The 57,671-nt window shown below is 39.0% G+C and carries 47 protein-coding genes and 1 pseudogene (1 of these 48 cut by a window edge); 28 read left to right on the top strand and 20 right to left on the bottom strand.

Annotated features, from left to right (window positions below; genetic code table 11):
- Positions 1-114 carry the 5' end (the start) of an exodeoxyribonuclease I gene (sbcB, locus tag I6F43_RS11625; RefSeq protein WP_002963201.1) on the bottom strand. The gene continues 1,332 nt to the left of window position 1, outside the view, so the window shows 114 of its 1,446 coding nt (coding positions 1-114); its start codon is at positions 112-114; the stop codon falls past the left edge of the window.
- A gap of 301 nt (positions 115-415) precedes the next feature.
- On the opposite strand from sbcB, the gene I6F43_RS11620 reads away from it, so the two are divergent.
- The 5 genes and pseudogenes from I6F43_RS11620 (at position 416) to I6F43_RS11605 (ending at position 4,079) form a co-directional block, all read left to right on the top strand.
- Positions 416-1,456 carry a GAF domain-containing protein gene (locus I6F43_RS11620; protein ID WP_197102437.1) on the top strand — a complete coding sequence of 347 codons (1,041 nt, stop codon included), beginning with the start codon at positions 416-418 and terminating at the stop codon, positions 1,454-1,456.
- A 15-nt stretch (positions 1,457-1,471) separates the two neighbouring features.
- Positions 1,472-1,651 carry a hypothetical protein gene (locus I6F43_RS11615; protein ID WP_197102435.1) on the top strand — a complete coding sequence of 60 codons (180 nt, stop codon included), beginning with the start codon at positions 1,472-1,474 and terminating at the stop codon, positions 1,649-1,651.
- Between the two features lie 171 nt (positions 1,652-1,822).
- Positions 1,823-1,951 (top strand): annotated as a pseudogene (locus I6F43_RS20125) (alpha/beta fold hydrolase); the annotation flags it as partial.
- Between the two features lie 188 nt (positions 1,952-2,139).
- Entirely contained in the window at positions 2,140-2,547 is a 408-nt protein-coding gene (locus tag I6F43_RS11610; protein ID WP_197102433.1) for a hypothetical protein, read from the top strand.
- A 281-nt stretch (positions 2,548-2,828) separates the two neighbouring features.
- Positions 2,829-4,079 (top strand): cation:proton antiporter, encoded by a 1,251-nt coding sequence (locus I6F43_RS11605; protein WP_024590868.1) that lies wholly within the window; start codon positions 2,829-2,831, stop codon positions 4,077-4,079.
- A gap of 105 nt (positions 4,080-4,184) precedes the next feature.
- Here the strand turns inward: I6F43_RS11605 and I6F43_RS11600 are convergent, their stop codons facing one another.
- On the bottom strand, positions 4,185-4,733 hold the full coding sequence (locus tag I6F43_RS11600) for a hypothetical protein (RefSeq protein ID WP_197102432.1): 549 nt from the start codon (positions 4,731-4,733) through the stop codon (positions 4,185-4,187).
- 379 nt (positions 4,734-5,112) lie between these two features.
- Between I6F43_RS11600 and I6F43_RS11595 the strand changes: the two genes are divergently transcribed.
- The 8 genes from I6F43_RS11595 (at position 5,113) to I6F43_RS11560 (ending at position 15,098) form a co-directional block, all read left to right on the top strand.
- Positions 5,113-5,520 (top strand): hypothetical protein, encoded by a 408-nt coding sequence (locus tag I6F43_RS11595; RefSeq protein WP_024609350.1) that lies wholly within the window; start codon positions 5,113-5,115, stop codon positions 5,518-5,520.
- Between the two features lie 497 nt (positions 5,521-6,017).
- On the top strand, positions 6,018-6,428 hold the full coding sequence (locus I6F43_RS11590; protein WP_010553497.1) for a hypothetical protein: 411 nt from the start codon (positions 6,018-6,020) through the stop codon (positions 6,426-6,428).
- Between the two features lie 556 nt (positions 6,429-6,984).
- Positions 6,985-10,077, top strand: a complete 3,093-nt coding sequence (locus I6F43_RS11585; protein WP_197102430.1) for a pilus assembly protein — start codon at positions 6,985-6,987, stop codon at positions 10,075-10,077.
- 592 nt (positions 10,078-10,669) lie between these two features.
- Positions 10,670-12,163: a hypothetical protein gene (locus tag I6F43_RS11580; RefSeq protein WP_197102427.1), complete on the top strand. Its 1,494-nt coding sequence runs from the start codon at positions 10,670-10,672 to the stop codon at positions 12,161-12,163.
- Positions 12,164-12,399: 236 nt separating this feature from the next.
- Positions 12,400-12,738, top strand: coding sequence for a hypothetical protein (locus tag I6F43_RS11575; RefSeq protein ID WP_008137861.1), 339 nt, complete (start codon positions 12,400-12,402; stop codon positions 12,736-12,738).
- Complete coding sequence (locus tag I6F43_RS11570; protein ID WP_010553499.1) at positions 12,731-14,071, top strand: SPFH domain-containing protein; 1,341 nt, start codon at positions 12,731-12,733, stop codon at positions 14,069-14,071. The genes I6F43_RS11575 and I6F43_RS11570 overlap by 8 nt, the downstream gene beginning before the upstream one ends.
- Before the next feature lie 152 nt (positions 14,072-14,223).
- Positions 14,224-14,493, top strand: coding sequence for a YrhK family protein (locus I6F43_RS11565; RefSeq protein ID WP_101163013.1), 270 nt, complete (start codon positions 14,224-14,226; stop codon positions 14,491-14,493).
- A gap of 89 nt (positions 14,494-14,582) precedes the next feature.
- Positions 14,583-15,098, top strand: coding sequence for a M23 family metallopeptidase (locus tag I6F43_RS11560; RefSeq protein ID WP_169044866.1), 516 nt, complete (start codon positions 14,583-14,585; stop codon positions 15,096-15,098).
- A 111-nt stretch (positions 15,099-15,209) separates the two neighbouring features.
- Here the strand turns inward: I6F43_RS11560 and I6F43_RS11555 are convergent, their stop codons facing one another.
- Positions 15,210-16,379 (bottom strand): MFS transporter, encoded by a 1,170-nt coding sequence (locus I6F43_RS11555; RefSeq protein WP_024594397.1) that lies wholly within the window; start codon positions 16,377-16,379, stop codon positions 15,210-15,212.
- A 299-nt stretch (positions 16,380-16,678) separates the two neighbouring features.
- Positions 16,679-17,626 (bottom strand): sodium-dependent bicarbonate transport family permease, encoded by a 948-nt coding sequence (locus I6F43_RS11550; RefSeq protein WP_197102425.1) that lies wholly within the window; start codon positions 17,624-17,626, stop codon positions 16,679-16,681.
- A gap of 152 nt (positions 17,627-17,778) precedes the next feature.
- Here I6F43_RS11550 and I6F43_RS11545 point away from each other — a divergent pair, with 152 nt between their 5' ends.
- Positions 17,779-18,723, top strand: a complete 945-nt coding sequence (locus tag I6F43_RS11545; RefSeq protein ID WP_197102423.1) for a LysR family transcriptional regulator — start codon at positions 17,779-17,781, stop codon at positions 18,721-18,723.
- Positions 18,724-18,731: 8 nt separating this feature from the next.
- On the opposite strand, the gene I6F43_RS11540 is transcribed toward I6F43_RS11545, so the two are convergent.
- From I6F43_RS11540 to I6F43_RS11530, 3 genes are all read right to left on the bottom strand, one after another.
- Positions 18,732-19,733 (bottom strand): LacI family DNA-binding transcriptional regulator, encoded by a 1,002-nt coding sequence (locus I6F43_RS11540; RefSeq protein ID WP_007583313.1) that lies wholly within the window; start codon positions 19,731-19,733, stop codon positions 18,732-18,734.
- A 75-nt stretch (positions 19,734-19,808) separates the two neighbouring features.
- The gene (locus tag I6F43_RS11535) at positions 19,809-21,335 is read right to left on the bottom strand and encodes an MFS transporter (protein ID WP_197102421.1); all 1,527 of its coding nucleotides are present in this window, start codon (positions 21,333-21,335) and stop codon (positions 19,809-19,811) included.
- Between the two features lie 32 nt (positions 21,336-21,367).
- On the bottom strand, positions 21,368-22,696 hold the full coding sequence (locus I6F43_RS11530; RefSeq protein WP_197102419.1) for a GH1 family beta-glucosidase: 1,329 nt from the start codon (positions 22,694-22,696) through the stop codon (positions 21,368-21,370).
- Between the two features lie 238 nt (positions 22,697-22,934).
- On the opposite strand from I6F43_RS11530, the gene I6F43_RS11525 reads away from it, so the two are divergent.
- Positions 22,935-25,511 (top strand): glycoside hydrolase family 3 protein, encoded by a 2,577-nt coding sequence (locus I6F43_RS11525; protein ID WP_197102417.1) that lies wholly within the window; start codon positions 22,935-22,937, stop codon positions 25,509-25,511.
- A gap of 374 nt (positions 25,512-25,885) precedes the next feature.
- On the opposite strand, the gene I6F43_RS11520 is transcribed toward I6F43_RS11525, so the two are convergent.
- From I6F43_RS11520 to I6F43_RS11510, 3 genes are all read right to left on the bottom strand, one after another.
- Entirely contained in the window at positions 25,886-27,373 is a 1,488-nt protein-coding gene (locus I6F43_RS11520) for a tryptophan halogenase family protein (RefSeq protein ID WP_197102415.1), read from the bottom strand.
- Complete coding sequence (locus tag I6F43_RS11515) at positions 27,366-28,916, bottom strand: tryptophan halogenase family protein (RefSeq protein ID WP_197102413.1); 1,551 nt, start codon at positions 28,914-28,916, stop codon at positions 27,366-27,368. The genes I6F43_RS11520 and I6F43_RS11515 overlap by 8 nt, the downstream gene beginning before the upstream one ends.
- Before the next feature lie 102 nt (positions 28,917-29,018).
- On the bottom strand, positions 29,019-31,985 hold the full coding sequence (locus I6F43_RS11510; RefSeq protein WP_197102412.1) for a TonB-dependent receptor: 2,967 nt from the start codon (positions 31,983-31,985) through the stop codon (positions 29,019-29,021).
- Between the two features lie 645 nt (positions 31,986-32,630).
- Here I6F43_RS11510 and I6F43_RS11505 point away from each other — a divergent pair.
- The 7 genes from I6F43_RS11505 to I6F43_RS11475 all read left to right on the top strand — a co-directional run bounded on the left by I6F43_RS11505 (position 32,631) and on the right by I6F43_RS11475 (position 37,036).
- A complete protein-coding gene (locus I6F43_RS11505; RefSeq protein WP_197102411.1) occupies positions 32,631-33,302 on the top strand; it encodes a hypothetical protein in 672 nt (223 codons plus the stop codon).
- A 3-nt stretch (positions 33,303-33,305) separates the two neighbouring features.
- Entirely contained in the window at positions 33,306-33,980 is a 675-nt protein-coding gene (locus tag I6F43_RS11500; protein ID WP_101163003.1) for a Crp/Fnr family transcriptional regulator, read from the top strand.
- Positions 33,981-34,051: 71 nt separating this feature from the next.
- Positions 34,052-34,459, top strand: a complete 408-nt coding sequence (locus tag I6F43_RS11495) for a hypothetical protein (protein WP_197102410.1) — start codon at positions 34,052-34,054, stop codon at positions 34,457-34,459.
- Positions 34,460-34,543: 84 nt separating this feature from the next.
- Positions 34,544-35,047, top strand: coding sequence for an Mpo1 family 2-hydroxy fatty acid dioxygenase (locus I6F43_RS11490; RefSeq protein ID WP_024597905.1), 504 nt, complete (start codon positions 34,544-34,546; stop codon positions 35,045-35,047).
- Positions 35,048-35,073: 26 nt separating this feature from the next.
- The gene (locus tag I6F43_RS11485) at positions 35,074-35,865 is read left to right on the top strand and encodes an SDR family oxidoreductase (protein ID WP_197102409.1); all 792 of its coding nucleotides are present in this window, start codon (positions 35,074-35,076) and stop codon (positions 35,863-35,865) included.
- A 61-nt stretch (positions 35,866-35,926) separates the two neighbouring features.
- The gene (locus I6F43_RS11480; RefSeq protein WP_197102408.1) at positions 35,927-36,520 is read left to right on the top strand and encodes a DUF2238 domain-containing protein; all 594 of its coding nucleotides are present in this window, start codon (positions 35,927-35,929) and stop codon (positions 36,518-36,520) included.
- 60 nt (positions 36,521-36,580) lie between these two features.
- A complete protein-coding gene (locus I6F43_RS11475) occupies positions 36,581-37,036 on the top strand; it encodes a GNAT family N-acetyltransferase (RefSeq protein ID WP_197102407.1) in 456 nt (151 codons plus the stop codon).
- Between the two features lie 35 nt (positions 37,037-37,071).
- Here I6F43_RS11475 and I6F43_RS11470 read toward each other — a convergent pair whose 3' ends face one another.
- The 4 genes from I6F43_RS11470 to I6F43_RS11455 form a co-directional block, all read right to left on the bottom strand.
- Positions 37,072-37,308, bottom strand: a complete 237-nt coding sequence (locus I6F43_RS11470) for a hypothetical protein (RefSeq protein ID WP_197102406.1) — start codon at positions 37,306-37,308, stop codon at positions 37,072-37,074.
- A 447-nt stretch (positions 37,309-37,755) separates the two neighbouring features.
- Positions 37,756-38,814 carry a DUF4365 domain-containing protein gene (locus I6F43_RS11465; protein ID WP_197102405.1) on the bottom strand — a complete coding sequence of 353 codons (1,059 nt, stop codon included), beginning with the start codon at positions 38,812-38,814 and terminating at the stop codon, positions 37,756-37,758.
- Positions 38,815-39,589: 775 nt separating this feature from the next.
- Complete coding sequence (locus I6F43_RS11460; RefSeq protein WP_182693960.1) at positions 39,590-39,769, bottom strand: DUF6435 family protein; 180 nt, start codon at positions 39,767-39,769, stop codon at positions 39,590-39,592.
- 159 nt (positions 39,770-39,928) lie between these two features.
- Complete coding sequence (locus tag I6F43_RS11455) at positions 39,929-41,104, bottom strand: PQQ-dependent sugar dehydrogenase (RefSeq protein WP_197102403.1); 1,176 nt, start codon at positions 41,102-41,104, stop codon at positions 39,929-39,931.
- Positions 41,105-41,372: 268 nt separating this feature from the next.
- Between I6F43_RS11455 and I6F43_RS11450 the strand changes: the two genes are divergently transcribed.
- The 3 genes from I6F43_RS11450 to I6F43_RS11440 all read left to right on the top strand — a co-directional run bounded on the left by I6F43_RS11450 (position 41,373) and on the right by I6F43_RS11440 (position 44,666).
- On the top strand, positions 41,373-42,416 hold the full coding sequence (locus tag I6F43_RS11450; RefSeq protein WP_197102401.1) for a flavin reductase family protein: 1,044 nt from the start codon (positions 41,373-41,375) through the stop codon (positions 42,414-42,416).
- A complete protein-coding gene (locus tag I6F43_RS11445) occupies positions 42,413-43,465 on the top strand; it encodes a fatty acid desaturase family protein (RefSeq protein WP_197102399.1) in 1,053 nt (350 codons plus the stop codon). Before I6F43_RS11450 ends, I6F43_RS11445 begins: the two co-directional genes overlap by 4 nt.
- A 199-nt stretch (positions 43,466-43,664) precedes the next feature.
- Complete coding sequence (locus I6F43_RS11440; protein WP_257983256.1) at positions 43,665-44,666, top strand: branched-chain amino acid aminotransferase; 1,002 nt, start codon at positions 43,665-43,667, stop codon at positions 44,664-44,666.
- A 117-nt stretch (positions 44,667-44,783) separates the two neighbouring features.
- On the opposite strand, the gene I6F43_RS11435 is transcribed toward I6F43_RS11440, so the two are convergent.
- Positions 44,784-47,366, bottom strand: a complete 2,583-nt coding sequence (locus I6F43_RS11435; RefSeq protein WP_197102397.1) for a TonB-dependent receptor plug domain-containing protein — start codon at positions 47,364-47,366, stop codon at positions 44,784-44,786.
- Between the two features lie 507 nt (positions 47,367-47,873).
- Complete coding sequence (locus I6F43_RS11430; protein WP_010552524.1) at positions 47,874-48,188, bottom strand: DUF962 domain-containing protein; 315 nt, start codon at positions 48,186-48,188, stop codon at positions 47,874-47,876.
- A 164-nt stretch (positions 48,189-48,352) separates the two neighbouring features.
- On the opposite strand from I6F43_RS11430, the gene I6F43_RS11425 reads away from it, so the two are divergent.
- Positions 48,353-50,509, top strand: coding sequence for a prolyl oligopeptidase family serine peptidase (locus I6F43_RS11425; RefSeq protein ID WP_197102395.1), 2,157 nt, complete (start codon positions 48,353-48,355; stop codon positions 50,507-50,509).
- A gap of 253 nt (positions 50,510-50,762) precedes the next feature.
- On the opposite strand, the gene I6F43_RS11420 is transcribed toward I6F43_RS11425, so the two are convergent.
- On the bottom strand, positions 50,763-52,055 hold the full coding sequence (locus I6F43_RS11420; protein ID WP_197102393.1) for an anti-phage deoxyguanosine triphosphatase: 1,293 nt from the start codon (positions 52,053-52,055) through the stop codon (positions 50,763-50,765).
- Positions 52,056-52,302: 247 nt separating this feature from the next.
- On the opposite strand from I6F43_RS11420, the gene I6F43_RS11415 reads away from it, so the two are divergent.
- Both I6F43_RS11415 and I6F43_RS11410 read left to right on the top strand, forming a co-directional pair.
- Entirely contained in the window at positions 52,303-53,109 is an 807-nt protein-coding gene (locus tag I6F43_RS11415) for a glucosaminidase domain-containing protein (protein WP_101216433.1), read from the top strand.
- Complete coding sequence (locus I6F43_RS11410; protein ID WP_197102391.1) at positions 53,102-53,770, top strand: DUF2987 domain-containing protein; 669 nt, start codon at positions 53,102-53,104, stop codon at positions 53,768-53,770. Before I6F43_RS11415 ends, I6F43_RS11410 begins: the two co-directional genes overlap by 8 nt.
- Before the next feature lie 91 nt (positions 53,771-53,861).
- On the opposite strand, the gene I6F43_RS11405 is transcribed toward I6F43_RS11410, so the two are convergent.
- The 3 genes from I6F43_RS11405 to I6F43_RS11395 form a co-directional block, all read right to left on the bottom strand.
- Positions 53,862-54,866, bottom strand: coding sequence for a LacI family DNA-binding transcriptional regulator (locus I6F43_RS11405; protein ID WP_197102389.1), 1,005 nt, complete (start codon positions 54,864-54,866; stop codon positions 53,862-53,864).
- 62 nt (positions 54,867-54,928) lie between these two features.
- Complete coding sequence (locus I6F43_RS11400; protein ID WP_024590902.1) at positions 54,929-56,251, bottom strand: glycoside-pentoside-hexuronide (GPH):cation symporter; 1,323 nt, start codon at positions 56,249-56,251, stop codon at positions 54,929-54,931.
- 46 nt (positions 56,252-56,297) lie between these two features.
- Positions 56,298-57,626, bottom strand: a complete 1,329-nt coding sequence (locus tag I6F43_RS11395; RefSeq protein WP_197102388.1) for a GH1 family beta-glucosidase — start codon at positions 57,624-57,626, stop codon at positions 56,298-56,300.
- Between the last annotated feature and the right edge of the window lie 45 nt (positions 57,627-57,671).

The raw sequence follows: 57,671 nt of genomic DNA, 5'->3' as shown, positions 1-57,671 counted from the left end.
AAGATCGGTACGAATACCCGCAAACTGGCTCGGTTTATCCTTTTGAGGGCTTGCTCCCCAAGTCTCGTAGTCGTGCCAGTAGATTGTTGCTTGATTTTGCTCTTGATATGCCATGCTGATAACCCTGAGTAGTTAACTTAAAAACGCCTAAATGCGCGCCAAGTTACTAAAATAATGAATTATTTAGATTATGGCATATGGGCGAGGGAGTTTATAGGTTTGGGTGAGAAATGATGTTTTAGTATATAGGGAGCTAATATTAGATATTGCTATTTTTAATTGGATAAAGCTAATCTTTATTTTAGCTGTAAATTTTTATAACTACTCATACATATACGATATTTTAGTTGCTTGTAAATAGGCAATATAAGTGTGCATAATGAGTTCATTGAATAATATATAAAGGACTAAAATATTGGAACAAGATGACAAGCTTAAAAATCTTGCAAATGCAGCAAAGAAGAATAACGACATAACAGAAAAAATAGTCGAGCGGTCAGTCACTTTTGCTCAAATCTGGTTTACTCTAATTGCACCAATAATAATTGGTTTCTCAGCAACCCTTATTACTACTGATAGAGATGTCCCGCTAAATGACTTAGTTTTTACATTCATCTTAATATCAATTATTTTTTTTGTACTAATCCATTTATTATTCACTTACGTTAATCATAACTACAGTAAGAAAGAGTCGTTGTATGCTGGAATTTTAGAAATGAAAAGGCATAAAGATGAAGAAGTGGGAGAACTAAGGACTGAGTTAGCTCAAAATAAAATAGGCTTAAGGAAGATGGCCGACATATACAGCAATCAGATATCGACACTTTATCTATCTGCTTATGCGGCTGATATGGCTATAGGCGATTTAAAAAAGATAGAAGAAAGTGATGAAGGTATTATTGAAAATAATTTTTGGAAAGAGATAACCGCATCTTTAGCTCCTATACTTCAGCCATTAGTTGTTGAGAGGGAAGCGTTGTTCAGCTTTGAGTCAGAAAGTAAATATAATATTGCTTTGTATTTTTATGATGAGGTTGCAGATGAGCTTAGTGTTGTTTGGAGAGATTGTGACAGCCGTTTACCACAACGTAATAGAAGTTGGAAGCCTGGTCATGGGCATATAGGCCTAGCCTTTCTTCATAAAGAAACAAAGCTTTGTCCTGACATTCAAACAAGTAGTGAGCTCAACTCAAGTTATAGTCAAGGAGATAGCGCTAATTACAGAAGCTTTATGTCAATACCTATACTTCGTTGTGATGACGATGGAAAAATAAATAATATAATGAAGCCTCTAGGTGTATTAGTCCTAACAAGCGCTAACCCAAATCAGTTTATAAAAGAAAGGGATTTTCAATTTCTATCTATTATTTCTAAGCATCTTGCCATATACTTAGCAGCAGTAGATGTGTTTTTAGCCCACAATACGTTAACCAAAAATGCATCGGATGCAGAGTGAAGGTAAGGTGTAATTATGAATTATAAAACTGAGATAAAAAAAAATACTAAGACTGAAAAATCAACCCAATCAGTGTGTATGTCCCAAGGTTTTAGATTAGTTCAAGCTATTACAAGTGAACCATTGAAAGTGGAAGAATGGTTTAGTAAGCAGAGACTGGAAAAACATAAATTTGCAAAAATGCTTGTTGGCTAGAAATAGTATAAAAACCCGTTCCCTAACGGGTTTTTCAATATTTGATGTATGTTTAGCTTCTTTCTTGTTTTTGTGCTTGCAATTTCATTAAAATAATTACCTTAATTACAAACGTATAAACTCACTCACTTTGCTTCTTTGGGAAGGATTAATAATGCAGTTAGGTTCACCTCTAAACTAGCTAATGCATTTCCTCAAGGTGAAATAGTAATAACAAATAAAAGCTATCACTACCCGCAAAATGATGAGCCAGAAATGGTTGTAGCCCAAGTAGTTAAGTTACTAGAACGCACTCAATAAGTTTAAGTTTCGTTGGTTGTTTTTATAAATATCAATTGTCGTAAATTAGTAATTTGGCATTAGACTAAAGTCTATAGGTTAGATTTATTCACTTATTAGGTTTGTTTTAATCGTTTGTCGGTTTTGTGTTAATTCTCTAAAGTTCAGTTGTCGGCAACAAGCACGGCTTAACCAACAGGACTACGACCATGAAACTTACTCTTATCAAAACTATCGCTCTTAGCTCACTACTTACATGTTCAGCTGCTGCAATGGCTGAGCAAAGTGATTACAAATTAATGGTTATTGAAACTGCAACAGCGCCACAGCAACTTGAGCAATCATTTAATAGCTGCGCACTGAATGTTAAGTCAAAAAATTACGCTGAGGCTGAAGCAATTTGTACTAAAGCAATCGCACTTTTAAAAGACGCAGATGGCCCTAAATTTAAAGTACGCCAACTTACATCGTTTGCATTAAGCAACCGTGGTGTTGCACGTTTAAAAGCGAACAACGACACTGCTGGCCTTGCTGATTTATACGAAGCAAACCAAATGTCTACAAGTACAATGGTATCGCACAACTTAACTCGCGCTAAAGAAGAGCTTTCTTTATAAACACTTTATAAAGTGCTTACCAAAAGCATGTTATAAAATAGCGAGAGTAAAAAAGCCCATGTTAGGTTAATTCCTAACATGGGCTTTTTTGTTTTATTTAATGCGTAAGTTAATACCTTAAATACGTTAATAGAGTAGGGTGTGTATTTATAATTAATATTTTGGGTATGCTTGTTTAGGCTACACGAATATAATGCGAGATAACCGTATAAAAAATAATACCCCTTCTGCTTTGCTTATTTTGAGCAAGGCATCATTAAATAAATATTGAGATTTAAACCATGGCACCAGGAACCAGCCTAAGCGTACTTGAAATAAGTGCGATATTTTTATCAATTACCGCGTTACTCACCTATGTAAACCATCGCTTTATTGGCTTGCCAACAACCATTGGCGTTATGGTTATTTCGATGCTTTTATCTATCGGCGCTATATTTTTAGGCTTTTTAGGGTTTGATGATCTTATAGATTACGAAGTGAGCTTGCTCGATCAGTTAGATTTTACTGAAGTTTTGCTCGATGGCATGCTCTCTATGCTGCTTTTTGCTGGGGCGCTACATGTAAATGTTAGCGATTTAAGGCGCTATAAATTGCCAATAGGTATTTTGGCCTGTGTTGGTACGTTGCTATCAACGGTTATTATTGCAGGCGCGCTTTATTTAGTACTTCCTTTGCTTGGTTTTGATTTAGCATTTATATGGTGTTTATTATTTGGCGCATTAATTTCGCCAACCGATCCGATTGCGGTAATGGGAATTTTACAATCTGCGGGGGCGCCTAAAAGTATTGAAACCGTGATTGCGGGTGAATCGTTGTTTAACGATGGTATAGGCGTGGTTATTTTTGTGCTTTTATTGGGTGTTTTATCAAGTGGTGATATTCCTACAACCTATTATGTAGCGCACACGCTGGCGGTTGAAGCCGGTGGCGGTATTGTTTTTGGTTTGGTATTAGGTGGTATTTTATATTACTTACTTAAAAGTATTGATAGTTACCAAGAAGAAGTACTACTTACTTTAGCGGGCGTTATTGGTGGTTATGCACTTGCAAGCCATTGGCATTTGTCGGGCCCACTTGCAATGGTAATGATGGGGCTAATGGTGGGCAATCATGGTCGTAGTATGGCTATGAGCGACAAAACACGCCATTACGTTGATTTATTTTGGGAGCTGATTGACGAAATTTTAAATGCCATTTTATTTGTACTCATAGGGCTTGAAGTCGTCATGATTGCATTTTCGAGTAATTTGTTTATTGCTGGTGGCTTAACAATTTTAATAGCGTTACTCGCACGTTTAATTGTTGTGGGTATAACAACCACTACATTTAATAAGCAATTAGAGTTGCCATCTGGCGCATGGAAAGTTTTAACCTGGGGTGGCTTGCGTGGTGGTATTTCGGTTGCACTGGTATTGCAACTACCTGATGGGAACGAGCGCGATATTTTATTAGCTCTCACTTATGCGGTTGTGGTGTTTTCTATTTTAATTCAGGGTTTGAGTATTGGTAAAGTAGCCAAAACTATCCGTTAAATATAAATTGGTTAGATCAAACCTGTTAAATGTAATTTTTAAAAAAGCGTGTGAAATAGCTGTATTTCACACGCTTTTTATTTTTCTTATAAAACAAAAGGGCAATTAAAACGTAAAGCTGAGTTGCACACCGCTGTAAATATGTTCTTGTGCTTCCCAGTAGTCGCCATCTATTTGGCGTGCTCGGGTAAATACTTCTACTTTAAATGGCTTAAAGTGATAACCCGCACCTATACCGGCGTAGCCGTCTATGTCGTTGTTCGATTTTTCTATTTGGTAGGTGTTATCGCCTCTATCGTTTTTAAAGGCGAGTTCGAACAGATCTAAGCCAAGCTCGGCGTATATAAAAAAGTCATTAAAATAACCAAGCTTCATTCCGTTGTCCCACGTTATAAATTCTTCTTGATCGCCTTGCTTATTATCGATTACAGCCGCGCCAATTGCGCTTGTAAAAACAACACCAAAGTTACTGTAATTTTGTTTGACCATCATTTCTACACCCGCAGATGTAATGCTGCTATCGCCATTAAATTCTGATTTTATAAACATACCGGTGTTAGGCATGTCATTACCGAGCAAAAGCCTTGCGTTAGCATTTTGGCTAAATGATAAAAGCGTGCTTAATAAAACAAAAAGAGGAAGTGTGTGTTTCAAAAAAGTTAATCCATTAATGATGAAAAGTTACCAGAACTGTAATTATAAATACATGACTTAGTATTGCATGTAATTAAATGTATAAATTTGTTTGATTGTTATTCAGCTACGCCAAAGTAAGGTGTTTAAAATAAAACCAACTAAAAAAAGGCATAAATAATTATATACATTTTAAAACGTAAAGTAGCGATTTTAGGCACGATTGTTGGTTCGTAAGTTATTTAAATATATAGAAAAAGTTTAAACGTATTAGACTAAGGTCTATAGGTTAATTTTTCTCACTTATTAGGTTTGTTTTAATCGTTTGTCGGGGTTGTGGTAATTCACTAAAGTTCAGTTGTCGGCAACAAGCACGGCTTAACTAATCAGGAATATAACCATGAAATTTACACTTATCAAAACTATCGCTCTTAGCTCACTATTAACATGTTCAGCTGCTGCAATGGCTGATCAAAGTGATTACAAATTAATGGTTATTGAAACTGCAACAGCGCCACAGCCACTTGAGCAATCATTTAATAGCTGCGCACTGAATGTTAAGTCAAAAAATTACGCTGAGGCGGAAGCAATTTGTACTAAAGCAATCGCACTTTTAAAAGACGCAGATGGCCCTAAATTTAAAGTACGCCAACTAACGTCATTCGCATTAAGCAACCGTGGTGTTGCACGTTTAAAAGCGCATAACGATACAGCTGCACTTGCTGATTTATACGAAGCATCAAAATTGTCTAACAGCTCAATGGTATCGCACAACTTATCTCGCGCTAAAGAAGAATTATCTCTATAAGGTCTTTTATAAAGTGCTTACTAAAGCATGATATAAAATAGCGAGAGTAAAAAAGCCGATATTGGGTTAAACCCCAACATCGGCTTTTTTGTGTTTATTAACTTTGTATTGTGCTATTAAAAAATAAAAAACGGTATTTTTATATTTATTGTTTAGTTGTTTTCATCGATTTTAACTAATTGTAATTACTAAGTATTTTTACAGGTGTTAGACTAAAGTCTATAGGTTAGATTTATTCACTTATTAGGTTTGTTTTTATCGTTTGTGGTAATTGAGCTAACACTCTAAAGTTTAGTTGTCGGCAACAAGTACGACTAACAAATACCAATTTTATTAAAACATGATTATTTTAGCGAATTAAATAACTCACTAACGGCGTTAAAAAATTACTTATATAGAACGACTATATTTCATAATTTTTGCCTTGTTATTAAGCTATTTACTTGACGCTAAAAAAGATCACTAGTTTAAACAATTGCCATAACAGGAATATAATCATGAAATTTACACTTTTAAAAACCATCGCTCTTGGCTCATTATTAACTTGCTCAGCTGCTGCAATGGCTAATCAAGGTGATTATAAATTAATGGTTATTGAAGACTCTGTAACTGCAGCACCTGCATTTGAAAAATCATTTAATAGCTGTGCTTTAACTGTTGAATCAAAAAACTACGAAGAAGCAGAAGCTATTTGTACACAAGCAATTGCTTTACTTAAGCAAAGCCATGGTCCGCGTTTAAAAGTACGTGAACTTACATCGTTTGCATTAAGTAACCGTGGTGTAGCGCGTATTAAGGCTCAAAAAGACACTGCTGGTATTTCTGATTTATATGAAGCGGTTCAAATTTCTAAAAACTCACTTGTAACGCATAACTTAACTCGCGCTAAAAAAGAGTTATCTTTATAAGAATGCTTGCATAAAGCGCTTATAATTTAGCGAGAGTATAAAAGCCCATATTAGGTAGCACCTAATATGGGCTTTTTTGTATGTTTGCATAACCGTAGTTACCTATTAAATACACTCCTTTTAATAAAACAGTTTTACTGAATAATAGTTCTCTTAAGAGTGATTTTTATAGCCTTACGTTACTAATTTATATTGGTAAGTACTTGTTACCTAAAACATAGATTTATAAATATAGAAACATAGGTAAAAATATTATTTTTTGACGTGACTCAACTGTGCAGTAAAACGGGATTATTTTATTTAAGTTGTTGTTTTTAATTAATAATAAAACCTAATGTCTTTGACTTTAATCTGTTTTTATTTAAAATCGAAGTAATATATATTTTATAGCATTGACGACACGTGGATGCTAATCACTGTTTTGTGATAAATAGCTAGATATTACCTTTGTTTTAATTTTTAGTCCCACCTCCACATTACTAATAATTAAACACGGAATAGAGTAGTTATTAACTTGCGCAATAAAAATAAAAAGCGCAAATAAAGGGATTTAAAAATGCAATTCAAACTAAAAAAAATAGCTGCCTTGTTATTCGGGGTGGGTATTAGCCTTTCTGTATTTGCCGAAGATATAGAGCTATACGTAAACCATAATGTTAAAACCGACGAAAACCCTCGTGTACTTATTGTGTTTGATACTTCAGGAAGTATGAAGACTAAGTTGCCTAATGGTGGACCTAGAAAAATCGATGCTGGTATAAGCGCTATGACCCAATTAGTAAATGATAACAGCTCGATTGATTTTGGTTTAATGCGTTTTAATGGCAATGATGGTGGTTATGTTATGGCTGGCCTAGGCTCCTCACATGATAAAATATTGGATCAAATAAAAAAGCTGCCTGCTAGCGGGAATACACCTATTGCTGAGACCTTATGGGAAGCTTACCTATATATGACGGGGCAGACGGTTTGGTATGGGCAAAATACGGACAAACGCGATACTACGATTGAGAGAGAGCAAAGTGGTAGTGATATACCTCGTTATGTTTCTCCTTTTCAACAGGCTGTTGGTGCAGATGAGCGTTGTGATAACTCAATTAGCTTAATATTAATGACTGATGGTGATCCGACACAAGATATTACCCGAAATGATGATATAAGAGCTTTATACAAATCTACTTTTGGTTCATATCCTAGTACTACAAGTAATAGCTATTTGGCTGCTTTAGCTCAAATAATACATGGCACAAGAGATGTTGAAGTTGACTTGTACGAGACCACGCCAGAGGTTGCTGATACCGGACGCGTTTTTACTATCGGTTTTGGTAGTGGCATGAGTACAAATGGTAAAAAGTTATTAGAAAAAACCGCTTTATTGGGAGGAGGCGAGTACTTACATGCAGATACATCGACTGAACTTTCTGAAGCGCTTAATAATACAATATCGAAAATACGCGAAGTTAACGATAGTTTTTCATCTCCTACGGTAGCAAGTAATAATGTTGACCAAACACGTAGCCGAGAGTCAATTTACTTTGCGATGTTTTACCCTGAAACAGGCGCACGTTGGAGCGGAAATTTAAAAAAGCTTAAAGTGTCTGGTGCAAATATTGTAGATTCAACTGATAAAATAGCTCTTGATGAAAATGGGTTAATTGATGAGAAAGCGCGAACTTTTTGGCTGCCAACTAATAAGCCTGCAGATGGGAATTTAGTAGCTCAGGGTGGCGTAAATTTACTTTTATCAACTTTAGACCCTGATAGCCGTAAAATCTACATAGATAAAACGGGCAGTATTATTGATTTTACTTTTGATAAAGTACAAACCATTTTAAATTTAGCGACAAGTACAGTTACCGATCTTGCCCCTGATTTGATTCCTAATATTGGGTTAACTTTACAGGAGAGTGATATTAACTGGGCACGAGGGGTTGATGTTGATAATGAAGATGGAGATGACTCATCAGTAGATCAGCGAATCAATATTTTTGGCGACCCTTTGCATTCAAAACCGGTATCTATAGATTACGGCGATGGAAGTATTCATATACTTGTTGGTACCAATGCCGGCTTTTTACATATGTTTGAAGACAAAGGCGATACTGTTGAAGAAAGGTGGGCTTTTACACCTGCTGCCTTATTAAAAAACATTCCGGCTTTGCGAAGTAATCTTGCAAATACAAAAGTGTATGGCATGGATGGCCCTATAAGTGTGTTCTTTAATAATAAAAGTTTAAACACTGATGGTTTAAATGATGGCGTTGTTAAAGCAAGTGAGGGCGATGAAGTTTGGGCATTTACAGGCATGCGCCGAGGCGGTAAAAATTACTACGGCCTGGATATAAGTGACCCAAAAAAACCTAAAAAATTATGGAATAAGCCAATTGTTGGTGGCTCTGAAGAATTTAAATATTTAGCACAAACATGGTCTAAACCTCAAATTGCTTACATTAAAGCGTTTGGTGAGGATCCATTGCTGATATTTGGCGCAGGCTACGATACAAACAAAGATAATGCGATTAGAACAACAGATGAAACCGGGCTAGGTATTTACATTGTTAATGCTAAAACTGGCGAAAAGGTATGGGCGCTCACTCCAGATGAACATGGTTTTACCGGAGAGCACAGTATTGCAGCGGATGTAACTACGCTTGACTCAGATTACGACGGGTATATTGACCGAATTTATGCAACCGATACTGGCGGTAATATTTGGCGTGTAGATATTCCTAGTGACGATGAAAGTGATATTACTCATTTTAAGCTTGCGGAGCTTGGCAGTACATTAGCGTCACAAGACAGACGTTTTTTTTATAAACCGTTAGTTGCTAGAACGCTGTTTAGTAAAGTTACTAAGACCAATTATGGTGGTGAAATGATCACCACCCGTTTAGACACCCCGTACGACGCAATTGTGATAGGCAGCGGAAATCGTTCAAACCCACTTGCTACTAATGAGCAAGATCAGCTGTATATGATCCGTGATGAAAACACCCTAACAAAAATATTTACTGAATTTCCAGCCCCAATAGTGCCAGATGATTTAATGAAAATGAATGAAGACCCATTTGGTAACGCACTTGATGACGTTGATAAATTTGTTAACCTTGAAGTTAAGTTAGCCGAATTTAAAGGATGGCGATATGAATTAGGGACGGGCGAAAAGTCCCTTGCTGCAGCAACGGTCGTTGGTGGGGTTGCTTACTTTACTTCCTTTACGCCTGCATCTTCATCATCAACACAAAACCAATGTTCGTTAACGGGTGGCGGTGGTTCGCTTTATGCCTTTCATTTGCATTATGGAACGAAGGTTTATGACGATGTGAAATTTGCAACAAGTAATGATGTACCAGATACACCGAAACTATTTTTTGGGGAAGGCCCGTCGTGTGCAGATAATGATGCGGATGGTAAGTGCGATTGGGATGATGCAACGGATGTAACGCAAGTTAGTCAGTTTTATTTAATAGGCCCTGGGGTTAAAGGTTCTGATAAGCCGATAAAAGCTATTGAAATACTTGGACCAAATTTAAATGTTGAAGGTGGAAAAGTTAAGCTAGTAAATGGCGCTGAACCAATTGGTTTTGGCTTTAAAACCCAACAAACATATATTTATAAACGCGAAGAAAACGATAGTCAGGCACATTAAAAACACGATGTTATAGACATAAGCCACCTTAATTAGGTGGCTTTTTAATTTTAAGAGCGAATCAAAAATGCTGATGGTTTGCTTATATAATTGTTTTATAGTTATCGAAGCGCTCTAAACCAACCCATGTATGATACACATTCGTTTACAAAATACTGCCTATCACTCAAGCCCTTTATTTTAGGTACCTGTAGTCCATATTAGTCAACAATAGCTGGTCTTAGTTATATTTAATTAACAAATGTAAGAGCAAAATTTAACATGACGTGTCACTATATAGGTACAGGGCATGTTAACTTGTTGCCATCCCCCCATAAAAATTCAATAAATTTCTGTTGTTTAAATTTATACCAAGCTGCATAAATCTTTGAGTAATTAACGAATTAAATTGCACTATAACGTCGTTAAAAATTTTTATTTAGAACAACTAGATACAAAAATTTTTGCCTAGCTCTAGCGTAACTTTCTTAACGTTAAATAGATCCCATATATAAGCAGATTGGTATTACTTATTTTGTATTAAAGTAACTTATATAATTTATAACAATATGATTTTTAATAATAATTAAAGTGCAAAAAAGGAAGTCTTTGTATGTTTTTTAAAAAAAGTCAGTTAGCTATTTCATTAGCGTTTACGCTAGGCCTTGTTGGATGTGGCGGCGGTGGCGATGATAAAGTGGTCGTTGTAGAGCCAGTTGTAGCTAAGCCTGACCCTATAAAAGTAGACCCCGTAGAAGTTAACACTATCTCTCTTACTGGAAAGGTTATTGATGGCTATGTATCTGGTGCAATAGTATGGCTAGATATTGATGGCGATGGTACTTTTGATGAGCAAACAGAACCTTCTGTAGTCTCTGAAGAATCGGGTAATTATAGTTTTAATTTTACAGAAGAGCAGGCGCTGTGTGTGCCGTATTCAACTATGTATGTTGATGTACCTGTTGGCGCAATTGACGAGGATTTAGGAGAGGTAACGCAAGCGTATCAAATGTCATTTCCACCTTCAATTGAGGCTTTGACTGATGAAGATATTCGAAATATATCACCTTTAACAACTGTTATTTGGGAACAGTTGAGCCTTCAATTACAAAAAAGTGGTAACAATAATTTAAGTTGTGATGCACTTAAAGAAAATACTGAGTTACTTGCAAACCTTCAAAGCGAAATAACAAATGTTATGCAAAACTTGGTTGCGCATTATAATTTGTCGACAGAGCAAATTTACTCAGATTTTATCGCTACTAACGACAGCGACGCTTACGACAGAGCACAAGCAATTGTTAAGGGACTAAAAGCGGCCTATAAATTCAAGCAAGAGCTAGATGCTCAGTATCCTGATGCAGAAGAAGTAAGAGCAGTGATTTACCAGGACACAGCAAAAGATGCAGAGTATGGATTTGAAAATGCATGGTACCGCGATAAAGTTATTTTTGCAGGCGCTGAACTTATTTATGAGCAAGTAAAGCTTCAAAATACAGACGAACTCGACAAAATTGACGTTATTTTGTCTCGATTGGATTCAACAGATACGCCTTGGGGCGAAGAATCGTTAAATGGAAAACTAACAGTTAGAGACGATGTTTCCATTAACGCCGATCGTACTTACCGATGCTCTAGCATTGAGAACGTTAGTTTTGAGCAAAGCAATGTGCTTTATGGCGTTGATAATACAAGCCCATCGGTTAACTTCCCAACAGCAGATGAATGCGTTAGTGCTAATTTAGATACACCGTTCGAGCGAGGTTTTAGCATTAGCTATACTGAGTCGGGATCGTTTTACCAAACTGACTTTGCCTTTAGAGAGGAAAATGCCGACTTTCAAACATTATCTAATTGGGTAAATGTTAAAGACAAAGCTGCTGATTTAGAAACTCAAGATTTAGTTACTGTACTCGCTGCTATGCCTTATAAGTTTGATGACGAAACATCTATTGATGCTAGCTTTTGGCGTAAATATAAAACCACAGACAACGTACGTATTATTAAAACGATTGAAGGGAAATGGTTTAGAGATACCCGCCGAGAAGATGGAACAATGCTGCATGAGTGCGGTGAAAATGGTGTTGACTGGGTGCAATGCGAATAATTTAAAAAGCACTTCAATAAATATTAGCTTAATGCCAGTCAGTTAATAACTGACTGGCATTTTTTTGTTTGAAAAAGCTTACTTTTATGTGCGGTTATAACTATATACCTGATGAACACTATTTTTAATCTGTTTTTCACTTGGGTTTACTGTAAAATTACTGGGTTAACATTTGTTAAGTAATACTTACAATTGTTATTGCTCATTAAGTATTTAAACTAATTTAAGTAGAGCTTATGATTTTTTATATTATAGGGTTAAGTTTACTTGTTATTATTTTATGCGTTGCGCTTTATGTAATTTACAGCAATGTACATAAAAGTCGGGTAAGAAAATCCAAGGAATACAACGTACTGTTTGATAAAGACACGATAGTGGATGATTTAATCACTCAACTAACAGAAAAAAATCAAACACAAGAAAACCAAGATAAAACAGCTAAAGGTAAAGAAGAAATCCTTGCAACATTTGTTGAGTTACATCGCTCTGGTAGCTTTTGCGCACATTTGAGTGAACAGGAAATTATTTACTTTGTTAAAAAGAAATTAAACATGGAGAGTAATAAAAATGGATAGCGAAAAAGCAGTCCCAGCAGTAAAAAGTGACTCATTTATGAGTCGATTTGGTCGTCGTAATGTAATTGTTGTTTCATCAATTGTTGTTGTATTAGCCGTAATTGCAACCCTTACATCGCAAGTTGTTTCGTGGAATGAAGCAGATGAGCGTTTAGTACATCAATCGGCTTTTACAGGTAACTTGACCGTAATAAATCAAGCCGGCCCTTATTTAAAAGCGTTTGGTACTACATCGGCATATAAAAAAGTAATTTCGATTAACTTTACGGGCGATGCTGGTGCAACAGCAAGCGCAATTGTTCCGTTAATTCCGATTCGATTTTTAGACACTACAACAGGTGGCGCACGAGGTGTCTCTCGTTTTAGATTGCCAGGCAATGTACCAGCAGCAGAATCGGGTGCTTTACGTGGTTTACTTAAAATACACGAAGAGTTTGGTTCACAAGAAACATTAATATCTAATTTATTAATGCGTGCAACCACTGAAAATGTAAAAGCGTCGGCGCGTATGATGTCGGTAGAGCAACATTACTCTGGTGGTAATGGTCAATTAAGTCAAGATTTTGCTGATCAATTAACCAACGGTATTTTTGTTACTGAACAAATTATTAGTACGGGTGAACGCGATAAATCTGACGACTTAGGTAATTTAAGTAAACAGCAGCGCGTCACTATTAATATTAAAATGGATGATGAGGGTAATACACTGCGTAACGCACCTATTTTAGGCGCTTACGGTATTACAGTAGTTGATGCCAGCATTATTGATATTGACTACGAAAGCAAAGTAAATGCTCGCCTTGAAGCGCAAAAGCAAGCTGCTGCTGATGAAGCACTAGCGCGTCAAAACCTTAAAAAAGCTGAGCAACAAGCACGTACTGAAGTGGCTTTAGGTGAACAAGCAATTGCTAAGCAACGTGCTGAATCTGAAAAGCTAAAAATAAAAGAGCAAATTGATGCTGAACGAATTAAGGCAAATGCTATTATTTCTGCGCAGCAACGAGTGGCTGTAAAAGCGGAGCTTGCAAAAGAGCAAGAAGAGATTTTAAAGCAACAACGCTTAGAAGCATTAGGTATGGACGTTTTAGCTGAAGCTCGTTTAAGGGCTAAGTCTGCGGCACTTGATCCTAAGTATGTATTTGATGAAACGCTAAAAGCAGAAGTTAAAATTCAAACTGCTTTATTTACAAGCTTAGGTAATAGCCGTTTAGTGCCTGAAATTGTAATAGGCGCAGGCCAAGGCGAGCAAAGTAATGGCTCTGAATTTATGCGTTTATTAGCCGCTGACGCTGCATTAAGCCTTAAGAAACGTTTAGAAAAAGATAAAAAATAAATAATTACTAAATATATAAACAATAAAAACGCTGGTCAATAAGCATTGGTCAGCGTTTTTTATTGTGCGTATTTTGCTATTGTACTGTTTAGGTAAGCTTTGTGGCTTATTAAACATGTATTTAGGTAATAAAAGGTAAATAGTGAGCAGTTATGGATTCGAACAGTAATCAGTTTATTTTAGATTTAGGGCAAGAGCATATTACCATCCAGCGACGATATGAAGCACTGGGAGCGTTTAACGATTTTTTGATTGCTGTGTGGTTTTTAATTGGCAGTTTTTTCTTTTTAAATGACTCACTAATAGAAAGTGGCACATGGCTGTTTATAGCGGGCAGTGCTCAATTACTTATAAAACCTGTTTTGAAATTGATCAGCTTAGTGCATGTTAGTCGGGTATTTCATTCAAATAAAACTCCATAAATAAAACCATAAATACGACTCATGATGAGTTCAGTTATTATGGCTAATAATTTACCTGTATAAGTTATTTAAATATCAAGGATTGAAAAGTGAAAGCACTTAAATGGATTGCAATTGGAATAGCTACTTTATTAATTATAGGCTTACTAATTCCCGAAAAAATAATGATTCCGGTACAAGGTGCCACAAGTAAAGATTGGAACCATAATACGTTTTGGTACGAGCCTTGGGGTAGGTCGGGTGTGCACAAAGGAATTGATATTTTTGGCACAAAAAACACCCCCGTAGTTGCCTCAACAAGCGGTGTTGTTATATTTGCAGGTGAGTTAACTCGCGGTGGTAAAGTGGTTGCGGTGCTTGGGCCTAAATGGCGCGTGCATTATTTTGCACATTTAAATGACTACTCGGTAAGTACAGGTGATGTGGTAAGCATAAACAGTCAAATTGGCTTACTGGGCGATACCGGAAATGCCGCAGGAAAACAGCCTCATGTGCATTATTCTATTTTATCGTTAGTGCCCATGCCGTGGCTTTTTACAACGCAAAACCAAGGGTGGAAAAAGATGTTTTTTTTGAGCCCACATAAAAAACTCACTGCTAAATAATTACTTCATTATTTATAAATGACCTTTGTGTGAATAATAGTTTTAGCTGTTAAAGCAAGGTATTTAACAGCTAGAATTAGTTAATAAGCAAGCGGGTATTTAAGCTAAAAGTTAACCTGCAACTGGGGTTTTACCCGCGCGAATATTTTTAATGCTTTTAATAAACATATAAATACAGGTAGTGATTAAACAGCCTGCTAAATAAAACACAATACCATTGGGTGCATCAGATAAATTTGCGGCGAGCATAGGGCCAAATACCGAACCAATACTATAACTGAGCAGCATAACCTCAGTTGCCGATACTATTTTAGCCATTGGCAGTGAGTCGCACGCAAGTGTTATAGCAATCGGGTAAAGTGCAAAGCTGCACGCGCCTAGTATTAAGTAGCTCACTATTAATCCGGCTAAAGTGTTTGCTTGTAATATACCCACAGCACCGGCTGCGCCTACTAAACAAAACATACCCATCAATAAGCTTTTTTCAAGCCGAGTAGATAAGTAACTTACGAGCGGCTGCACGACCATGCCGCCTAAAATAATAACCGCCATAAGTGTCCCTGTGTACTGAGCTTGATCAGCTTTTGCTGAAATATAAACCGGCATTAAGCCGTAAATAGGGCCCAGTAATAAGCCTGATGCTAAGCATCCGAGCATTGCAGGGTGGCTTAGTGTTTTTATTTCTTTTAGTGGTAGTTTTTCAAGATGCTGTTTTTCGGGCTGACCTTTGGTTATTAATAAAGGCGCTAAAATAGCTAAAAATAATAACGAGGCTACAAATAAATAAGGCGTTGAACCTTCGGTGCCAAGCGGCCCTATAGCAAGCTGGCCTACGGCGCTGCCCCCATAAAGTGAGGTCATGTATAAGCCCAAACGTTTAGCACGCGACTTTGCTGTGTTGGTCATTAATAACCAAGACTCAACAACTACAAACACACCGGCAACAGCAACACCTGCTACAAATCGTGCAATTAACCAGTTAACGGTATTTGGCAGTGCAAGTTGTGCAAGCACACTTACAATTAATAAGCTTAAAAATAATATAAATGCGAATCGGTGACCAATTTTTACCACAATGCGCTCTATTGTGGTGGCGCCAATAAGTAAGCCAAAGTAAAAAATGCTCGCAAGCCAAGGCGCTAGGTTTTCATCAAGTTTAAATGCGGGTAACGACAGCGGAATAAGGCTCATTAAAAAGCCGGATGCGATAGCAAAAAATGACAGCCCGATAACGGGTGCTAAAGGGTTATTAGAGGTGCTTGTGGCGGCTGATTCGGCCATTTGTGTTTATCGACTCATCAAGGTAAATAACCACTGTTTTAAAGTTTGAGAGGTTACTTTAATAATAAAATTTGCGCGAATTTAGAGCCAAATTAAAAATAAGTAAAGTGATATTTTATTAAACAATATAAATAAACTTTAAAACGATCTTTTTGGTAAATTATCGGATCTATTATGCTTTTTATTGTAGTGTTTTTATGTAGATATTGTTTTATATTTGTGAGCATTTATTAGTGTTAAACCCTATGTAGAATAGGGTTTAACCGTTTTTTAAAGTGATAAAATTAGCACTTATTTGTTTATTGCATTACTAGTGCAAGGTGGTGATATAAACCAATACCAACAATCACATTAAACGGAAAAGTTACACCGAGAGAGCTCAGCATAGCAAGACCAATATCGGCTTTAGGAATTGCCGCTTTTATTGCAGCGGGCGCGGCTATGTAAGAGGCGCTGGCCACTAAACTGCCCAATATAACTACCGAGCCTAATTCTAAATTTAAAAGTGTGCCTACTGCTGTGCCAATCGTGCCTAAAAATAGCGGGCTCACAATAGCAAATACCTCTAGTTTCCAATGTTTCCAGGGGATAGGGCGAAGAGTTTTCGCGGCTACTAAACCCATTTCTAGTAAAAATAATGCCAGTACAACTTTAAAGCTACTTGTTAAAAGACTCGTTACTTGGCTACCTTGCACCGTGCCGTACATCATACCTATTACTACACCGCCAACGAGTAAAATCACACTTTTGTTCGTGAGAGTTTCATGCCAAAGCGCCTTTAACGACAACTCATTGTTTTGGCTGTTTTCTTTATCAAGCTTTCGGTAAAGCAATAAACCAACAATGATTGCAGGAAGTTCTAGCATCACTAAATACAGGGTGACTTCTGCGCCTACTACCAACTTAGCTGACTCGGCATAGGCGAGTGCAACAGCAAATGTACCTGCACTCACTGAGCCGTAATGTGCGGCAATACTGGCGCTATTAGCAACAGAGAGTTTAATCACGTATTTTAAAATAGGGTAAAGCATAAGTGGTATAAGTGCGCCAAGTAGCATTACCGATCCCATTTCGGGCAGTAGTTGCCAGCTTAAATTACCGTGCAGCACCATACCGCCTTTTAAGCCGATGGTTAACATGAGCAATAAGCTTAATGTGTCGTAGGTGGCTTTTGGAATGGCCAAGTCCGAACGTAAAATACCCGCTACTAATCCTAAAATAAAAAACATAACAACAATATCTGGCACTGGCTTTCCTTACTAAATGGTAAATTAAGTGGCGCTATTGTAGATAAAACTTTGTATAGTAAATAATAAAATAAATACGAGTTAGCTATAGATAGTTATCTATAGGTTATTTATTAAGTAACTATTACTAGATAAGAGGCTATGAGGTAGGTATGGATTTACGACATATATCGTTTAGGTTGCTTGAAGTTTTTATGAGCGTGGTTAAAACGGGTTCAATAAGCGAAACCGCAAGGCGCTTACATTTAACGCAGCCAACGGTATCGTTACAAATAAAGCGACTGCAAGAAGCAGTAGGCGAGCCATTACTCCTTATACAACAGCAAAAGCTACACGTGACCGATGCGGGGCTTGAACTATTTAAAACATGCCAACAGGTATTTGGGCATTTTGAAGATTACCAAGATTTTTTAACCGAACTTAATGGTGGATCGCGCGGCCGTTGTAAAATTGCCATGGTTAATACGGCGCAATATATTCTACCAAAACTGCTTGGCCCTTATAGTAATTTACATCCCCATGTTGAGCTTCCGCTTGAGATTGGTAACAGGGCAGAGGTGCTTGATAGGTTTGAGCGAGGGGAGGACGATATTTATGTATTTAGCCACCCGCCGTCGCTTGAACACGCACAAGCTGCGCGTTTTTTGCATAATCCACTGGAATTTATAGTGCCGCTAAACCATCCGTTAGCTCATGTAAAAGCCGTTAAATTAACTGATTTAATGCAGTATCGCTTTTTACTCCGAGAAAATGGCTCAGCAACACGTATGTTATTTGAAAGCGAGTTACAAAGCCGAGGCTTAGTACTGAGCGATAGCGTGCAAATGGCGAGTAATGAAGCAATACGCGTCGCGGTTGCATCCGGGATGGGCATTGCGGTTTTATCACGCCATGTACTTGCAACAGACGATACTAGTTTCAAAATTTTAAACGTAACCGATACACATTTAGCGAGTCATTGGTATTTTGTAATGCGAACAGATAGACACATATCGCATGCTGCACGTAACTTTTTAAAGTTTGCGCAGCAGCACGTAGAGCAATATTTAGATACGCAGTGGGTGCGTAACGAGTTACATAAACTAGATTTAAATTAGGTTTAAAGTTAATTAATGTCGGGTGTTGAGTCTCTTAAAATAAGCTTTGGCTGAAACACGTGCTTTACTGTTATGCCGCTTTTTTTGTAAATGTCTTTAAGCACTAAGTTAGCCGCAGCTCGGCCCATTTCGGGTACTGGGTTATCTATTGTAGTAAGCGTTGGGTAGAGGTAATTGGTAAAAATTACGTTATCGAACCCAATAATGGCTAAATCTTTTGGTAGGTTAAAACCGTGTTCGCGGGCGTATTTCATGGCACCCGATGCCATTTCGTCATTGGCGCATACAAGCGCGGTTATTTGCGCTTTATTTTGAATAAAATGCCTTAAGCCATCGCTTCCGCCGGTTTCTTTAAAGTCGCCTATGTAAAATAGGTTTTCGTCAAAGGTTAGGTTGTACTCTGCTAGGGCTTGTTTGTGACCTTTTAAACGATTTGACGCATCTTCTTTAAACTGCGGGCCTGCTATGTACGCAATGTTTTTATGACCTTTGTTGATCATGGCTTTAGTGGCTAAGTAGCCGCCCATTACGTTGTCGAGGCTAATGCAGTTTTCTTCAATTTCTTTAACGTAGCGGCTCATTAAGTAAATAGGGGTTTTGCCTTTACTTAACTCAATTAGGTACTCGTTTGATACCGCTTCTACGTGGGCAATAATAGCGTCGCAATTACGGCCTATTAAAAACTCAAAGCCGCTTTTTTCTTTTTTCTCGTCACTGTGCCCAGGGGTAATAATAACGTGTTTCCCCGCAATACGAAGATGCTCTTCAATGGCTGACATCATCTGACCAAAAAACGGACCATCCAACTCAGAAACTAAAATACCTACGCTGTTTGTAGTGCTAGATGCCAAAGAGCGTGCAATAGAACTTGGCTGATAGCCTAGCTCTTTCATTGCTTCTAATACCTTTTTTTTAGTTTTTTTGCTTACGTAGTCGTTGTCGTTAAGTACCCTTGAAACAGTTGATAAAGACACACCTGCCATTTCTGATACTTGATAAATTGTCGCCATTGATGTCCTAGCTTATATGTGTTTTTACTCGCGCTTTATAAAAATATAAAGCGCGAAGAATCATTAAAAGTTAATTTACACATTACTGCGTCTAATTGCTAAGTCTTCTGTTATTTTTTGCGTCATCGCTGAAGTAAGCGGATAAATAAGCATCAATGCGGCGCCTAAAAAAGCAAATGCGGCAGGTATCCAACTCATAAGTAACTGCATGCCAGGTAGAGCTTGGGTAATTGTTAGCTCATCCATGCCGTTATAACCGTAGCCTGCAAGTACCACTAATACTAATGCACCTGCAAAACCACCACCGGTTTTTTGCACAAACGTACCCGCAGAATAAATAAGCCCTGTTGCGCGGCGTTTATTTTTCCACTCTGAGTAATCGGCTGAATCGCCAAGCATACTAAAGAACAATGTTGGCATCATGGCGGCAAAAAATTCAGCAGCGCAACCAAAGGTAAATACTGCAACTAGGTTATCGCTAGGTACCCAGTAAAATGCAGTAGTGAGTAACCCGCTTAGCATTAATGATGCAATAAAGAGGTTTCGTTTACCCATAATTTCGGCCAGTTTACCTGTGGCAAGTGCGCCTAATATAGATACAACCAACAAGGCGATAAAGTATTGCCCAGCCATGAGTTCATTGGCTACGTGGTACTTAAAGTAGTACGCAATTACACCGTATTTTATGCCATTAAACATCATGGTTAAAAAACCAATGCCGAGTAACACCAACCAAGGTTTGTTGGTCAGAAGATCAACCATGTCGCGCTGTGATCCCGTTAAGCTTTGCTTATCTTTATTGAGTAATTTTTTAATAACGAATGTCATTGCTGTCATAACAAGGGCAAAAAATACGCCGCTGTATAAATCGCGGTAATAAAAAAATAAGGTAGTAGCAAGCAAAGGTAGGATTATAAATGGCAGGCTTTTGGTTAAATCAAATAACTCTGATTTTAAATTGCCTTCATTTGAGGCATGCGGTGTTACACGCTCTTTAGTGGTCGCAAACGTTATAATCATTAAAATAATAAGTAAGCTGGCAAATAAGTACATAGTAAGCTGATAGCCTTTGGCATCGTCGCCGCCACCAAAAAAAGCCACTAGCTCAGGTAAAAAGCCCATAACCAGTAAGCCGCCACTAAATGCGCCTGCAAACCTAAAACCAGAGAGCTTTGTGCGCTCTGTATCGTCTGGTGTCATTACGCCCATAAGTGCCGAGTAGGGCACGTTACTTACGGTGTAAGCAAGCGTTAAACCAATGTAGGTTACGTAGGCATAAATAAGTTTGTTGGTGGTGCTAAAGTCGGGGGTAGTAAAACACAACACCATAAACAAGCCCAAAAATGGTGCTGAGTAGAGTATCCAAGGTCGAAACTTACCAAAGCGCGACTGCGTTCTGTCGGCAATCATACCCATAATAATATCGGTTACGCCATCAGACAGCCTTACAACCAAAAATAGCATGGCAGCGGCGGCTGCCGATATGCCAAATGTATCGGTGTAAAACACCGCTAAATAAGCAAGCGCACCGCGCCATACTAAGTTAGCGCCGGCATCGCCCATGGCGTAACCGACTTTTTCGTATAAAGGGAGTTTGTTCACAGTGTGTGTTCTTATTGTTATAAGCCGATAATTTATCGGCTTGTTATTAGTTTACTGTACGCTTTACCGCTGGCTTTAACAGTTCGTTTTTGTGTGGTGTAGTCTACGTGTACTATGCCAAAGCGTTTTAAATATCCCTCTGCCCATTCAAAGTTATCCATTAGGCTCCAAGCAAAGTAACCATCTACTTTTACGCCTTGCTCTGCTGCGTTATGTAGGGCATTTAAATGCTCGTGGTAATATTCAATACGGTCGTTATCGTTCACTTCACCGTCTTTAAATTCGTCAGCCATGGCTGCACCGTTTTCGGTAATATAAATAGGTGGTAGGGTGTATTTTTCGTTTAACGATACAAGTAACTCTGTAAGCGCTTTAGGGTAAATTTCCCAGCCTATATCGGTCATTGGTGCTTTATGTGGCAACTCATGGTAAAAGTCGGTTTCGCTTGCTTGATAATGTATGCGGGTATAAAAATTAACGCCTAGGTAATCTAGCGGTTGAGCAATTATTTCCATATCGCCCTCTAAAATATCAGGGCGATGGGCTTTAGGTAACTGCATAATAATATCAGGGTATTTACCTTGCATTACAGGCTGCATGTACCATTGGTTTATGTAGTCATCAGCAAATGCAGTGGCTTTTAAATCTTCTTCGCATTGGGTAACTGAATAGCAAGGCGTAAAGTTAAGTACAATACCGTTTAGTGTATTTGGACTGTTTTTAGCAAGTACTTGCATAGCTAACCCATGACCAAGTAATAAATGGTGAGCGGCTTTACGACCAAATTCGCGCCCTACAATACCAGGTGCGTGTACGCCTATTTCGTAACCTAAAAAAGAGCTGCAAAACGGTTCGTTTAAAGTAGCGTAAGAGTGCACACGATCCCCAAATGCTTTGGTAATTAAATCTGCGTAATGGGCAAATTCGTAAGCGGTGTTACGGTTTAACCAGCCACCTTCGTCTTCAATATGTTGTGGTAAATCCCAGTGGTACAGCGTTACAAAAGCTTTAATGTTACGGCGTTTTAATTCATCTAAAATGTCGGTATAAAACTTAACGCCTGTCGGGTTTAAGTAGCCATTTTTAGTCATTACGCGCGGCCACGAAATTGAGAGTCTGTAAGCGTCTACACCTAATGACTCAATTAGGTTTATATCGTCTTTCCAGCGAGTGTAGTGCTCGCAGGCTACGTCGCCATTTGAATTATCGACTATTTTGCCTTCTTTACTGCAAAAGGTATCCCAAATACATGGCAAGCGATCGGTTGCGCCGCCTTCAATTTGAAATGAGGCCGTAGCTACACCATAGGTAAAATTTTTGGCTAAAAGTGGTGAGCCACTAGGTAAAGATAATTGTTTCATTAAGAGAAAACCTCTGCTTCTTTGTAGTAAATTTTGCTTTTATTTATAGTTTATAAATTGCATTGATGAAAGCGCTTCCATATTTAATTTGATTAATCACTAAGGATGGTATTTAATAACTTTAAGGAAGCGCTTCCATATTTAGGTTAGTGGCTATTGTTAAGCAGGTCAATAGTTAAATTTAAATAACAAATAGGCGTTTCACAAAAACATACTGACACAACACAGGGCTATAAAAATGAAAAAAAGCTTAAACACTAACAGGTTACACATTCTCCCCATTTTAATAGGAGGACTGTGCGTTTTAAGTGCGTGTAATAAACAAGAGGTTAACGCTAATAATAGCCAAGGCGCCGTAGCCAAAAAGGCTGAGCATGAGCAAGGTGATTTATCACTTTGGCCAACGCTTAAAAGCAAAGTAGTGAAAACGCCTGAAATTGAAAATACGATTGCACAGTATTTAAAAATAATGACGCTTGAGCAAAAAGTAGCGCAGATGATCCAACCTGAAATTCGCGATATAACTGCTGCAGACATGCGCAAATATGGTTTTGGTTCGTATTTAAATGGCGGTGGCTCGTTCCCGAATGCTAATAAGCATGCAACGCCTGCAGATTGGATAACGCTTGCTGAAAGCATGTATCAGGCATCAGTTGATGACTCAATTGATGGCAGTAAAATTCCAACCATGTGGGGCACCGATGCCGTACATGGCCATAATAATGTGATTGGGGCGACGTTATTCCCTCACAATATTGGTTTAGGTGCTGCTAATAACCCCGCATTAATTGAGCGAATTGCAGCAGCTACTGCAATAGAGGTAATGGCAACAGGCATAGATTGGGTGTTTGCACCGACTGTTGCGGTTGTGCGCGACGACCGATGGGGCAGAACGTACGAAGGCTACTCAGAAGACCCTGCAATTGTACGTGAGTATTCAGCCGCAATTGTAAACGGATTGCAAGGCAGAGCCGATGAGGACTTTTTAAGTGATAAACGCGTAATTAGTACCGTTAAGCACTTTTTAGGCGATGGCGGCACGGTAGATGGCGACGATCAAGGGGACAACATTGATAGCGAAGAGACGTTATATAACATTCATGCACAAGGTTATATAGGAGGCTTAACCGCAGGTAGTCAGTCGGTTATGGCATCGTTTAATAGCTGGAATGGTAAAAAAAATCACGGCAATAAATACCTACTTACCGATGTACTAAAAACAAAAATGGGTTTTGATGGTTTTGTTGTAGGCGATTGGAACGGACACGGACAAGTTGCAGGCTGTACAAATGAAAGTTGCCCGCAGGCTGTTAATGCGGGGCTTGATATTTTTATGGTGCCAACGGGTGCTTGGAAACCACTTTATGAAAATACAATTAAACAAGTAAAAGCGGGCACAATAACAATGGCGCGAATAGATGACGCCGTAGCACGTATTTTACGCGTTAAATTACGCGCGGGTTTATTTAATAAACCAAGCCCCGCAAATCGAAAATATTCAGGTAAATTAGAACTAATAGGTGCGCCAGCACATCGCGATATTGCCCGCCAAGCTGTACAAGAGTCGTTAGTACTGCTTAAAAACAACAACCATTTATTACCGCTTAACCCATCAAGCAACATACTCATAGCAGGCGATGCGGCCGATAACATAGGCAAGCAATCGGGTGGTTGGAGTATTACGTGGCAGGGAACTAATAATCAAAATGCAGATTTCCCTGGGGCAACGTCTATTTATGCGGGGCTAAAAACGCAAATAGAGGCTGCTGGCGGTAACGCTATTTTAAGCCCAACGGGTGAATTTAATACCAAACCCGATGTAGCCATTGTTGTATTTGGTGAAGAACCATACGCAGAGGGGCATGGCGATAAAGACAACCTTGAGTTTGAACGTAACAATAAACGCTCTCTTAAAATATTAAAAACATTAAAGCAGCAAGGTATTGCGGTGGTATCGGTGTTTATATCGGGCAGACCAATGTGGGTTAACAGCGAGCTAAACGCGTCAGATGCATTTGTAGCAGCATGGCTTCCTGGCACTGAAGGACAAGGCATTGCAGATGTTTTACTAGCGGATGCAAGTGGGCAGGTACAATACGACTTTAAAGGTAAGTTGTCTTTTTCGTGGCCTAAATCGCCACTACAAACCGCAGTAAATAAGGGCGATGCTGATTACTCACCATTATTACCCTATGGCTTTGGCTTAACGTATAAAGACGAAAGTACGCTTGGCAATAATCTAAATGAAGACTCAGGTGTTGATATTAGTAACCTTGCGCCGCTATCTATATTTAATGGCAGCTTTAAAACGCCGTGGCGTTTGTTTTTAAATTCAAACAGCGAGCAGCACCAAGTAGCAAGTAACAGTGTAAAGCTCGGTGGCATTACTTATCGCACTGAAGACAAAGCGATTCAAGAAGATGCGATGCAATTTAATGTTGATGGCACTGCAGCCAGCTACATCGAAATTAATAGCAACTTTACCGAAGACAAAGTGGCCTACATTGAAGCAAATTCGGCCCTTAGCTTTAGCTATAAAGTAAACCAAATACCTAGCTCACAGACATACCTTGCAATGAAATGCGAACAAGGCTGTGGTGGCGAGCTTGATATTACCAATGAGCTTGAAAGTGCTGATTTAAATACATGGCAAACCATGAGCATAGATTTAACGTGTTTTGCTAAAAAGGGTGTTGATTTTGCCAGAGTAACCAGCCCTTTTATTATTAAAACGGCAGGCGAGCTTAACGTTTCAGTTGCAGATATTAGCTTTGAACCACAAGGCGCTGAAACAGCAAAAATAAAGTGTGAGTAGTAGAGTGCTTATAAGTTAAGTTTATTGTGTGTTGTCTCAAAGCCCTAAGGGCGTGTTGATCTTTGTGGATTGAAATTTGTTCAATCTAGGGGCAATTTAATCGCGGCGCGAGGTTTGTAACCTAGTGGGCTAAGTAAAAACCGAGCAAAGCTTACGCGTCCTGCTCACGCCCCTTACCTACATCCATGTAGGCAACAAAGAGTAAATTGCCCCTAGGCAGAACCCTACGGGCAGCGCATGTTTGGCATTTATGCTACGTTATCGCCTATTTATGGGGAATAACCACACTACATAGGCTCTGCCTTGCCTAAAAACCAAATATGCTGCTGCAAATTCAACCACCAAAGAACAACACGCCCTAGTAAGGGCTTTTTTTACGCTGGGCAATACTGCTTTAAAAACTCATGATGAGGCGGTAATTGGCTGACGCGTTGCTCTATTTGTTGCTTAATACCGTGTAAAAAACGGGTGAGTTCTTCATCGCTCATCATGCTGGCTATTAAGTGATGTTGATTAGGCTCAATGCCTTGACCAAGCATAACTTGGACCCACGAGTCGACTCTAAAAATATCGCCATCGTCTAAAAATACACGGCCGGTTTGCTTAAACAAATCAATTTTATGCTGAAGTGTTTTTGGCACATCCATCGCACTACAGTGTTGCCAAAACTCACTGTCATCGCGATTAGTTACTTTGTAGTGCAGCACAATAAAGTCGCGAATATTTTCAATTTCGCTTTTAAGCTGTTTGTTGTATTCGTCAATGGCGTGATTGGTAATGCCATTAAACGGAAATAAACGCATAAAGCGAATAATACCCGACATAATTAAGTGAATGCTGGTGGACTCAAGTGGCTCTACAAAACCGCTAGCAAGGCCAAGCGCTAGGCAGTTTTTGTTCCACCCTTTTAAGCGACGCCCTGTTTTAAATTTAATAATACGGGGCTCTGTAAGCGGCTCACCTTCAATATTATTTAATAATAGCGCTTTGGCTTGTTCGTCATCCATATATTGGCTGCAATAAACTAATCCGTTGCCTACACGGTTTTGCAGCGGTATACGCCATTGCCAGCCGTTTTTATGGGCAATAGAGCGGGTAAGTGGCAATACGGTATCGCTGGTTGATTTTGTTTGCACCGCAATGGCGCTGTTACACGGTAGTAAATGCGACCAGTCTTCGTAGCCAGTATGCAATGCTTGCTCTATTAATAAACCTCTAAAGCCGGTGCAATCAATAAAAAAGTCGCCGTTAATGTGCTCGCCATTATTTAAAGTAAGTGATTCTATATGGCCCGTTTTAGTGTTTTTTACTACTTTTTGTATTTTACCTTCAATGCGTTTTACACCCAATGGCTCTGAAAATTCACGTAAAAACTGCGCGTAACGTGTGGCATCCATATGGTAAGCATAGTTAATGAGGTTTTGCTGATTAAACGCAAATTTACCGCCTTTAGCCGCTTGCAGCTCGTAGCAGTAATCGCCAAATGGGTTGTTTATTCCAAGTGTTTTACCTTGCAGCCAAAAGTGATGAAATTCACCCGCCCAACATTCTTTGCCCGTTGCGCCAAATGAGTGAATATAATGCGTGTTTTCATCGCCCCAGTTTTCAAAGCTAATACCTAATTTAAAACTGGCTTGAGTGGCTTTCATAAATGCTTGCTCGTTTATACCCAGCAATTTATGAAATGTACGAATAGGCGGAATTGTTGCTTCGCCAACACCTACAGTGCCAATATCGTCAGATTCAACAAGGGTTATGTTTATATTGTTACCAACTAGTTTAGCAAGTGCCGCTGCTGCCATCCAACCTGCAGTGCCGCCTCCAGCAATTACTACGTTTTTAACAGCGTTTGTTTTAGTCATTATGTGGCTGCCCATTATTTAATAAAAGATGATTTAAAAGCGCGCGATTACTTGGCAGTCCATTTAAACACTGCGCTATTTTTTCGCGATTTTGCTGATAATAGTAATCCCCAGCACGTGGGTCGTTAAATGTATTTTGTGCAGATACTGTTTGTGTATTAAAGCCCATGCCATATAAAACGTATTGATAACTGCTTGATGAAAACACTTCTTCGTTTTCAATGAAATCAAAGCGGCTAGGGGGTTGAAATTGCCAAAGTTTAAGTAAGTTTTGCAGGCGCTCGGGCGCGGTATTTAAATTACTAATATCTTGCCAATAAGGAGTGTCGTCGCGCTCGCTTAGCACATAATGAAGTTTTAAAAACTCAATAACGCGCTGCCAACGAGTGCTAAAACGATCATTAAAACGCGTTTTAAGCTGGCTCATGTGGGTGCGGTTTTGCGGTAGTTGCTCGCTTATCATGCTAATTGAAAGCTCAACCATAGCAAGAGCTGACGCTTCAAGCGGCTCTAAAAAGCCAGCTGACATACCCACGGCAACACAGTTTTTAATCCAAAATTGTTGCCTGTAACCAGGGCTGAATTTTAATACGCGGTAGGTAAGTTGCTCAGCTTGTTGCTCACTGGTACTTTTAGCTATGTAGCTTTTTAGAGTATTTGTTGCGCTTTCATCGCTTTGATATTTACTACTAAATACATAACCTGTACCACGGCGCGTTGGCAGGGCTATATCCCAAATCCAACCGTTACTTTGCGCAGTAGAGAGCGTTGCAGAGGCAACTGGCTGATCGGCGTGTGCATTAGGTATTTGCGCCGCAACAGCGCTGTTATTAAATAAAATATGATCTTGCGCTATAAACTGACTATTAAAATGCTCACCAATTAAACGAGCGCAAGAGCCTGAGCAATCTATAAATAAATCACCTGTTATATCGCCATTATTATTTGTTTTTATTGCGGCAATATAGCCATGCTCGTCGTTAATAACCTCGGTTACATCGTCAGTAATATGTGTAACGTTTAGGTTTTTAACGCAGTGATTTTTTAAAAATTCAGCAAATTTACCCGCATCTAAATGATAGCCATAGTTGGTGACTGCTGCGTATTCGGGTGTTTGTAATTGCTTTGGCGCAAGTGCTGCTTGGCATACAAAGCTTTGCATATTAACAACGTCGGCAAATTTTTGATTAGGCGCAATGCGTTGCCAGCTGGCGTGTAAATTGGTTTGCTCGTAGCCTTGTGGATTCATAAAAGGGTGATAGTAGTTTTCTCCCTCGCTGAGGTTGCGCCAATTTATAAATTTAGAACCTTGCTTAAATGACGCGTCGCACTGGGTTATAAAATCAATTTCTTTAATGCCAATGCGCTGTAGCGTGTTACGCATTGACGGCCATGTACCTTCGCCCACGCCCAATATAGGCACATTTGCCGACTCGACTAACGTTACATTAAGGTGCGGGTGTTCGGCGGCTAATAAGCCTGCACTTAGCCAACCGGCAGTGCCACCACCTAAAACGACTATTTTTGTTATTGATTTGTTCATGAGTTAACACCCTAAAGTTGATAACAATTAAACTAGCATTAATACTGTTTTAAATACAAAAAAGCCGCTAGTAAAAACTAACGGCTTTACTTTGTATTACCTTTAGAAGTTGTAACGCATACCAATATTGTAACGTGCGCCTAGCTGTTGTAGGTTCCACAATTGTACTGACGTACGGCCATGTTCTCGGCTGTTTTGTTCAGTAATGTTAAGGCCTTCAACAAAAAACGAGAGTTGCTCGCTGTAGTTGTACGCAACATTAAAGTCGATTTGATAATATTCTTCAGTAAAGCCTGGCTCATTTACGTATCGAGCTGCGCTATTTAAAAACTTATCACGCCAGTTGTAAGCAATACGTGCTTGAAAATCATCGTTTTCGTACATTGCAATAAAGTTAGCTGTATCGCTTAAACCCACTAGTGCAAATTGCGTAGTAGTAGGGTCGGCGTTTACATCAAAGTCTATGTCGCCGTTAACTGTGGTGTAGTTTGCTTGCACACCAAAACCGCTTTCACCAAAAAAGTGCTGAAAGGCAACTTCAAAACCATCAATGGTGGCATTTTTATTGTTGGTAGGTACTTGCGCTGTAAATTCTAGTAGTGGGTCATCGCTGTTAGCAATTACATCGTAAGCGGCTTCAAACTCTTCGTAGGTCATAGAGTCAAAATCAACGTTGTTTTCTGTTGCGGCAACCATTTGAAATAAGTTTGAATCGGTTAGGGCAAGTCCGCGAGATTCTAGTTCAGCAATGGCAGCTTGTGCGCGAGGACCAGCTGTTGCATCGCGTAATCCGTAGTAGTTTTGCGTCATTGGTGTCAAACCAATAAAGTTTTCGATGTCTTTAGTGTAATAACCTACCGACACATAACTTGTTTCTGCAAAGTACCACTCAGCCGATACATCAATATTGTCTGATTCAAGCGGCACTAAGCCAGGGTTACCCGTTGACGCTGTAGCCGGTGAAGAACCCGCTAAAAGAGTAGGGGCACCCGGTACACCAACAGTCGCTGCTGAACTTAAGTTGTCGTAAGTTGGGCGAGCAATTGTAGTGCTATAAGAAAAACGCGCTTTTACGTTTTCGATTACTTCAATGTCAAAGTCAAAGCTTGGTAAAAAGTGATCGTAGCTAGATTTAAGGGTGAAATCTTCTTTATCTGAGCCAAAACGAACATTAAAGTCGTTATTACCTTCCCATGCTACTGCGTTAGGTAAGTCGATATTAGCCGTTGAGGTAATGTCGGTAGACTCTTGGCGTGCGCCAATAACAATGTTGTATGGCATATCGCCAATGTAGCCGTTGTAAGTAAATTGCACAAACGCTGCGGTTATGTCTTCTTCAATGGTGCGGTTAGTTGCAAATGCGCCATCGGCTGCAAAGTTAAAGCCGTATTCTTCACCTGCCCAGTAACCAATTTGCGATGCGCTGCCGGTATAACCTTGGTTGAACGAGCCCGATGTATCGTAGTCGTCAAACTCAGCTAAAAAGTTTGTTGGGTTTAGGTAGCCATCAGGTAGTTCGCCTGGGTTTTCTATACCCCAGTTACCCATTGTATTACGTGTAAGTGATTGCAGTGAATGGCTTTCCATAGAGCGAGACTCTATACCAAAGTCAATTGCGCCGTTTTCAATTTCGTATTTACCATGGATTCTAAATTCTGTGATTTCAGACTCTTGGCGAGCAAAGTTAGAATCTAAAATAGACGTACCCACATCAGAGGCATCTAATGTGTTATTACAATTTAGGTTGTCTCGGCGGCAATCATCAAAATCGATACTCATTGATGGAAGCTCGCGGCTAAAATCAACTTCTTGTGCGTTAACTACGTTTGCGCCCAAGCCTGCGTTTACCCAGCTGCCGTAAGGTGCATCTGGTTTGCTAGTGGCTTTTGAATTGTGCGCATCAAACATAAAGCTCAATTCTGAGTTGAAATAGTACTCAACGTTTAAACCAATAGAGTCGTTTTGGTTAACTTGGTTTAACTCTTGAAACGCTAAACCTAAATCGCGTGTTTGCTGATCGCGACGTTCTTCTCGGTAATAAATAGGGGTTTTTACCGTGTTGTCGTCAAATGTTAGCGCGCTTTTGTAGTTATCCATCCAAATTGATTGCTCAGCACGGGCTTCGAACAAATCTTGCTTAGAATACGTGTAATCAAGCGTGGCTGTTAAATCGTCAATTGGGCTGTACTGCAGCGTTAATTGCGCGTTTGTACGAGTACGTTCTCTGTCGGCAATGGTGTAGCGCAAATCTGATGGCATTGAATAAAGCTGGCCAACGGCGGGTGCATTAGTTAAAACAATATCGTCTGCAGCTTGTGGGATTGTGCCGTCAAAAGCTGATGTATTCCATTGATTTACAAACGCACCTGTTGATGAGCTATCGCGTTGTTGCATGCTTGCAGTTAACGAGGCACCAAATTTAGCTTCACTGTCGGTCCAGCTAATTAAGCCCGAAAGCTCAGGTGTTATGTCATCACCAACGCGGTTTGTTGAGTCGTGTAATGCTTTTACGCCAATGCTTGAAACAAAGCCTGGGTTATCGAGTGGGCGAGCGGTATTAATATTAATTGTTGCGCCAATACCACCTGATGCAATACTTGCTTTACCCGTTTTATATACTTCAACCGATTTAACGCTATCAGATGCTAAATTTGCAAAATCAAATGCACGAGAGCTGGGTGTACCACCGCCTGCAGGCAAAGATGCCGCCGGCATTGTACGCCCGTTTAGGGTTACCATATTGTAGTCGGGGCCAAAACCACGAACCGTTACTTTAGAGCCTTCACCATTTGAACGATCAATCGACACACCTGTAATACGCTGTAGCGACTCGGCTAAGTTGGTATCTGGAAATTTACCAATATCTTCAGCTGATATAGCATCTACAACGCCTGCGGCGTCGCGTTTTAAACGAGTAGACTCTTTAATACTACTTTTAAAACCAGTAACTTGGATTACTTCAACATCTGTATTTGCTTCTTGTGCATATACAGGTAAAGAGATTGATGCGCCTAAAATCAGAGATAGGCTGGTCGCTATCTTTGTTTTTCTTACAATATGGTTAGACATTCGGTTTCCCTCGCGCTTTTATCATTATTATTAACAGCTTGTATGGGGCTGTTATTGTGTAATTATAAACATTGTCAAATGTATGGAAGCGCTTCCAGAAATGCCTATTTAATTTAGCTTTGTGGAAGCGCTTCCAGAAATGCTAGTTTAAATTTTAAATAGGGTCAACTATTGTTTTAATAAAATGAGACTAAATTGTTTTTAAAATGTGTGTTTTTATATTTAAATCATAAATTACAGTTGGTTATGAAAAGTAATTCAAAACAGTGCTGTAACAACATTTTATTATAAGAAACTCGATTACTGATTCATTTAGTTATTTAAACACTTTATGGTGTTTTAACATCAGCTTTTACTACAGGCTAAAATCAATAGGTAGAGCGTTGGTGACTAAACCTAGGCACCTTTGCTGAAAATTTACACATTATTAAATGTGAAATTTTTAGGCACCTAAAACGGCGGTTCTATCTCATTTTATGAATCGGTCATTAAAAAATCAGCAATTGTTTAAAAAATCGTTAATTAAATCACTAAAAAGTAACGTAGTTTTTGCAGAAGATGGTTTAAAAATAAACTTATAAAGTATTACGCATAAGAGTGTTGCGGGTCGCTAGTTTTATCGCTATTTTAAAGGCTCTCTCATAGATGGATTTTATTATGCGCATTAAATTTTTAGCGAGCTTTTATTCTTTCTTCTTGTTTGCACTGTTTGGTTGTGACGACCAAAGTATGGCAATGCAAGATAGCCCTCAGCTAAATAATAATGCAAGTAACTTACCCACTAATAACAAAGTAAACACACCTCCAGCAGCTCAAACAAACGAACCCGCTTTAGTGGTCGGTATGCTAGCAACACATTGTAAAAGTAATGAAGCGGCCTACATTAACGCAAAAATGCATAAAGTTGTGCGTAACCCAGATGAAAGTACAGCCTACAAGTTAGAGCCTACCGATAAAGTGCTTTCTATTTGTGTTGCAAAAGATGACTCATCGCTTAGTTATCGATTTGGTAGAGTTAATGACATAGGGCTTGAAAAAGAAGCAACACCAGATGCACCATTTGGTAGTTACTACAGGCAAGTAGGGCGTATTGGCGAGAGTATTTTATTTTTTAGTAACGGCGAATATCATTATTATATTATTAACTCAGGCGGTATGGGCAGCGGTGTAACCGTTAATGTTTATAAAAACGACACATTAATAACTGAGCTGTTTTCGGGTAATGATCCTTACGATGATTTTGTTATAGCAACCGATTTAAATTTCCCTAAAAAATTGGTTATCGAAAAACAGCCATTTAATAAGCAAATGCAGTAAATAATGACTCCTCAGCAGCAAAACGTTATAGAGCAAGGGCATTGGTTTAAAAGCCGCAGCGCTTATTTAAAAAGCTTTTTATTAACGCAGGGCAAAACGCTCTCGCTTAAAGCTCAGCAGTCATTATTTTTGCGAGGTGATAAGCACGATGGAATTTATGCAGTGCTTAGCGGCGTGGTGCGTATTAGTGGCGTAAGTAACGAAGGCAAAGAAGCCGTATTGAGCTTTATTGATTCATCACTGTGGTTTGGCGAAGTTACCTTGTTTGATGGTGGCCTGCGCACTCACGATGTATATGCACAAACTGATGTTGTGCTTTTTTACGTGCCCCAACGCGCGCTTGAACAGCTATTAAACGAACAGCCACAATATTGGCAAGAGTTTGGTTTATTGCTGGCACAAAAGTTACGCCTAATGTTTACCTCAATGGAAGATCACGCATTACTAAGCGCTGAGCAAAAAGTATGCAATCGACTTTTAATGCTTAGCGAACATACAGAGCACTTAACACCGCTTGTTTTATCTCAGCAGCAACTTGCTGATATGACCTACCTAACGCGCCAAACTATTAATCAAATACTGCAACAGCTTGTTAGCTTACAAGCTATTAGTTTGGGGTATCAACGCATAACTGTTTTAGATAAACAAAAGTTACAGGCCCGTGCTACACAAGCTTAAATAGAAGCTGCTTTATTTAGTTGGAACCAAAATTGCTACATAATATGTAATGCAACAATGGATTTGAGCTAATGACTACAATAACCTTTAAAAATCAATATAGTAATTATAACTCTCCAACAGTAAATAAAGCGGCAGGTTCAAGCGAAGTTGCGGCAACTAATACCCTCCCTAATGAAAAACCAAATGATGCTAAAGGCATAAGCTCAACGCCAAAAGATCAAACGTTTTTAGAAAGTGCCCAAGAAGCGCTGGTTTATCAGCGCTTAGGTGTAAACAAAAACAAAATAGACGAGCTAAAAGCGACAATAGAAGAGCTCATTAAAGAACAGCAAAGTGAGGGCGCAGACCCTAGCGCAATTGCTGATAAAATAGAGGAACTTCAAAAAATGCTTGAGCAAGAGTATCAAAAAGGGCGCGAGCGAACGGATATGAAAGGTGAGTATGAGCCGGGTAAAATAATTTCTGCATTTGTTTAATTTACAAAGTGTCGGATACCTGACATTGTTGTTGTGTCTACTTTTGCTAAAGTAAGTTTTATATATAAAAATAAAGGCAAAACAATGAAAACACTTCAACAGCAGCTTGGTAAATATGGTTTGTATCATCGTTCTAAACGTAATGTACTAACGCATTTTTTTGGTATTCCGCTCATTGTATTTGCAGCGTTGTGTTTACTAGCGCGCATTCAAATTCCCCTTGGTAGTGTAGTAATTGATGGCGCACAACTTTTTGTATTAGCGTCGGTTGTTTATTATTTTATGCTGAGCTTTTCGCTTGGCTTTATTATGGCCGTGATATTCACCTTACTCCTTGTTGCTGCTCAGCCCATTGCAGCAATGGCTTTTTGGCCTTGGTTGAGTATTGGCGTAGGTGTGTTTGTATTTGGCTGGGTATTACAGTTTATTGGGCATTATTACGAAGGTAAAAAACCGGCGTTTGTAGATGACCTAATTGGTTTAATTATAGGCCCTTTGTACGTAACTGTTGAACTACTATTTTTAATGGGTTTTTACAAAACATTAGAAGATGAAGTAAACGCAATAGCTGGCCCTACAAAGGCTTAACTAATAAAAATTAATTACGGGTGCTTATGCAATATAATAATAAAACCGTGTGGATCACCGGCGCATCATCAGGCATTGGTAAAGAGCTTGCTATACAATTTGCTGAGCTTGGAGCGCGTGTTATTTTATCGGCGCGCAATGTAGATAAACTAAACGATTTAAAAGCAACGCTTAAAGGCGAAGGGCACTTAGTTATATCGCTTGATTTAGCCCAGCCAGAACACGTACTGAGCACAATAACAGCAAAAATGAACGAGCTTCCTGCAATTGATATTTTAATTAATAACGGCGGCGTATCGCAGCGTAGCTTATTTTTAGAAAACGACTTTAACGTGTATCGCCAATTAATGGAGGTTAATTACTTTGGCTTAATTGCACTTACTAAAGCTTTACTGCCTGCTATGGTGGCAAAGCGCAGTGGCTCAATTGTGTCTATTAGTAGTGTGGCGGGTAAAGTAGGTTCAAAATTTAGAACGGGTTATTCGGGTTCTAAATATGCGGTTGTTGGTTTTATGGATTGCCTACGTGCAGAAGTAGCACAACATAACATTCATTGTTTAACAATTTGCCCTGGCTCTATTAAAACAGCAATTGCGCATAATTCACTAAACGAGCAAGGCATAGCGCAAAATAAACCAGAAGAATCGATAGAGAATGGCATGGATGTAAGCGTAGCTGCTACAAAAATGATTCGTGCCATAAGTAATAAAAAAGACGAAGTGATTATTGGCAAAGGTTTAAGTGGTTGGGCGCCTACAATTAAGCGCTTTTTTCCTACTTTGTTTAATCGCATTACTGCAAAAACAAACTATAGGTAGCGTCGTTTATTTCAAAGGCGTAAAATGCCGTAAATTTGATCAATTTAGAAAAGGATTCTAAATGAAGTATTTATGGTTGAGCCTGTTTTTTATTGTATTAATTTGGTCTGGTATTAACCCAAAAGATCAATTTACATGGCTGCTTGAAGTTATCCCCGCAATTATTGGTTTAGTGCTGCTAGCAAGTACCTATAGCCACTTTAATCTTACCCCTATTTTATATACATTTATTTTAGCGCATTGCATAGTGCTGATGATTGGCGGGCATTACACCTACGCCGAAGTCCCTTTTTTCGATAACCTATTTGGTAGCGAGCGTAATAACTACGACAAAGTAGGGCACTTTTTTCAAGGGTTTGTACCTGCACTACTAGCGCGCGAAATTTTACTGCGCAAAAAAGTAGTAAATGGTCGAGGCTGGTTAATCACTTTTGTTATTTCGGTATGTTTAGCATTTAGCGCCTTTTACGAATTAATCGAGTGGTGGGTTGCAGTGTTAAGCGGCGAAAACGCAGAAGCATTTTTAGGCACGCAAGGTTACGTGTGGGATACCCAATCAGATATGGGACTGGCGTTATTTGGGGCTATTTGCTCGTTGTTAATGCTTTCAAAAGTACACGACAAACAGCTTAAAAACGTTAAAGATTATTTATAGGCTATAGGAACGTTCTATAGAAATGTTTATAAAAACATTGATAAAAAAGACTATTAACTTATGACCGCAAACACTAGTGATTACTCAATAAGCACAGACAAAAGCAAACTTAACTTTAACGTTATTTATAACTTTATTGCTAATAGCTATTGGGCCAAAGGCATTCCTAAAAGCGTAATGCAATCAGCTATTGATAACTCAATGTGCTTTGGTGTTTACAGCGCTCATAACGAGCAAGTTGGCTTTGCCCGAGTCGTGACCGATAAAGCAACCTTTGCTTATTTAGCAGATGTATTTATTGCCCCGCAATCGCAAGGAAATGGGCTGAGTAAGTTACTTATTAAAACGATAGTAGAGCACCCTGAGCTACAAGGGCTCAGGCGCTTTTTATTAGCGACTTCTGATGCGCATGGTCTTTATGCACAATACGGGTTTAAACCGATAGACAACCCAGCACTGCTAATGCAAATAAGTCCTGAGAATGTGTATGATGAAAATAATAGTGAGGTCTATTAAGCGGGGGGAAGACCATGATCAATTTAAAGATCTTGTTAGGTGTTTTTATCACTTTTGTCTGGAATATCATTACATAAAGCACACCCTACACCTTTACGTGATTGATATAATCTTGAACATATAAACACTGTTGTTGTAATTAAAGACCAAGTACAAGCAAAAATTAATGCTTCTTGAACTGAATGCTGTTTAAGCAACTCAACTATAAAAAGTAAGGCTGCTACTCCAAGAAATACTTTTAATGCTCTAACGAACCAAAACTTAAATCCCATTTGAACTCCAAACCTGAGAAACACCTAACGAGCCTTTAGATTAACTCGTTTTTATATGAACAAACCATAGCTGAGTTCCTATTTTGGTTCAATTGATTACTGTGTTTTACGCAGAATATTGAAAAGTATTTAGTGTTTTTTTTATTCGCGTTTTGAAATGGATTATAGGTATATAGGTGGCTTTTGCTACTGGCGGCAATGGCGTAAACCACGCACGAAAGTATGCAGTTTAATAAAACGAGGTGTTAGCGAACGACTCGCCATAGCCCGTGGGATCACAAGCTATGGCCCTTGCAGAAGCTCAAAAAAAGGAATTAACATTGCGCTGAGCAATGATTACTTAGCTTCACAAGGTTGAGTGTCATTGAGAGATATTTGGAGCAATATTCATAATTGGTGGTGTGGGAGCTGGAGGTTAGAGACCTACGGCTACCCGATTATATTTTTTCAGTAGAAATACAAGCAGCCTTCTTCTTTTAATATCGCCGCAGTTTCGGATGCCCAAGTAAGTTCTGGGTAATTAGTTGTAATTTCAACTAATTCGGGAACCGCTTTTTCTTGCTTATAGTATGCAAATAAAATAACAGATGCATCCCTTACATATATTGGATATTCAGAGTTATTTATTATTGAAAGAAGCTTTTCTTCTTTTTGAATAAGCAATGAAATTATTGACTCAGCACTTTGTCCTAAAGTACCTCGTTCAAAAGATAACTCATCTTCATCTAACAAAGAAAGTAGCTTAACTATATCTTGTTCTGAAAAGTTGGATATTAGAATGCGCAACTCGCTTCTTACATCCGTAGTAATAGATTTACCATTCCCCCAGTAAATATCAGGATGACCAGGGATATGCGCCATACAAAAAACAATACTAGGATCTAAATCGTTAATACTTCTAATTCTAAAAGCGTCAAATATAGCTTCCCAAGCTTTTAACTTATTACAGTATAAATTTAATAAAACATGTAAACCTAAACTGTGCTCGGTGTTACTTTGGGACGTTAAATAGGTAATGGATTTGTCTATTGGTAGCTTTATTTGCTTCTTCAAGTGTATTGGTTTGAAAAGAGTTTCAAAGCTACTCATTGTGAAACGAGAAAAGTCTGCTTTCTTAAAAGTTATTGTATATGGACCATTAACTAAGACTTCAGGATTGTTTTCTAAGTGATTTGTAATATTAATCCAATAAGCAAGCTCTTCATTAGGATCATAAACAATACCAATGACAGGTAAAGAATGTGATTTCCAATAGTCAAAGTGCTGTTTAGACGCTGGAATGCTACAAGAACTATTAGTACAAAATGATGATCCAGATTTAACCTGAACAGCTAAAGTTATACCTTTAACATCTTCCTCTTCAACCAGTTCGATAAAAGCATCGTTACCGTAATCATTCTCTTGATGTACTTCATGAAAAATACTATTAGAAGATTCAATTATGTCTCTCACATAATTAACACCTTTTTTAGCCATCGCCGAACTTTTTAGTTTAGTAGTGCCCATACGGCCTCAAGAAAAATATAACACTTTAGTATTTATGCGACACGCAGTTTGTGTTGCATAATCGCTTGTTGGGCTGAGGCGCTACCTGCTCGGTGTGTCAGAGTTGGTGTTGTTTATGCTATGGACTTTACTTATAAAGAAAGGCTTTTTATGACCTAACCGATACTAGCCAATTTCATTGACGTGTATATCGTATCTAAGCTATCCCTGCGTTACTCAGCGTTTATTATGTCCCTATTAAACCTAATATTTAACTGTTAAGCAATGATATTTTCACCACGCACAGTCGCTATTAGCCTGAGCAATTAAACAGGTTAACTCATTGATTCTATTAAGCAGGCTCGCCCGCTAACTCGTTCGCTCTGCTGTAAGAATTGCTGTTTCCGACGCTGATATACCAATAAATCGTAAGATGCCAACCTTGTAAATCATTTAATATTCACTAAAAAACGGTGGCGATAATGCAAGTAACCGCTTTAAGCACGCTTGTTTGTGTAAGCATATTATAAAAGGGGGTTTAGGGATGGTGGAAGCTGTAAAAAACGAGGTCATAAATTATTTACTGAACGTGTCTACCTGCTATTAAAGTAAGGCTGACACGCTTAAGTATACTGATACCAATCGACTTAAATATTTAGCCTTTCTGGCGTGCTAAATAAAGCGTTAACGGCGTTATAAATTTCTCATGTAGAACAACTACATGTCGAAATTTATGCCTTGTTATCACTCTATTTATCCGTCACTATAAATGTCTAATAACTTAACACGATTGATATTATTTGGTTTTTTTTGCCTCAAGTACTTCTATTTCACTCCAGATTTTTTCGGCTTCGGCACTTAACATGGCAAAGCTTTTAATGTCGCCTTTTCTTTGTGCCTGCATGCCTTGCTCTAGTTTTACGTCGTATTCTTTACGCAGTTTTTTTACGGGATCAGGCTTTAAAAATGAAAACATTAGTATTCTCTTAATTTATTAAATTATATGTATTTAGTGTACGCATTAATTGGCTTAATAGTTCTTTGTTTGGTGAAAATGTTTACTTTGCGCTTTAAAAGCGCAAAGTAAACACGGTGTAGTTATTAACGTACTGTGTGCTAGTTCTGGTTCTAATGCTTACGTTTCTGGCTCTAGACGTTTAATACCTTGGCCATCAATACCTAAATAAATAAAACCATCACTGCCTTGAGCTAGGCTACGTACTCTGCCTATTCCATCGAGTATTTTATATTGCTTAACAACCTTGCCCTTTGAGAGTTCCAGCGCGCTAATAAAAGCAAACTTCATGGAGGCTAGTAATAGCTTACCTTTAAGCTTTGGATATTTATCACTCGTTACATACAACATATCGGAAGGGGCTATAGAAGGGGTCCAGTGTAATACGGGCGATTGCATGCCGTCTTTTTCTTTAAGGTCTGTAAACTTGGTGCCGCTGTAGTTAACGCCATAACTTACTAAAGGCCATCCGTAGTTAGCGCCTTTTTTTATTATATTAAGCTCATCGCCGCCGCGTGGCCCATGTTCGTGAGACCATAAAATATTATTTTGATTATCAAACCACATGCCTTGTGGGTTACGGTGCCCATAAGACCATACCGCATGTTTTGCATTTTTTTGTTTAACAAACGGATTATCACTAGGGATATTACCATTTTCGTGTAAGCGATAAATTTTACCGCCGTCCCGCGTGAGATCTTGTGGGTTTAAGTCGCGCGAGCCGCGATCGCCAATTGAAAAATAAACATAACCTTCATTATCAAACACAATACGGCTGCCGTAGTGTTGGCCTTTGGTACTATTATGCTCGCCTTTGTATAGCAATTGCTGATCAGACAACTGCGTATGATCGCTACTTAGCTTGGCGCGCATTAAGGCGGTGTTACTTCCGCTCCCTTTGCCCTCACTACTTGAGTAACTAAAGTACAGCCATTGGTTTTGCTTACTATCGGTGTGTAGTGCTAAATCAAGTAATCCACCTTGGCCATTAGCGTCAATGTCGGGCAGCCCAGAGACTTTAGTTAACGTAGTGGTATTTTTAGGTAATAAAAATAACGTTCCACTGCGCTCAGATATTAATAAATCACCATTAGCTAAAGGCTCAATAGCCCAAGGTATAACTACACCTTCTGCCGCTGTTACTGCGTTAACGCTAAGCGCTAAAGTATCGAGTTCTTTATAATTTTTTACGTAATCGCTTTTTGCATGCGCGGGTGCGTTAGTAGCAAATATAGCAATGGCTAAGCCTGCACTTATTAGTTTAGGGAGTGTGTTATGTGACATTAAATTTATCATTATGGCTTCCAAAATTAATCCAATCTTACATAACCTTAACATGGCATAAATAAATTTGTTAAGCGTTGAGTTGAATGAAAAACACACACTTCTATTTTTATAAAATTACCTCTTCTCAGGAAATTGTTTTAGCAATTAGTGCTAATAAAAAATTGAATAATTACTCTATTGGGGTTGAAAACTTAAAATTTGAGCGTACACTTGTGCGCTGAAGTTTGGGCGTACACGTGTAAGTTCAAAATAATTAAGATTTGATAGAGATTTAACCATGATGACTCAAGTATTAAACCAATTTTCAAAATGGTTTTTACACCATCAAAGTTTTGCAGGCTACATAGAGCCAATAATGCAGGTGTTTAAACCTGCGTGGCGTGCAGGGCAGTTTAGAGCGCAAGTAGTTAGTACCGCTGTGCTTGATGGCGGTTTTTTAAGTGTGCAACTTAAGCCAAGCAAACAATGGCAGGCGCATATGTCAGGGCAGCATATAAGTTTAACGCTTGAAATTAATGGGCGATTATTAACACGCGTTTTTACCGTGGCCTCAAGCGCTCAGCAATTTAAAAATACAGGTTTGGTGCGCTTACTAATCAAAACAAATGCGCAAGGGCGCTTTACAGGTTTACTCAGTAGCGCATTAAAAGCGGGTTTGTGGTGCAATATTTCTGCGCCAAACGGCGACTTTGTATTTAAAAATACACATACACCGGCTACTTTTGTTGCCGGTGGGTCGGGTATAACACCTATGCTGGCTATGCTTGATAATTACTTAGGCCAAACTACGCAAAAAGTCTCGTTAGTGTATTACGCAAAAGCCACTGAGCATCAATGTGTTGATGAGCTAAGTGAGTTGGCAGCGCAATTTGAGCATTTTTCGTTTTTATTATTAACGCGTGAGCAATCAAACGATATAACCAGCAATATTAAGCCGTGGGAAAATCCAGACATATACTGCTGTGGCCCTGCTGCATTTATGCAGACGGTGAGCGATTTTGCTAAAACGCATAAGCTAAATTACTACCAAGAAGCATTTGGTTTGGCGCTGCCTAGCTTAAACGACGACAGCCAATTTAATGTGAAAATTAACGCCAGTGCCCATGTTGTATCGGGCAACGATGTTTTACTGACTCAGTTTGAAGAAAAAAAGCTACCCGTTAAACGCGGTTGCGGTATTGGTATTTGCCATCAATGCCAATGTATTAAAAAGTCAGGCGTGGTACGTAATTTAAAAACAGGTGAATTGAGTGACAACGGCGAGCAATTAATCCAACTTTGCGTAAGCCAACCTGTTAGTGATTTGGAGTTACAATTATGAAAAACATTAACTATGACATGCTCGCAAGCGAGTTAGATGCCATTAAAATGGACACCCTTGGCAAAGTAGGCCAACAAGATGCCGACTACATTCGCTCTGTTGTGCGCAAACAGCGAGTGTGTGAATGGAGCGGGCGAATTTTGCTTATGCTTGGTTTTATTCAGCCATTACTGTGGGTTGCAGGCGTGTTGTTATTAGCACTTGCTAAAATTTTAGACAATATGGAAATTGGCCACAATGTAATGCATGGTCAATACGATTGGATGAACGACAAGCAACTTAACTCACAGCATTATGAATGGGACATAGCGTGCGACGGGCAAAGTTGGCACCGCGTTCATAACTTTGAGCACCATACGTATACTAATATTATTGGTAAAGACAGAGACTTTGGTTATGGCTTGTTGCGCCTGAGCGATGATTTTAAGTGGCGTTTTAAAAATGTATGGCAGTTTTTTACGTATATTAATTTAAGTGTGTTATTTCAGTGGGGCGTGTCGTATCACGAGTTGGCTGCAGAGCGTGTTTTTATAGGTAAAAAGAAAGAAAACCGCGAAGGGCTTGTTTCACACTCTACATTAAAGCAGCGCTTTTTTAGTAAAGGCGCTCGCCAGTTAATTAAAGATTATGCGATATTTCCGTTACTTGCAGGACCTTTATTTTTATGGGTATTGGCCGGTAATTTAGTAGCTAACTTAATCCGTAATTTATGGACGTCGACTATAATATTTTGTGGTCACTTTACTGAAGAAACGCAAACTTTTAAACAAGAAGACTGCGTAAACGAAACGCAAGGGCAGTGGTATTATCGCCAAGTACTGGGCTCGTCTAATATTAACGGGCCGCATTGGTTTCATGTTTTAACAGGGCATTTGAGCTGCCAAATAGAGCATCACTTATTTCCTGATATGCCGTCTTCGCGCTATCAAGAAGTAGCGCCTCAAGTACAAGCTGTTTTGAAAAAACACGGTATTGATTATCATACAGGTGGTTTTTTTAGACAGTATACGTCGGTGTTAAAACGTATTATTAAATATTCGTTTAAATAAACATGTTTTAATTAACGAATGAAAAAATCGGTCTGTGTAACTACACTGACCGATTTTTTGTTTATTGCACTCAATACGGTTGATTAGTAAACAGCACTTGCAAAAATTTCTCATAGTTAATTAAAAAAGCCTTACTTTAGCTATGGTTAAATAGCGTGTGATTGTCATACAATGGAGGAAAATAGACCACACAAGAGAGATTAAAATGGCCGCATTTGGTACCGTGTTTATGCCGCAGATGATTCAAGCTCGTTTTTCTGATAATAAATGGAGCGAAAGCTCAATTGTCCCTTCCGATAAACTTGAACTTCATGCTGGTGCGCACGTTCTTCATTATTCAAGTACATGTTTTGAAGGCTTAAAAGCCTTTCGCCATGAAGATGGTTCTGTTTATCTTTTTAGAATGGATGCAAACATTGCACGCATGCAACAAAGCTCAGCGCTATTAAGCTTACCGAGTTTTGACAGCGATATGCTAAAAACGATGATTATCGATATTATGCGTGAATACGCAGATGAAACGCCATTACCACCAGGCTCTATGTATATTCGCCCAACGCACATTGGTACTGAGGCGGCAATTGGTAAAGCAGCTGCGCCATCAATGAGCTCGCTTTTATACACGTTACTATCGCCAGTAGGTGATTACTTTGCCGGTGGCGCAACTGCACTGCGCGTACTGCTTGAAGAAGATGGTATGCGCTGCGCTCCGCACATGGGTATGGTAAAAAGTGGTGGTAACTACGCCAGTGCTCTAGCACCTATTAGTGCTGCACGAACTAAGTATCAAGCAGATCAAATTTTATTTTGCCCAGGTGGCGACGTACAAGAAACCGGTGCTGCTAACTTTATACTTATAGATGGCAACGAAATTATTACTAAAGCGCTTGATAGCACGTTTTTACATGGTGTAACGCGTAATAGTATTTTAACCATTGCAAAAGATTTAGGTATGACGGTAAGCGAGCGTAACTTTAGCGTTACTGAGCTACTAGAGCGTGCTGCTAAACCAGGTACTGAAGCGGCGCTTTCGGGCACTGCAGCTGTACTAACTGCTGTGGGTACGTTTATTCATAACGATAAAGAATACAAAGTAGGCACTGGCGAGCCGGGCCCTACTACAGCACGCCTTCGCCAAGCATTGAACGATATTCAATGGGGTAAAAGTGAAGATAAGCACGGCTGGTTAACTAAAATCTAATTATAGATTTAATAATAGATTTAATAATAGATTTAATAATAGATTTAATAGTAACTCGCATTAAAAAGCCACCTAATCGGTGGCTTTTGTGTGTTTGGTTACTTTAAGCTGTGCTTATTAAAACTTCATTTCTATTTTACCGTACACGTAGCGTCCGTTAAATCCATACGGCGAGAAGCTAGAGTAAGCAAATAAACGTGAGAAGGTGGTTACATCGTCAACATTTTCACGGGTTGCATCTGGGTAAACATCAAAAATGTTATTAGCACCTAAGCTCAGCGATACGTTTTCACTAAGCGAGTAGGCGACATCTAAGTCGGTTATCCATTTAGGCTTAAGCACTTCGTTACGTTCTGGATTATCTGAAGGGTCTTGAGTTTCGCCGTAACGTGTTGTTCTAAGCGTTGTACGAATATCATCGTTAGTCCATGTTGCGCTTAAGTTGTACTTATTACGCGGTGTGCTTACTTCAAAACGACGCAGCTCAGTGCCTGAGAACAAGTTGTCTTGATCAAACCCTGCACCTTGAAGCTCTGCTGGTGGGTCGATAATATTTGTTACTTCATTTTTACCGTAGTTGTAACCTAGGTTAAAGGCTAAATCGCCGTAACCATCAGTTGCTACATTATAAGAGGCAACCACATCCACACCACGGGTTTTACTGTCAATTGCATTTAAGAAGAAACGACCTTGGTTAGCGCCTGTGCCTTGAAGTAAATCGGCAATAGCATCGCCCGATAAGTTGTTTGATAACACAATGCGGTCATCAATTAATATTTGGTAGTAATCAACCGATAAGCTGAAATTAAAGTCGGTAGACCATGTAAAACCAACGCCGTAGTTTGTTGCTTCTTCTGCATCAAGGCCAGGTGAGCCCAGTGCTTTTGCTACATCGCTGCTTGGTGCAAAGGTACCGGTTTCGGTTGGTTCGCCATCAACAAATACAGTGGCCACTGAGGTAAAGTATTGTTGCTGCAATGAAGGTGCTCTAAAACCAGTAGATACTGAGGCGCGTAGTGCTAAGTCTTCAGTTAATGAATAACGAGTCGCAATTTTACCGTTAAGTGTATCGCCAAAGTCCGAGTAATCTTCATAACGGGCGGCAACCGCTAAATTCCAATCGTCGGTTAGGTAGGTTTCAAGGTCTATATATAAGCTCACGTTGTGGCGGCTGTTATCGCCCTCTGATTCGGGTGTAAACCCCGGGAATACTTGTGCCCCCGCTGCGCCAAATGGGCCATCAACTGGGTCGGTTACTGCGCCTCCTGGGCCAAATGTGCCTTGTGCATATGATGCTTCTTCGCCTGCATCTATTTGGTATCCTTCGCGGCGATACTCAGCACCTACGGCTACGTTTACAGAGCTTTCTAAAAAGCTGACGTCTACCTCGCGGCTAAAATCAACGTTTAAAGTAAGTTGATCGTAGGTAAGTGTTCCTGCATCAAAGCTTGTTTGGCTAGTAGGGCCATATGAGGTATTTAAGCTATTTATAACACCAAACTCAAATGCATCTTGACCATATACGGCCGATACATCGTAATTCCATTCACTTACAAAACCTTTAGCGCCAAGTGCCAGTGAAAAGTCATCTATGTCTGAGGTAATAACAGGTAAAAAGCCATCAGGGTATACTTCTTCTATATTACGGCTATCGCTTGCACGGCGATAAAACCCGCCGCCTTCGCCTTCACGTTTGCTGTAAGAGCCAAACGAATATAAATCAACTTCGTTTGTTAACTGGTAACCTGCGTTATAAAACATTGAAAAATCTTCAACATCGCCATTACCAAAGTTATGGTTGTAACGATTTACGGTAAGTTCACGTGGGTCTAGCGCACCATCTACTGAACCGTCATCTATGCGTGCGTAGTTTTCACGGTTATCGTAGTCTGAGCGGTTAGTTGAATGGCGGTCGCGGTATTCTGTTGAGATGTTTAAAAAGCCATTATCGCCAAGCTCAAAACCCATATTACCTTGCAGCGTTAATGTTTGACCATCGGTTAAAGAGCGATCGCCCCCTTCGGTAAAGGCTAAATTACCATCACTGCCTTCAGATACAGATTTTAGCTGTGGTACACCGTCCATTTCGGTTACGTTAGCACCATATATAGCCGCAACTGAACCACCGCTGCTGGCACTTTTAAGTACAATATTAATAACACCAGCTATCGCATCAGAGCCATATTGCGCTGCTGCACCATCGCGTAATACTTCAATACGGGCAATAGCATTTGCAGGTATCGCATTTAAGTCAACCGATGATGAACCACGACCCGTTGAGCCATTTAAGTTAAGTAATGCGTTGCTGTGGCGGCGCTTACCATTAACAAGCACTAAGGTGTGATCGGGTGCTAAGCCACGAAGCTGAGCGGGACGTACATGGTCGCTGCCATCAGTAAGTGATGCTTGTGGGAAGTTAAAGCTGGGTAATAAACTGCTAAGCAGGGCATTCGTTTCAGTAAAGCCTGAATTTTTAAGTGCATCTGCACCAATTATATCGATGGGTACTGCGCTGTCTTCTACTGTACGGCCTAATCGGCGAGAGCCAATTACGCTTATTTGTTCGATGTTTTCTTCTGCTTTAGTGTCTTGCTCTGCAGCATTTACTGAGAGCGAACCAAGTAGTGCAGCAGACGCGCTCATTGCGAGTAATATTTGTGGTACCGATTGCTGTAATTTAAATAACGGTTTTCTATTCATGCTGTATTTCCCCATACCCATTGAATTATTTTAGTTTTGTACAAAAAGATCAAACCTCTTTGTTACCTTGAACATATACTTAATTAACAAAGTCAGTCAATTGAATAACATTCAATTAATTTAAGAGTTTTTATAATTACATTTGGTTGTTTTTTATAATGATCATTGTTTTAGTTATATAGCGAAGGTAATTGCTAAGTAATTGATGAATAATGAATTATATTTAAAAGTTAAATTTAACGTTTAATTAACTGGTAAGATGAGATGGATGGTTTAAATTAATTATGGGTAGGGAACCATTTTTATTGGGCTGGCAATAAATAGCTGTTGAGCTATAAATATTTTTTAAAATTTAAAATACAAATAAACCCATTGGATGTTAACTAAATTAACATTTAATAGGTGTGTTATAAATTATGTACTACTTATTAGAACCTATACTTTAAAGCATGAAGCAATTTTGTTTTTATAAGTAATTGGTATAAAAAAAGAGTGCTAAAAATAGTGTTAAAATTTAATTTTTCCAACAAGCATATCTTTAAACATTACCCAATCTCCCCATAAACTGTAAAAAGGGTGTTTAAAAGTAGCAGGGCGGTTTTTTTCAAAAAAGAAATGCCCGACCCACGCAAATCCATATCCAATAACAGGTAATAGCCACAATAAACTGTAGTGTTGTTTTAATAATGCTATTGCGATTACAGCAAGAACAAGGGTACTTCCTATAAAATGTAAGCGGCGGCAAATCACGTTGCGGTGCTCTTTTAAATAATAAGGGTAGAAGGCTTTAAAGCTTTTAAACGTGGGGTTTGTACTTTGCATAGTGTGCTCTTTTATTGTTTTTTATTTTAATGAGGGTCGTGCTATTAAAGCGTAAGTTTACATTTGTTTACAGCGATAAATGGCGCTTAACGCATCTAAATAGACAAAAGGGCTAAAAGTTAATAACTTAGGCGCACTATTAATAAATAAGAATGGAACTCAGGATGTTTAAACACACTCTAGCATGTGCTGTAATTGTAGCGCTTAGCGGCTGTTCAGAGCCAACTAATACGGTAACTCAAGAAGAAGTAAAAGCACCAATGAAGCAAGTTAACGCAGTTATATACCCAGAAACAAAAAAAGGCGATGTAGTAGATACCTACTTTGAAGAAGCCGTTAGCGACCCATATCGTTGGCTTGAAGATGATATGAGCGACGAAACTGCCGATTGGGTTAAAACGCAAAACAATTTAACGTTTTCTTATTTAGAACAAATCCCTTATCGCGATAAGTTAAAGCAGCGCCTTGAAAAACTAATGAACTACGAAAAAATAGGCGCTCCTTTTACTGAAGGCGATTACACCTATTTTTATAAAAACGATGGTCTGCAAAATCAATATGTTTTGTACCGCAGTAAAGATGGCGGCGACGTTGAAGTATTTTTAGATCCAAACAAGTTTAGTGAAGATGGTACGACGTCTATGTCGGGTTTATCGTTTTCAAAAGATGGCTCATTGCTCGCATATCAAATATCTGAAGGTGGCAGCGATTGGCGTAAAATTATAGTTATTGATGCACATACTAAAGAGCAAGTTGAAGAAGCGCTGGTTGACGTTAAATTTAGTGGTATAGATTGGTTAGCTAACGAAGGTTTTTATTATTCAAGTTACGAGAAACCTAAAGGCAGTGAGCTTTCGGCTAAAACAGATCAACATAAAGTGTATTACCATAAGTTAAGCACTGCTCAATCTGCTGACCAAGTTGTATTTGGTGAAACTGATGAGCAAAAACATCGCTATGTAGGCGCTGATGTAACCCATGACGGCCGCTACCTACTTATTTCGGCAAGTACGTCTACCTCAGGCAATAAACTGTTTATAAAAGACTTAACAAAAGAAAACAGTGAGTTTGTAACGGTTGTTGGAAATACTGATTCAGATACATCAGTTATTGATAACGAAGGCAGCAAGCTGTTTTTAGTTACTAACCTCAATGCACCAAACAAAAAAGTAGTGACGGTTGATGCAAGTAATCCAAGCCCTGAAAATTGGGTTGATTTAATTCCAGAAACCAAAAACGTATTAAACCTTACAAAAGGTGGCGATACCTTTTTTGCTAACTACATGGTTGATGCAATTTCACAGGTAAAACAGTACAACAAAAAAGGCGAGCTAATTCGCGAAATTACATTACCAGGCGTGGGTACTGCACGTGGTTTTGGCGGTAAAAAAGATCAAACAACGCTTTATTATTCGTTCACTAACTACAAAACACCAGGTACTACTTATACGTTTGATGTAACTACGGGTGAATCGGGTGTTTATCGTAAGTCGGCTATTGATTTTAATAGTGATGATTACACGTCTGAGCAAGTGTTTTACACATCAAAAGACGGCACTAAAATACCGATGGTAATTACCTATAAAACAGGCATTAAGCTTGATGGTTCAAACCCTACTATTTTATATGGTTACGGTGGTTTTAATATTAGTTTAACGCCAAGCTTTAGCCCCGTTAATGCTGTATGGCTTGAGCAAGGTGGTGTGTACGCCGTTGCTAATATTCGTGGTGGCGGTGAGTACGGTAAAGACTGGCATAATGCAGGCACAAAATTGCAAAAGCAAAATGTGTTTGACGACTTTATTGCAGCGGCTGAGTACTTAAAAGACAAAAAGTACACGTCTAAAAAGCGCTTAGCACTTCGCGGTGGCTCTAATGGTGGTTTGTTAGTTGGCGCAGTGATGACGCAGCGTCCAGACTTATTTCAGGTGGCTCTACCTGCTGTAGGTGTACTTGATATGCTGCGCTACCATACATTCACTGCGGGCGCTGGTTGGGCATACGACTACGGTACCAGTGAGCAAAGCAAAGAAATGTTTGAATACATTAAAGGTTATTCACCACTTCATAATGTAAAAGCAGGTGTTGAGTATCCAGCTACTATGATTACAACTGGCGATCATGATGACCGCGTTGTCCCTTCACATTCGTTTAAGTTTGCAGCTGAGCTTCAAGCAAAGCAAACGGGTAATAATCCAACGCTTATTCGCATAGAAACCAATGCAGGGCATGGCGCAGGTACTCCAACAAGCAAAACAATTGAGCAGTACGCTGATATATTTGGTTTTACGCTATACAACATGGGCGTAGAGTCGTTATAAAAGCGATTTAACTAAATAGCTAACTTTAATAGCTGAGCAAAAAGGCCGAGTAAATTTAATTTACTCGGCCTTTTCAATGTTTGCTAGTTAGTTATACCAATCTGCTTATATATGGGGTCTATTTAACGTTAAGAAAATTACGCTAGAACTAGGCAAAAATTTTTGTATCTAGTTGTTCTAAATAAAAAATTTTTAACGACGTTATAGTGAAATTTAATTCGTTAAATTGATCAAAGATTTATGCAGGTTGGTATTATTGCATAGGTGAAAACAATCGTTGATACGTTTTATAAGCGTACTCGTCGGTCATTCCGCTTAAGTAATCGCAAATTATACGCATACCTTGGTTTTGCTTTTGCGCTTCTATGTATTGTGCTTGTGTTGTTTCGGGCAATAAACGCAGCGGATCGCTAGCAAACGCGGTAAATAACTCTATTAGTAAGTTTTGACCTTTGAACTCTATTTGCTGCATTTCGGGGTCACGTATTAAACGTTGAAACACAAAATGCTTAAATATTTGCAATACATTGTCGTATTGGGCATCTAATTTAGCGGTGTACTTTAAAATAGGGCATTCAAAGTCATCGTTTTGAATATCTAAATGTATATGAATAATAAAGGTATTAACCAGCTCACCTATGGCATCTTTCCGCTCATAATCATTTTTTGAAAACAAACGCTGGGTGAGTGACTCAAGCATGGTGTTTAACCAGTCAAAGTTTAATGCTTTTAAATGAGGTAGAGCATGAGTTTGCCAATCGTCTAGCGTAAGTACATGGGTTGCAATGGCATCTTCTAAGTCGTGTACGGCGTATGCTATATCGTCGGCATGTTCCATTATGGCGCTGTCGAGCGATTTATATGTTGTTTTAGCGCGGTACTTATCAATAGCGCCATGGTTACCCAGCAACGTTTTATCGTTTTGACTCAGTGGCTCTACTATCCAATTGAATATGGCTGCATCGTCGTTGTATAACCCTTTGGCAGGTCGCCAATCATCTGCTTTTATAAATGCACGACCGGTTGTATCGTCGGGAATGGTATGCCAAAGCGTATTAATAAACGCGGGGTATTTTATAAAACCTAATAAAGTACGACGAGTTAGGTTCATCCCGTGCCCATTACTGTAGGGCTCAAGTTTTGCAACTATGCGCAGTGTTTGTGCGTTACCTTCAAAACCACCGTGATCGCGCATCATGTAATTTAGCGCTATTTCGCCACCATGACCAAAAGGCGGATGGCCAATATCGTGCGCTAAACACAGTGTTTCGAGCAGTCCGGTTGATGGAAAGTGCGTAAAGTCGCTATGTTGCGCTTTTAAATGGCGCAATATGCCAGTACCAATTTGCGATACTTCTAAAGAGTGGGTAAGGCGAGTGCGGTAAAAGTCGTTTAGGCCAATGCCCATAATTTGGGTTTTAGCTTGCAAACGCCTAAATGCAGCTGCATGAATAATACGCGAACGGTCGACCTGCCACGGCGAGCGATTATCGTTAGGACGATGTTTATATTGCTCTATTATTCGGCTTTGCCATTGTTTATTCATACTGCTTACTCACACATAGTTAATATTATTAAACTTTGCTCAGTATACCGATGGACTTATAAATTGCGAATGAACAAATGCACTACATAGGCTCTGTTTTATCTAAAACCCAAATACACTGCTGAAAATTCAACCGTAAAAGGTCACCAAACCCCAGTTATTCGCGTTTATAAAGTGGCTTAGGTATAATGCGCCTTCGTATGCTTGTGTATAAACCATGCATAACTAAGTTTAATAGAGAGAATAGATGTTAAAAACGATTTTTAAGCTTTTACTAACTGTATTTTTTGTTTGGGCGCTTGCATACCCGTTTATACAAAGTGACGATGTTGAACTAGATGAACAAACGTCAGAACAACCAAAAAAAGTGAAGAAAAAAGAAAAACCATTACATAATGTAAAACTGCCAAAGTTTTCAGAATTTAGTGATGTTAAAGAAAAAAAACATGCATTTTTTAGCTTTATTCGTCCGCACGTTGAAGCCGAAAATAAAAAAATATTACAGCAACGCGCTAAGCTCGAAATAGCACGCATGATGTTACAAAACGAATTACCTTTAGAAAAAAAGCAAAACAAAGATATTGCTAAAATTTTAAAGTCGTATGACTTACCAACCACAGTTGATACGCTAATACTTACGCAAGCATTGCGCCGTGTTGATATAATTCCTAAAGAATTAGCGCTTATGCAAGCTGCAAACGAATCTGCATGGGGCACTTCGCGTTTTGCACGTATTGGCCTTAACTTTTTTGGTCAGTGGTGCTACACAAAAGGTTGTGGCATGGTGCCAAAACGCCGTAATACCGGGGCTGCGCACGAAGTTGCTGCGTTTAAATCGGTAAGAGCTGCTATAAACTCTTACTTTAAAAACATAAATACGCATCCTGCTTATAAAGATTTGCGCGCAATACGTGAAAACTTACGTCTTGAGCAAAAACCAATTTTAGCGACTGAACTTACACATGGTTTAATGTCTTACTCTGAGCGCGGTGAAGCGTATATAGAAGAGTTAAACACGATGATTAGCCAAAATAGAGCCTACTTTGATGAATAAATACATTTTTAATTGTACCAACGCTATTGTGTTAGTACTGCTGAGCATTAGTGCGTTTAATGTAAATGCGAGAGAATTTGTGATGTCGTATGACGGTTTTTACGACCGCTTAAAAATTGTTAACAAAGGCGATTTTCAATATGCGCGAGTTAACTTTTACATTAGTGATATTGGTACTAATGAAACATGTGCGATTAAGAGCGGTACTATTTTAACCGAAAGAAACGAGTATCCACTTAACTTTACCGATAAAGCACAATTACTATTGCCGTTCGATAAGCAGCTTGATACCGATAAAGCGGTCATTGTAGTAGAGCCGCTCAATCCTGTACACGATTGCCAATTAAAGCTACAAATAGAAGCAAACGAACTTGAAGGTTTAGCGTTTTCAAAGCAGTCGTTATATACCATTAACGAAGAACTTGATGAGCTATTAACTGATTTGTCGGGCTTTTTTGTAAGTAAATTAATGTGGTTTTTATTACCAGAGCAAAAGGGCGTAGCAGTTACATTTAAAAGCCCAATGCAATTTGATGATGAAAATATAACGTGTGAAAAGTCAGTGTGTTATTTTGCAGTTGAAGATAGCTGGGAAGATGATAGCGCAGTGCTTGGCGATATATCGCAAGTTATTAAAGTAACGCCTTGGATTGTTAAGTGATTAGCGTTTAGCTAAGTAGCTAACCTATAAAAAGCGGCATCTAGCCGCTTTTTTTGTACCAAATTCTGTACTCGTTTTTAGCCTTTAGTTTTTATTTAATAAGCGGTGCTGATGAGTCTCGCTGCATTAAAGTGGGTTCAAAAAACCGATTTATAACGAGATTTTTATTTTGATATACGTCTTTAAGCACTAGTTTTGCTGCCATTTCGCCCATTTTCCCGACCGGATTATCTATGGTCGTGAGTGTAGGGTACAGATAGTTTGCAAAAATAACGTTATCAAATCCAACAATCGATAAGTCGTTTGGTAAATTATAACCGTGCTCTCGTGCGTACTTCATAGCACCGGAGGCCATTTCGTCATTGGCACATACCAGTGCGGTAAAGCTAAGTTTTTCATCAATAAAATGTTTTAAGCCTTTACTACCGCCAGTTTCGTTAAAGTCGCCAATATAATAAAGCGTAGGATCAAATTTAACACCAGCCTCTGTAAGCGCTTGTTTGTGACCTTCAAGTCTATTAAATGCATCGGCTTTAAACTGCGGGCCTGCAATATACGCTATTTGTGTATGGCCTTGATTTAATATCGATTTAGTGGCTAGGTAACCACCTAATTGATTATCTAGGCTGATACAGTTGTCTTTTAGTTGCTCTACGTAACGGCTCATTAAATAAACGGGTGTAGAGCCTTGGCTTAATTTTATTAGGTAGTCGTCTGAGACGGCTTCTACGTGCAAAATAATGGCATCGCAGCGTCTGCTAATTAAAAACTCAATGCCTTCTTGTTCTTTGTCTTCTTCACTGTGTCCGGTGGTAATAATAACGTGTTTACCCGCAGCACGAAGCTCTGATTCAATACCTGCCATCATTTGGGCAAAGAAAGGACCATGTAACTCAGACACTAAAATACCGACACTGTTAGTACAGTTAGAGGCTAAAGATTGCGCTATTGAATTAGGCTTGTAGCCAAGCTGCGCCATAGCATCAAGCACTTTTTGTTTAGTTTTATCGCTTACACGGGTATTTTTGTTCATCACGCGAGAAACGGTGGCTAACGATACGCCCGCAAGCTCTGAGACTTGATAAATTGTTGCCATGTTATTTGTTCACTCGCTTATCCTTAACTACTTCGGCTAAATAATACCTTAGAGTATATATCTTAACTAGCTGTTAGTTTAGATTGAATATTTTCAACAACCTGATTAGTCAGTGTATATTTTTTCATTATGTAGGCAACAAATAATGAGCCAAAAGCAGGTAGTACAGTGAATGACAGTAAAATACCGTGTTGGGTATCAAGAGTTTGTACTGCATCGGCCTGATAACTGTAAAAAGATAACAACCAGCCTGCAATTGCGCCGCCTACAGCCACGCCCATTTTAATAAAAAATATAACGCCTGAATAAACCAAACCCGTAATGCGTACCCCTGTTTTTTCATGCCCGTAATCTATGGTGTCGGCCATTTTTGCCCACAACAACGGGGTTGCCATATCTAAAAAGAATTTCCATAAAATAAAGGCAGTAAATGCGAGTACTAATTGATCTTTACTAATAAAGTAACTAAAACCACAAATAGCGGCGGCAATAACTTGTAAGCTTATATAGGCCTTTATTTTACAAAAGCGCTTTGCAAGTGGTTGAGCTAAAGCACAACCTACCATGCTGGCTGCAACACCTAGCGTCATAAATAAAGTGATTAAATCGTCTCGACCTAAATAGTATTTTACGTAGTAAACAGCAAGCGTAAGCCTTAATACTTGCCCGGTAAGTAAAAAGAATGCAGCTAAGCAAAGTGTTCGCCATTGATCGTTTTTAATTAATGCTTTAACACTTTGGGCAAAAGGAATGTTTTGCTCTTTAGGCTGTTGTATACGCTCTTTTGTGCCTAAAAAACAAAGTAAAAACAGTACAAAACCTAAAATACTCATTGCAGTCATTGTGTATTGATAGCCCTTGGCTGCATCGCCTTGGCCAAAGTACTCAACCATTGGCATAGTACAACCCGCTACTATTACGCCGCCTAGCATACCAAATACAAACCGGTAAGACTGAATAGTCACGCGCTCTTTTACATCAGCCGTAAGTACGCCGCCCAATGCACAATAAGGAATATTGATAGCGGTGTAGACAACCATAAGCAGAGTGTAAGTAGTAAAGGCATAAATTATTTTATCGGTGCCTTCTAAATCGGGCGTAGTGAACGCTAAAATACTAATAATGGCAAAAGGGAGGGCAAGCCAAAGTAAATAGGGGCGAAAGTGCCCCCAGCGCGTATGTGTTTTGTCAGCAAGGTTGCCCATTAACGGGTCGGTTACGGCATCAAAAATACGCACTGCTAAAAACATAGTACCTACAACAGCAGGCGATAAACCCACTACGTCTGTGTAGTACAGCATTAAAAACATCATAACTGTTTGAAAAATAATATTACTGGCGGTGTCGCCTAAGCCATACGCTATTTTTTCTTTTACACTGACCATGATTGTTTATCCCGCTTTATACTTGTTTTTAGTTGTGGGTATACTCTTATCTTTTAGAGATGAGTTCTTTATAAGCTAAGCCACTATTTTTAATGGTGCGTTGCTGCGTCTTATAATCTACATACACAATACCAAAACGTTTTAAATAACCTTCTGCCCACTCAAAGTTATCCATTAAGCTCCAAGCAAAGTAGCCATCTATAACAACACCTTGTTCAATCGCATTGTGAACCGCATTTAAGTGATCATTATAGTAATTTAAACGATCTAAGTCGTTAACTTCACCATTATTATATGTATCGGGCATGGCTGCGCCATTTTCTGTTATATAAATAGGCGGTAGGGTGTATGTTTTATTTAGCGATACGAGCAAGTCGGTGAACGATTGCGGATAAATTTCCCATCCCATATCAGTCAACGGACCCGTTGGTGCAATGGGTTCATAAATGTCAGTAGGATGCGCCTTATAAACTTGGCGGGTATAAAAGTTGATGCCTAAGTAATCAATTGGCTGAGAAATTAATTCCATATCACCAGGGTGTATGTCTGGTAAATGATTGCTTGGTAATTGGTTTATTATATCGGGGTATTTACCATCCATTATTGGTTTCATGTACCACTGATTTAAGTAGTCATCAGCGTATTTGGCACTGTCTATGTCTTGTTGATTATCGGTAAGTGGATATGCGGGTGTAAAGTTAAGCACAATGCCGTTTTGAGTATTAGGCGATGTTTTATTTAGCACGTTCATGGCCAGACCATGAGCGAGTAATAAGTGATGAGCTGCTTTTTTACCATACTGCTTGCCGACTAAGCCCGGGGCATGTATGCCAATTTCGTAACCCAAAAACGCGCTGCAAAAGGGTTCGTTTAATGTAGCGTAAGAATACACTCGTGTTCCAAATGCGTTAGTAATTAGTTCTACGTATTGCTCAAATGCATAAGCTGTTTTTCTGTTGAGCCAGCCGCCTTCATCTTCAAGGTGTTGCGGTAAATCCCAGTGGTACAAAGTAACAAAGGCTTTTATATTTTTTCGTTTTAGCTCATCTAAAATATCAGTATAAAACTTAACGCCTACAGGATTTAACTTTCCGTCTTGAGTCATCACGCGAGGCCATGAAATAGAAAGCCTGTAAGCATCAACACCTAGAGACTCTATTAAATCTATGTCTTGTTGCCAATTGTTGTAATGATCGCAGGCAATATGACCATGTGAATTGTCAGCAATTTTACCTGCAGTACTACAAAAGGTATCCCAAATACACGGTAAGCGATGCTCATACCCGCCCTCTATCTGAAATGATGCTGTAGCTACACCATAAACAAAGTCTTTTGTTAATAGAGGTGAATTAAATGGTAATGATATTTTTGTCATTGGTTACAAACCTTTTTGAGAACTTAATTGCACGCTTAGCGCTTA

It is taken from the genome of Pseudoalteromonas sp. NZS71_1, assembly GCF_015864305.1.
Taxonomy (GTDB): Bacteria; Pseudomonadota; Gammaproteobacteria; order Enterobacterales; family Alteromonadaceae; genus Pseudoalteromonas; species Pseudoalteromonas arctica.
Note: the sequence above shows the minus strand (reverse complement) of the source record. Positions and strands in the feature narration are given on the sequence as shown.

Coding starts and splice junctions, on each gene's coding strand:
- I6F43_RS11565 (WP_101163013.1), top strand. CDS start 14,224: ATGGATTCGAACAGTAATCAGTTTATTTTAGATTTAGGGCAAGAGCAT.
- I6F43_RS11490 (WP_024597905.1), top strand. CDS start 34,544: ATGAAAACACTTCAACAGCAGCTTGGTAAATATGGTTTGTATCATCGT.
- I6F43_RS11435 (WP_197102397.1), bottom strand. CDS start 47,366: ATGAATAGAAAACCGTTATTTAAATTACAGCAATCGGTACCACAAATA.
- I6F43_RS11520 (WP_197102415.1), bottom strand. CDS start 27,373: ATGACTAAAACAAACGCTGTTAAAAACGTAGTAATTGCTGGAGGCGGC.
- I6F43_RS11585 (WP_197102430.1), top strand. CDS start 6,985: ATGCAATTCAAACTAAAAAAAATAGCTGCCTTGTTATTCGGGGTGGGT.
- I6F43_RS11555 (WP_024594397.1), bottom strand. CDS start 16,379: ATGGCCGAATCAGCCGCCACAAGCACCTCTAATAACCCTTTAGCACCC.
- I6F43_RS11405 (WP_197102389.1), bottom strand. CDS start 54,866: ATGGCAACAATTTATCAAGTCTCAGAGCTTGCGGGCGTATCGTTAGCC.
- I6F43_RS11485 (WP_197102409.1), top strand. CDS start 35,074: ATGCAATATAATAATAAAACCGTGTGGATCACCGGCGCATCATCAGGC.
- I6F43_RS11525 (WP_197102417.1), top strand. CDS start 22,935: ATGAAAAAAAGCTTAAACACTAACAGGTTACACATTCTCCCCATTTTA.
- I6F43_RS11605 (WP_024590868.1), top strand. CDS start 2,829: ATGGCACCAGGAACCAGCCTAAGCGTACTTGAAATAAGTGCGATATTT.
- I6F43_RS11580 (WP_197102427.1), top strand. CDS start 10,670: ATGTTTTTTAAAAAAAGTCAGTTAGCTATTTCATTAGCGTTTACGCTA.
- I6F43_RS11420 (WP_197102393.1), bottom strand. CDS start 52,055: ATGAATAAACAATGGCAAAGCCGAATAATAGAGCAATATAAACATCGT.
- I6F43_RS11450 (WP_197102401.1), top strand. CDS start 41,373: ATGATGACTCAAGTATTAAACCAATTTTCAAAATGGTTTTTACACCAT.
- I6F43_RS11610 (WP_197102433.1), top strand. CDS start 2,140: ATGAAACTTACTCTTATCAAAACTATCGCTCTTAGCTCACTACTTACA.
- I6F43_RS11445 (WP_197102399.1), top strand. CDS start 42,413: ATGAAAAACATTAACTATGACATGCTCGCAAGCGAGTTAGATGCCATT.
- I6F43_RS11545 (WP_197102423.1), top strand. CDS start 17,779: ATGGATTTACGACATATATCGTTTAGGTTGCTTGAAGTTTTTATGAGC.
- I6F43_RS11460 (WP_182693960.1), bottom strand. CDS start 39,769: ATGTTTTCATTTTTAAAGCCTGATCCCGTAAAAAAACTGCGTAAAGAA.
- I6F43_RS11615 (WP_197102435.1), top strand. CDS start 1,472: ATGAATTATAAAACTGAGATAAAAAAAAATACTAAGACTGAAAAATCA.
- I6F43_RS11595 (WP_024609350.1), top strand. CDS start 5,113: ATGAAATTTACACTTATCAAAACTATCGCTCTTAGCTCACTATTAACA.
- I6F43_RS11425 (WP_197102395.1), top strand. CDS start 48,353: ATGTTTAAACACACTCTAGCATGTGCTGTAATTGTAGCGCTTAGCGGC.
- I6F43_RS11465 (WP_197102405.1), bottom strand. CDS start 38,814: ATGGGCACTACTAAACTAAAAAGTTCGGCGATGGCTAAAAAAGGTGTT.
- I6F43_RS11575 (WP_008137861.1), top strand. CDS start 12,400: ATGATTTTTTATATTATAGGGTTAAGTTTACTTGTTATTATTTTATGC.
- I6F43_RS11500 (WP_101163003.1), top strand. CDS start 33,306: ATGACTCCTCAGCAGCAAAACGTTATAGAGCAAGGGCATTGGTTTAAA.
- I6F43_RS11530 (WP_197102419.1), bottom strand. CDS start 22,696: ATGAAACAATTATCTTTACCTAGTGGCTCACCACTTTTAGCCAAAAAT.
- I6F43_RS11590 (WP_010553497.1), top strand. CDS start 6,018: ATGAAATTTACACTTTTAAAAACCATCGCTCTTGGCTCATTATTAACT.
- I6F43_RS11430 (WP_010552524.1), bottom strand. CDS start 48,188: ATGCAAAGTACAAACCCCACGTTTAAAAGCTTTAAAGCCTTCTACCCT.
- I6F43_RS11495 (WP_197102410.1), top strand. CDS start 34,052: ATGACTACAATAACCTTTAAAAATCAATATAGTAATTATAACTCTCCA.
- I6F43_RS11410 (WP_197102391.1), top strand. CDS start 53,102: ATGAATAAATACATTTTTAATTGTACCAACGCTATTGTGTTAGTACTG.
- I6F43_RS11570 (WP_010553499.1), top strand. CDS start 12,731: ATGGATAGCGAAAAAGCAGTCCCAGCAGTAAAAAGTGACTCATTTATG.
- I6F43_RS11540 (WP_007583313.1), bottom strand. CDS start 19,733: ATGGCGACAATTTATCAAGTATCAGAAATGGCAGGTGTGTCTTTATCA.
- I6F43_RS11505 (WP_197102411.1), top strand. CDS start 32,631: ATGGATTTTATTATGCGCATTAAATTTTTAGCGAGCTTTTATTCTTTC.
- I6F43_RS11480 (WP_197102408.1), top strand. CDS start 35,927: ATGAAGTATTTATGGTTGAGCCTGTTTTTTATTGTATTAATTTGGTCT.
- I6F43_RS11515 (WP_197102413.1), bottom strand. CDS start 28,916: ATGAACAAATCAATAACAAAAATAGTCGTTTTAGGTGGTGGCACTGCC.
- I6F43_RS11400 (WP_024590902.1), bottom strand. CDS start 56,251: ATGGTCAGTGTAAAAGAAAAAATAGCGTATGGCTTAGGCGACACCGCC.
- I6F43_RS11415 (WP_101216433.1), top strand. CDS start 52,303: ATGTTAAAAACGATTTTTAAGCTTTTACTAACTGTATTTTTTGTTTGG.
- I6F43_RS11455 (WP_197102403.1), bottom strand. CDS start 41,104: ATGATAAATTTAATGTCACATAACACACTCCCTAAACTAATAAGTGCA.
- I6F43_RS11395 (WP_197102388.1), bottom strand. CDS start 57,626: ATGACAAAAATATCATTACCATTTAATTCACCTCTATTAACAAAAGAC.
- I6F43_RS11470 (WP_197102406.1), bottom strand. CDS start 37,308: ATGGGATTTAAGTTTTGGTTCGTTAGAGCATTAAAAGTATTTCTTGGA.
- I6F43_RS11510 (WP_197102412.1), bottom strand. CDS start 31,985: ATGTCTAACCATATTGTAAGAAAAACAAAGATAGCGACCAGCCTATCT.
- I6F43_RS11475 (WP_197102407.1), top strand. CDS start 36,581: ATGACCGCAAACACTAGTGATTACTCAATAAGCACAGACAAAAGCAAA.